This is a genomic window from Pedobacter sp. MR2016-24 (assembly GCF_026239655.1).
Lineage (GTDB): Bacteria > Bacteroidota > Bacteroidia > Sphingobacteriales > Sphingobacteriaceae > Pedobacter.
Genome location: NZ_JAPIVO010000006.1, coordinates 1 through 57671, shown reverse-complemented (window position 1 = coordinate 57671; position 57671 = coordinate 1). Strand labels below are relative to the sequence as shown.

The window sequence follows — 57671 nt, the reverse complement described above, 5'->3', positions numbered from 1 at the left end:
CTCTGTAGGAAATATTAGAAGCAGAACTGATATTATCCAGTCCTTCTATACCTAGGCCCAAACCGTTTGCATAAGAGTTCTCGTTGTATGTAGAATAAATATTACTTCCTAAAATAGCATCAATATTAAATTTCCCGAACTGGTGCGTAGCACTCGCGATCAGGTCATTGTTAAATTGTCTGAAAATCGTGTTACTGATCACATAACGTCCGTTGATATTGGACACCGACTCTGCAGATTCACGGTATTTATCCTGTTCAGTGTACACATCTGCACCAAAACGTTCTGTAATAGTTAACCAGGATAATGGTTTATAATCAGCCGTAAACGTTGGTAAAAAACGATTTACCTTTGCGGTATTAGAAATATTATCCAGTACCCAGTATGGGTTATTCCTCGAATATCGGAAAAGACGCTGTGTGCCATCTGCATTGGTAGCGGGCTGCAGATTATAAGAAACTGGTGCTGTAAAAATTGTCCATACCGGACTTTCCAGCGCGTACCCCTCCGGCAGTCTCGTATTATCTGAATTGGTATAGTTCAGCTGGAAAGTCGTATTTAAATTCTTTAGGATTTTAGCACTGTACTTCGCAAATACCGAATTTCTGATAAATGAAGTACCGGGAACACTACCTTTCTGATCAAAGTTTGAATAAGATAAGAAGTAACTTGAACTTTCGCCACCGCCACCGATATTCACCGTATTGTTATAGGTCGTTCCTGTTTTAAAGAACAAATCCGATTGGTTATACGTTTTAGCAGGCTGACCGTTTATTTTTAACGTATCCATCAGTGCCCCCCATGAAGTACTTGTTTTTCTGGTATCGCCATCATAATATTCACCATTGGTTCCCAATGAATATTTACTCTGGATCTCAGGGAGGAGTGGTTTCTCAAAAGAAAAGCTGGAAGAAATATTGATAGTCGGTGCAGTAGCCGCATGACCATTTTTAGTCGTGATGATGATGACCCCATTTGCACCTGCAGAACCGTATAAAGCCGTTGCTGCGGTACCTTTCAGGATATTCATACTTTCTACGATGGACGGATCTAAATCTGCAAGGCGGTTAGTTCCCGGCCCTGAATTCAGGTTTCCTGTCTCCTCATTGTTCACGGGGATACCATCAATGACCATCAGCGCCTGGTTATTTCCAAACAGTGAAGAACCACCGCGTACCACGATCCTTGCAGAGCTACCCGGAGAACCAGACGAACTTGTTACCTGTACACTTGAAGCTTTACCTGCCAGTGCATTTACAAGATTGGGCTCTTTTGCCTGTACCAGTTCATCACTCTTTATCTCCTGTGAACTATAGGTCAGCATTCTTTTTTCCCTTTTGATACCTAATGCAGTGACCACAACTTCATTCAGGTTCTGGTTATCTTCCTGCAAGGTGATGGTAAGTGTTTGCTGGGTATTTATGGCTACTTCTTTCGTTGTATAGCTGATTGCAGAAACCACCAGGATGGACTGACCAGTATAACTAAGAGAGAAGGATCCACTGGCATCTGTCGACGTCCCTTTTGCTGTGCCTTTAATTTTAACAGATACTGCAGGGATACCTATTCCCTTTATATCTGTTACTTTACCTTTTAAAATAATGGCCTGAGCAAAGGCATTACCGCAAAAAGCAAAAGCGCAAATACAGCAAAAAATAATTTTTTTAAGTAAAAGCTTTGGTTTCATAAAATTGGTTTTAAGTTGAGTTGTGTTTGACCTGAAAGGATCAGATTTCTAAATCTATCTAACAGAAATCTCCATTTGTACCAGAAAATTCACCAAAACATACCGGATGTTAACAATAATGTTACGATTTTGAAGATATTGCAAAATTGTAGGATATTATCATAAAAAATGAGCTAACAATCAGCATACACTAAGAAGTAATTATTTTTCAGTCATAAAAAAAGCACCGTTTCCGGTGCTCTTCTGCTAACAAATAAATGGACTGGCTATTGGGGCCTAGTTAGTAGAATACATACTTACAAGATCCAGAGATTTCAGTTTCTCCTCAGTGAACAATCGAAGACTACAAAGCCACCACATAAAAAAAGCGGATAGATTGCGTTATAACGCAATCTATCCGCTCTCCTGATCAACATCAGATTTATTTTAAAAGCCGTAACCTACTGACAGGTTGAATCTCCGGCCATTTCCCGCAACATAGTTTATGTTGCTTCCATAAAATTGTGATATAGAAGGGTAGTAGAATTTATTGAGTACGTTTTCAACACCAAGATTTACTTTCAGTGGTTTTGTCACCTGGTAAGATGCCGCAAGATTGAACAGGTTATATGCCTTTACCGGTCCTTCACCAATCAGGTATTTACCCGTTGTGGCATTCGGGCTGAATCTGTTTCTGTCGCCAATACGCATCCAGTTAAGATCAAGTGACAGGTTCCTGATACCTGAATATTTCAGGTAAACAGTTGCTTTTGATGGAGGGATACGTGTGGTGTTCAGGTAAACGTCTTTCTCCCCATTAAATTTCCCGTCATTGTCTACATCGCCTTTACCTTCCACCTGTGCATAATTACCGCCAATAATCAGATCGTTAAAGATTGAATAATCTGCCTGCACTTCAAATCCATAAACACGTTCCGGGATACGCTGTGAAATATAAACACCGTTTACTTCCAACAGGTTAGCACCTAATTTAGAAGTGCTGTAATAATAGGCAGCACTCAAATTCAGTTTGCCCAAAGTACTGCTGAAACCAGCCTCATAATTGTTTACGATAATAGGTTTCGTTTCCAGCTGAGACAAAGTATTTGCTTTAGCGGCCCGAAGTACCCTTCCCAGTTCAAAGACTGAAAAAGACTGCGCATAGCTGATAAAAGGGTTAAAGATTTTGAATGCAGAATACCTAGCTCCGGCATTAAAAACTAAAGCATTATAATTTAGTTTTCCGCCTTGTACAGCAATACTCCCTGCACCATTTGCCCCGGTAGCCAGGGTATTGAAATCATCTACGTCAATATTGATATTCTCTGCCCTCAGTCCGGCTTTGATAGTCAGATCTGTAAAAATATTGGCCGTAGCCTGAAAATAAGGTGCAAAATTGACCATATTCATTTCAGGCACCCAGATACGGCCATCAACCAGGTCCTGAGATGTTTTGTCATTCATCAGATCTAATCCGTAGTTCACCTGCATGGGTACATTTGGTGTTAACTGAAAAGGGGTATTTAAGTTTACACGAGCGCCTTTTTTAGTAGATTTAATGGCCGACTGACCACTTCCAAAGAATGAGGCGGAGTTGGAATAGATCGTGTAGAAATCCTGAAAATAAACATTAGCCGTCAGGTCTGTATTCCCAAAAATGCTCCTGTTTGTGTACTGCAGGTTTGCATTATGGTTGTATCTTGTTCCTTCTTCCACACCGGGACGTACACCTTGTACACCTATGGCGGGCGACTGTCCATAGACACCTTCTTTTGTTATATATTCAGATTTTTGTCTCGAACTGAAATAATTGTACATCAGTTCAATTCTTTGCTTGTCGGAAATATCGTATCCTAATTTAGTAAAACCATTATAGGACTTTGTTTCACCGAGTCCGTATTCAGGAGAGAGTGTAACACCTTTAGCATCACGGAACACTCCGCTCTTTTCATACATCCCGCTTACAATATAATCGAACTTGCCTTCTTTGCCGAATAGCTGCTGAGAAAAACGATAACCGATTGTGCTATCGCCTTTCAGATTGCCCGTCAGACCTGCCTGCGAGTATCCACCAAAACGTTTACCAGTATTTGCCTTTTTAGTGATATAATTAATTAAACCACCTTCAGCACCATTACCATAAATTGCTGTTGCGCCTTTAATTACCTCAATACGCTCAATAACCGAAGGATCAATACTGCGGATATCCCTTCCTCCTGCTCTCAAAGGAGTAGACTGAGGAATACCATCTATGAGTACCAATACATTTCTTCCACGCAATGTCTGACCGGAATTACCTGTCTGATTGGTCGATGTCCCTAATCCCGGAACGCTGTAAGCAAGAATATTTGCCAGATTGGGACTGATGGTAGATTGCGTATTGATATCTTTTGCTGTCAGTACGGTTACCGACGATGGTGTTTGAGACAAGGATTCTGCCCTTCTGCTGGCGGAAACAATCACCTCAGAAAGGTCGGCACGCTGGTTCTGCAGCACAATAGTTGTAGTAGTAGTCTGATTAGCTACAACCGACACCTCTTGCTGTTGTTTCTCAAATCCTGTAATGGAAATGCTGATCAGGTGAGTACCTGCAGGTACATTCCTGAAAATAAACTTTCCATTTTTATCTGAAGTTGTACGTAATCCCAACTTTTTGAGCTGGATATTTGAATAAGGAATGTGTTCGTTTAATGAATCTGTAACCATCCCGCTTATAATTCCACTTCCATTCTGGGCCAATAAGCGCCATGGGAAAAATAGCAACAGGGATAAAGTAAATAATTGTAAAATTCTCTGCTTCATAATTTAAATTTGATGCGCAAACATACATCTATTTAGACTTGATACAAATAGCAAAGTTGAAATGAGTGTTTATTTATTGCATGCCCTTATAAAAAGAAAGCGGAAATGATCAATCCGACCATTTCCGCTTATCTAAATTAACGCTCTCATATACAAAGACGCTTTAAAATTCAGAATATTGTATAGCCCCTTATTTTTTTTAAACTGATATCTGGTATCCTGATGGACACTTACTCAATGGCTCCTGGTCTAAATTAAGGCTTATAGATTAATATTTAATCTTTGAAATTCCAGTTAATAATTGGCAGCTTCCTTTTTTTGTTAACGTTCCACAATCCAATCTGTACACCTTTTAAATTATCAGATTCGTTAACCAGACCGATCTGCAGCCCTCTTGCGCTCCGCCCGGTATTACTTATTCCTATTTGTAATCCATTCATTGCATAACTTTCATTGAACATGGCCAGCTGAATTCCGTTTGTACTTTCCGAAAAGTTCATCATCAGGCTTGCAGAAATTCCATTCACCTGTTTGTTAATCTGACCGATTAAACCAGCACTTACGCCGTTTGTGATGCAATCACATACCGTACCGGCAGGAGATAGATTAAAACCATTAATTACCTCTGATGGTGGAGCAGCCATTGTTGCCTTGAATTGCCCCTCAGTTTCTGAAATAGGGCTACTTGGAATAAGTGGAACAGCTATCCCCATACCAATAGGCTCTAACCGAATGCCATTGGTGTGCACGTTTCTATCTTCATTATCATCAAAGCCAGAGTACAGTCCAACGGAAATACCTGTAATGTTTTGATTTTTTTGATGAAAAGTTCCAACCGGATAACGATTTTTTCTTTTTGGCGATTGAGCAAGCACAGCGGTGGTGCTGCCAATGAGCAATAGTAATATCAGTTTAAGTTTCATAGTTTTCATTTTATTTACCAAATGTATACAAGCAAAAAATGACGAATTATCCTCAGAAGAAGCTAGATTACAAATACTTAACTTTATAGTTCCCTCGCTGAAAAATTTACCTATATTCATATCTTTAAAGATTAATAATAGACTTCTTTAGAGTTTTAACTCCAATCAAATCGCTGCCGTTCATCTTTAAGATTATTATTTCTATTATGAATACTCAACAAGTAAAGTTTTTCGAGGCCATCAATCTGGCTCTACCTGACTATCAGAATCTGGCTCAAAGCATAGCAGATGCATTAGGGATCAGCACCAATGAAGCTTATAAAAAAATCAGGGGTACCAGTAATCTAAGTTTACCGCAGCTCATTACCTTAGCTGACACTTTCGGAACTCCTTTTTCTTACCAGCCCAACCAACTGCCCTCAGTTAATTTTAGTTACCTGTATATTAACCGCGAAACGCCGAATATGCTGGCTTATCTTAAAGACTTGCTCCAAAACCTGAAATTCATTCAGCAGCATAAAGACAAACATATCATGATCACTACAAATGATATCCCCATTTTTCACTTTTTTAAATATCCTGAACTGACCTGTTTCAAATTGTTTTTCTGGGCCGACAGCCAGAATTTTAAGTTTGATCAGACAGCGATCAACGAAGAGATTGTAGCGATTGCCCAGGAATTGAACCAGATTTATCTTCAAATGCCCAGCACTGAAATATGGGCAAAAGATGCTGTCCATGGAAGTATCGACCAGGTTCGTTACGCCTTTGAAGCAGGGCATATCAACGATAAGGCACTTGCAGAAAAGATTGTAGAACAGATAAGGTACTGCCTCACCGACATGAATATGTATGCACTCAGCGCAAAAAAAACAATTGATCCGCAGCATTCCTTCAACTGGTATAATTGTGATGTACTGGGTAGTCTTGCTTATTTAATTGAATTTAAGGAAAGTATGCTGTGTTATAACAGATTCAATACTTTCAATTACCTTAAAACTGAGGATCAGTTTTATTGCGCGCAAACTAAAGACTGGATGCAGGGACTCATCAGAAAGTCCGTAGCCTTTAGCGGCCAGGGAGAGAAACACCGAAACAAGTTTCTGTATACTGCTTTTGCCGCCTGTGATAAGTTAATCGAAGAGATTAACCAGGCATAAAAAATTCCTTATTACGCAAAAAAGCCTCAACTTTTTCAAGTTAAGGCTTTTTATGCGGACCGGACGGGACTCGAACCCGCGACCTCCGCCGTGACAGGGCGGCATTCTAACCAGCTGAACTACCGGTCCGTTTCTCCCTTTCGGGAATGCAAATATAGGAACTATAATCGCATTACAAAATTAAAATATCAAATAATTTCAACTAAAATGTAACTCCTTAAGCTACAGAGCCCTCTTTCATCTTTTCTGCATTCTCAGCGAACTGTAATGCGTCAATCAGCTCCTGAACACCACCATCCATTACACCATTAAGGTTATATAAGGTTAATCCGATACGGTGATCGGTCACCCTTCCCTGCGGATAATTGTAAGTTCTGATCTTTGCAGAACGGTCACCCGTCGAAACCATAGTCTTACGTCTGGCTGCGATATCACCATTCTTTTTCTGAACTTCAATATCATATAACTTACTACGCAACATCTCCATCGCAATCTCTCTGTTACCCAATTGCGAACGTTCCTGCTGACAAACCACTACTAATCCTGAGGGTCTGTGCGTAAGCTGCACTTTGGTCTCTACCTTGTTCACATTCTGTCCACCAGCACCACCCGAACGGGAAGTCTGCAAGTCGATATCAGCCGGATTCAGGTAAAAATCTATTTCCTCCGCCTCTGGCAATACAGCAACAGATGCTGCAGATGTATGTACCCTGCCCTGAGTTTCTGTATCAGGCACACGCTGTACGCGGTGTACGCCCGACTCATATTTCAACTGACCATATACGTCTTCACCCGAAACCTTTAAGATCACCTCTTTGTATCCGCCTGCGGTACCTTCAGTTACATCCACAACTTCAACTTTCCAGCGCTTTTGCTCAAAGAAACGGCTGTACATACGGAACAAATCACCTGCAAATAAGGCCGCTTCATCACCTCCGGTACCACCTCTGATCTCGAATACTGCATTTTTAGCATCTTCAGGATCTACAGGAATCAGCATCAGCCTGACTTTTTCTTCCAGTTCTTCCTGTTGCTTCAATAGCTCATCAAGCTCTTCTTTAGCCATCTCACGCATCTCTGCATCTTTTTCTGTACTTAAGATTTCCTTGTTCGCATCAATATTACTCATCACATTTTTATAGATTTTGTATTCATCTACAATCTTGGTGAGGTCTTTATACTCTTTATTCAATTGTGCAAAACGCTTCATGTCCTGCATGGTATCAGGATTGCTTAACTGTTCTTCAACATCTTCCCAGCGAAGTTTTATTGCTTCTAATTTTTCTAACATAATATTTTTATTCAGAACCGTAATGTATTGCTCCGGTATTAAAATGTATATTCATAACATCACCTGAAGCAATTGGTAATTATAGGATTACAAAAATAAGTAATTTCAGCTAATACCGCTAATAATTTATTGGGCGTGCTGCAAAAGGCTTAACTGGCCTCTTTTTCGAAGTACTCCAGTCTTAACTCTTCTCCGTCAAATACTGCATAAGAGTTAAACCCGAACCATTCTCCTATATTATAATACTGACTGTTATTTCCGAGTTCAATGATCATAGGCAGGTGTCGGTGACCATAGATAAAGTAATCGTAATGCTGTTTTTCCAGTACTTCACGGGAATAAACGGCCAGCCATTCCTTATCCTCGCCCAGAAATACTTCTTCTACCCTGGTGTTTACAATACGGCTTTCTTTAGACCAGCCTGTGGCAATTCCCAGACCTATAACAGGCGGAAGGATGGAGAACAACCAGCGACAGACTGGATTTCTGAAAACTTTCCTTAAAATTCTGTAGTTGGCATCACCGGGACCTAATCCATCGCCATGATGTAAATAAAAGCTTTTTCCGCCTCTGTTAATTACCAGTTCATCGCTCACAATCTGTATCCCCATTTCTTTGGTAAAGTAATCTTCCACCCACATATCATGGTTACCTTTAAAAAAGTAGATTTTTACACCTGCGTCAGACATATTGGCAAGTTTACCCTGCAAACGGATATATCCTTTAGGGACAACCTTACGATACTCAAACCAGAAGTCGAAAATATCCCCCATTAAAAAAAGTTCTGAACACTTATCTTCAATAGAAGTTAACCAGCGTACAATCCTGTCTTCACGAATACGGCTTTCGGCATGGTTAGGGGAACCCAGGTGAAAGTCAGATGCAAAATAAATGTTCTTTGTCATTGATACACCAAAGATATTAACCTGATTCTAAATTATCGTGATAAATTCAAATTAACTATAGTGAGACTCAGTAGGTCAGGATCCCCGAAAGACTAGCAGATCGGTCAACTTTGTCAGTTTTACTTAAAATTTGAACCAATTGCATCTAATTCAGAACCATTACAAACTATTTTTGTATTTTCGCAGCAAATTTAAACACATGATTTCTACTGATATAGCCATCATTGGCGCCGGACCCGTAGGTTTATTCGCTATTTTTGAAGCAGGTTTACTTAAAATGCGCTGTCATTTAATCGATTATCTGCCACAGGTAGGTGGTCAGCTTTCTGAAATATATCCTAAAAAACCAATCTATGATATTCCTGGTTACCCTTCAGTTCTTGCACAGGAACTGGTTGACAACCTGATGGAACAGGGCAAACCTTTCCATCCTGGATTTACTTTAGGGGAACGTATTGAAGGACTGGAAAAACGAGGCGAAGCTGATTTTGTACTGACGACCAACATGGGTACTATAATTGAAGCTAAAGTTGTTGTTATTGCCGGTGGACTGGGTTGTTTTGAACCTCGTAAGCCTGTTGTAGCTGGTTTAGAGCAATTTGAGAACGGACGTGGTGTAAACTATATGATCCTTGATCCTGAGCAGTACCGCGGACAAAAGATGGTAATTGCGGGTGGTGGTGATTCGGCGCTGGACTGGACCATCTTCCTGGCAGATATCGTGGAAGAATTAACCCTGGTTCACCGCAGCGAAAGCTTCCGTGGCGCACCAGATTCTGTAGCCAAAGTAATGCAGCTGGCAGAAAGCGGAAAGATCAATCTTGTCTTGAACAGTAACCTTAGTGCCGTAACGGGAACAGGTAAACTGGAAAACGTGGAGATTGTACATAACAAAACACTGGAAAAAACGATTGTTGCTTCAGATCACCTGATCCCTCTTTTTGGATTGAGCCCTAAATTAGGCCCTATTGAGCAGTGGAACCTTAATATCAACAAAAGTGCTATTGAAGTAAATACTGATGATTATTCTACCAACATCCCTGGTATTTATGCAATTGGCGATATCAATACCTATACAAACAAACTAAAACTGATTCTTTGCGGTTTCCATGAGGCAGCTTTAATGAGTCATAGTGCTTACCAGTACATGAATCCGGGAGTAAAATACACAATGAAATATACTACTGTTAACGGAGTAGCTGAATTTTAATAATGGAAGAAAATAACATTACCGTAAACGTACAAAATCCTGATGGTACATTAACCGCTCTTGAAGCTCCCGTAGATATGGGATTAAGCTTAATGGAGTTCCTTAAAGCCTGTGAATATGATATTCTTGCCACCTGCGGCGGGATGGCTTTATGTGCCACCTGCTGTGTGGATGTTTTAGAGGGGGAAGAGAAATTAAGGGAAATGTCTGATGACGAATATGCCATGCTGGATACCTTACCTGATCTTTTACCGAACTCCAGACTGGCCTGCCAGCTGCAGCTTAATCATGAGATGGATGGCTTAACGGTTAAATTACACGGAACTTAGTTCTAATTATCGTCGGCAGCTAAACCGGTTTTCGCAGGATCACCAATTACTTTATAAGCGCCTTCACCTTTCAATATTGCAAGCATTTTAGTGGAATTGCCAAGCACTGATTTTGCAGCTTCCAATTCCTGATCATACTGGAATGCTTGCACTATTTTACCTTTCTCAAAATAATAACGGCTAACAATCTGTGTTTCCAAAGCCCGTTTTATCTCTGCCTGATGGGTCATCAGATCAGTCTTCTTCGCTACCAGCATCTTGGCCTTCAAATTTTCCAGCTCTGCTTTAACGGCATCTAATTTATGTTCTTTTTCGGCTTCCCCGCGTAAGTCTGACAATAACCGCTCAGTACTGGAGGTATAGCTGTAATCTTTACCATCGAGGCTATTCATAAAAGCAGCATAGTCGCTATCTGATATTTTAAAACCTGCAGCTGGTGCGATAGCGGGATGACTTTTCCAGTAAGCATTTGCATAATCAAAAAACATACTCTTGGTAATGAGGGACATGGTTATGGGGCTCAGTTTTACTGTTGCCACGGCAATATCGGGATAAATCCCATTACCATCGTATACGTTCCTGCCTGTACTGGTATTGTATTTATTAATCAGCGAATCCGCAAAGCGGTCATTTTTACCGCTTGAATTTTTATGAGAATAATCAATTGCCTGGATACATCTGCCGGAAGGGGTGAAGTATTTGGCTACTGTCACCTTAACAAGACTATTGTAGGGCAGGTTAAAGGTTTGCTGAACAAGTCCCTTTCCATAACTACGCTGACCAATAATAATAGCCCTGTCCAGGTCCTGCAATGCGCCAGCCACAATTTCTGATGCAGAAGCAGAAGCCCCCCCTATCAAAACTGTTAAAGGCAGGTCGGGCAGCATCGGCATGCTGTTGGTCCTATAGTTTATTGTTTTCTCTGGATTTCTGCCCCTTTGGGTCACCACGAGTACATCTCTGTTGACAAAGAGATTTACAATTTTTACAGCTTCCTGTAAAATACCTCCGCCATTATAACGCAAGTCCAGAATCATTCCCCTGGGATGCTGCTTATTGAGTTCCAATGCCGCATCTCTTACCTCCTGAGCAGAATTTTCAAGAAACTTATCCAGCCTGATATAGGCAATGCCGTCCACCATTGCAGCGTAAGAAACGTTGGGTTGTTTAATCTCATCGCGAATCAGCTCTTTATTGACCAGCGTACCTTCTCTCACAATAAGCAATTTTAAAGCAGAACCCTTCGGTCCGCGTAGCAACTGGCTCACCGCATTGCGGTCTTTACCTTTTATGTCAACATCGTTAATTTTGAGCAACTGATCGCCCGGCTTTATCCCCTGTTTAAATGCAGGATAGCCATCACTTACTTCATTGACAAATAATTTCCCGTCAATAAAAACGGTGCTTGCTCCTATCCCCCCAAACTGGGTGCTCACATATTTGAGTTTGTAATCTTCGATCTCGGATTCAGGAATATATGACGTATAAGGATCGAGTTCATCCAGCATAGCGTCTATACCGGTTTTCATCATACTCCCGGGATCCGTTTCGTCAACATAATTTATGCTGACTTCTTTATATAAAGCGGCGAAAATATCCAGGTTTTTGGAAACAAGGAACAAATCTTCTTTAAATGACCATGTTAAGGCTGCAAATGCAAGAAGAACAACAAAAAGTGCGTACTTGGTCTTTTTCATGGTCTTTGCTTTATATTTTCGTATACCCTTTACAATCTGTTGCCGTCAGGATCAGCCAATGCTTTGTTGATGGTAAACTCCACATATTTTACATCTCTTTTCAGTAATTGTGTAAGCTGATTTACCAGTTCATCTTCATGACCGGGAGTAAATGCTAAGTTCTCTTTAGCTAAGTCTCTGTATTTTCTCAAAACCTTTATTTTTACTCTCTGCGCAGTTTCGGTAGTTAGTGTAAAGCTTGCCATAATTTATTGTTTGCCACAAAAATATAAAAAAAACAGCAGTTCTTAAGCAATAGAAATTAAGCGCTATTCTAAAATACTTTTTTATATTTACCGCTTCCTTAAATCCTAAAAAACACCCGTTTATAATGGCAAGATTAAATCTTTTGGAAGAAACGCGCTTTGAAAAACTGCCTGTTTCAGTATTTGACAACCCTAAATCAGCTTCTATCAGCGTCGCACAACGCATCGCTAAAATCATCAGAGAGAAGCAGGCACTACAACAAAATGCAGTTTTAGGCCTGGCAACAGGAGCAACACCAATTGCAGTTTATGCAGAATTGGTTCGTTTACACCAAGAAGAAGACTTAAGCTTCAAAAATGTGATCACTTTTAATCTGGACGAATACTATCCGATGCAGCCCAATGCCGCACAGAGTTACGTAACGTTTATGAACGAAAATCTATTTGATCATATCGATATCCCTAAAGAAAACATCAACATTCCGGACGGAACACTGGCACTGGAAGAAATACCTGCTTTCTGCCTGAATTATGAACATAAGATTGGTGACCTGGGTGGTCTGGATATGCAAATCCTTGGTATCGGTCGTACAGGTCACATCGGATTTAATGAGCCTGGATCTGCGCCTAACTCTGGCACAAGACTGGTTACGCTGGATGACCTGACAAGACGGGATGCGGCGAGGGACTTCGGAGGCAAGTCTTTCGTGCCTACCAAAGCAATTACAATGGGTATCGGAACCATTTTCAAAGCACGCGAAATTATTTTGATGGCCTGGAACCAAAAGAAAGCTTCCATCATCAAAAAAGCAGTTGAAGGTGAAATTTCAAGTGAAGTTCCTGCTACTTATCTCCAGCTATCCCAGCATGTAGAGTTTATCCTGGATAAAGATGCGGCTTCATTACTTACCCGCTTTGATACCCCATGGCTGGTTAAGGACTGTGTCTGGGATGAAAAATTAACCAGAAAAGCAGTAATATGGCTGGCAAATACGCTCAGCAAACCTATATTAAAGCTTACGGAGGATGATTTTAATAACCACGGTATGGCGCAGCTGGCAATTGAGAAAGGACCAGTATATAATATCAATATCCATATCTTCAATAAACTACAGCATACGATTACAGGATGGCCGGGAGGAAAGCCAAATGCGGATGACTCACAAAGGCCTGAACGTGCTGAACCGGCAAAAAAACGTGTAGTTATATTTTCTCCGCACCCTGATGATGATGTAATTTCTATGGGCGGAACTTTTATCCGTCTGGTAGATCAGCATCACGATGTACATGTGGCTTATCAGACTTCAGGAAATACAGCGGTATGGGATGATGATGCCTTGCGTTTTGTAGAGTTCAGTATCGACTTCGCAGAAAAGATGGGTCTCGGCCAGCAGGAGCTGAAAGGGATCTATCAGAACATGCGTACTTTTATTGAGCAGAAAATACCTAACCAGGTAGATACTCCCGAAATTCAATCTGTAAAAGGATTGATCAGAAAGGGTGAAGCTATTGCGGGTGCTCGTTACTGCGGACTGGAAGATGACCATATACATTTTATGGCACTCCCGTTTTATGAGACCGGAAAAAACCAAAAGAACCCTGTATCCCACCTGGATATAGACCTTACTATAGAATTATTGCAAAAAATTAAACCGGAACAGATTTTTGCCGCTGGTGATTTTGAAGACCCGCATGGCACGCATATCGTTTGTTTTAATATCATTCTCGAAGCCATGAAAGTACTCAGAGAAACTGAGGCCTGGGCACAGGATTGCTGGTTATGGATGTATCGTGGCGCATGGCATGAATTTGATACGCATGAAATCGAGATGGCCGTTCCGTTAAGTCCACAGGAACTTCTGAAAAAGAAGTATGCGATTTTCAAGCACCAGTCCCAAAAAGACAGGGCGGTATTTCCGGGTGATGATTCCAGGGAGTTCTGGGAACGCGCAGAAGACAGAAACAAAGAAACAGCAAAAGCTTATGACGACTTAGGGCTGGCAGAGTACGAAGCAATGGAAGCTTTTGTACGCTGGAAATTTTAAATAATACATATTCCGGAGGAGTCTGAATGATGACCCTCCGGAATTATGCTGATAAATTCCGGGAGAAAGACAAAGTAAACTAAAAGCTTTAACTGACCGCGATCTTTCCCCCTGATGTTTAAAAATATCCCCGTAACCCTAACATAATTCCTCATTTGAACTCTAATACCAAACATTAATACAATTAACAAAAAAACATGAATCACAAATCCAATTGTCTTGTATTGGGACTAACTGCTATGATCGCCTTCAGCAGCCCGGTATCCGCACAAAAAAAACCAATCAAAACGAGACAGAGCGCTCCCGTTACCTCAGGCACAGCAATTCCGATTGACCCTGCGGTTAAAATAGGAAAACTGCCAAATGGTCTTACCTACTATATCAGAAAAAACGTTGAACCTAAAAAAAGAGCTGAGTTATACCTGGCTAACAAAATCGGGTCGCTGATGGAAAACGACGAGCAACAAGGTCTGGCTCACTTTACTGAGCATATGGCTTTCAATGGAACTAAAGACTTCCCTAAAAACGAAATGATCAACTACCTGCAAAAGGCAGGGATCCGTTTCGGGGCCGACCTGAATGCCTATACCGGATTTGACCAAACAGTTTACCAGTTGCCAATTCCTACAGACAGTGTGGAGGTATTTAAAACAGGTTTTAAAATTCTATCGAACTGGGCAGGCAAAATGCTGATGGATGGAGAAGAGATTGATAAAGAACGGGGCGTAATCATTGAAGAAGAGCGTCAGCGTGGTAAAAATGCGCAGGACAGGATGAGCAAACAATTGCTTCCTTTGCTGTTAAAAGATTCGAGATACGCGAACCGGATTCCAATCGGAAAAACCGATCTGCTGCTCAATTTCACGCATGATAAAATCAAAAACTTCTACGCGGATTGGTACAGACCAGATCTGCAGGCAGTAATTGCTGTAGGCGATTTCGATGTAAATGAGGTTGAAAAACTGATTATCGCCAATTTCTCTGACCTGAAAAATCCTGCGAATGAAAAGAAAAGAGAACAGTATGGCTTGCCGGATCACAAAGAAACGATGACCAAAATCATTACCGATCCCGAACAGCAATATAATGTAGCTATGGCCATATGGAAACAACGCGGACATATCACCAAAACTACAGCTGATATGAAAAAGGACATGATGTACAGTATGATTAACAGCATGCTATCTTCACGTTATCAGGAAATTATGCAGAAAGGAAATGCACCCTTCTTATTTGCTCAAAGTGCTTATGGCCCGTATCAGGGTGGTTTGGTTGACGGAGTTTACGCTTTTCAAACTGTTGCCGCAGCCAAATCTGGTAAAGACCTGGAGTCTGCCTTTACTGCAGCGGTAGCAGAAAGCGAAAGAGCAGTTAAGTTTGGTTTTGTTCAGTCTGAACTTGACGTGATCAAAAAAAGCATAACAGCTGCTAATGAAAGTGGTATTAAAGAGGAAAATAAAACAACTTCGGCATCTTTTGTACAGGAATACCTGGACAATTTCCTTAAAGGGGCAGCAATAGGCTCTATAAAATTCAACTATGCTGAAACAAAAAAGAACGTTGCGTCTATCACCCTGGCAGAAGTAAATGCACTTGCAAAAACACTGATTACCAACGACAACAAAATTCTGATTGTTCAGGCCCCTGAAAAAGAAAAAGCAAATCTGCCAACAGAAGCTGCTTTACTGGCTTCGTTAACTAATGCAGGTAAAAATTTGAAACCTTATGCAGACAATACAGTGAACAAACCATTACTGGCGATAAAACCAGTAGCAGGAAAAGTTATTGCAGAGAAAAAATATGAAGATATCGGTGTAACGGAATGGACCTTAAGCAACGGCATTAAGGTAATCCTGAAACCAACTGACTTCAAAAATGATGAGATTGCATTCTCTTCTTTCTCTAAAGGAGGAACTTCCTTAGCTGATCCGAACGACTACCAGTCTGCAGATTTCTCCGGATTAATCCCGCAGAGCGGAGTGGGCGAATTTAATCCTTTGCAATTAGGAAAACTACTTGCCGGCAATACAGGAAGGGCAAGCGCTTATATTGGCGAATTGTTCCAGGGTTTTAGCGGAGGTGCTACACCTAAAGATCTGGAAACTGCATTTAAAATGGTTAATGCCTATGCGCTGACACCTCGTAAAGATGCTGAAATCTTCAATAAGAACATCAGTGACACAAAAATCATGATGGAAAATAAAGATGCCAATCCATCAAGCGTTTTTGCAGATACCGTTCAGGCAGTGTTATCTTCTTACAATAAAAGAAGCATGCCCAATACGCTGGCAGATTTAGATAAGGTATCTTTAGATAAGGCATTTGCTTTTTATAAAGAGCGTTTTGCTGACCTTGGTGAGCAGACATTTGTTTTCGTAGGTAATTTTGAGCCCAATACAATTAAGCCGCTTATAGAGACTTATATTGCCTCATTACCAACTCTTAAAAAAACACAGGAATATAAAGACCTGGGTGCACGTCCGCCAAAAGGGATAGTAAGCAAAACTGTTTATAAAGGTCTAGAAGATAAAGCGAGTGTACAACTATACCTGCACGGCGATTATGACTATACAGCAGAAAATAATGTGCAGTTAGGCGCATTGAAAAGTGCCCTCGAGAATAAAATACTGGAAAGATTGCGTGAGAAAGAAAGTGGCGTATACAGTCCGCAGGTAGGTCTTAGCGTGAGTAAATTACCTTATGCACATTATTATTTCACTATCTCTTTCAATTGTGCAACAGCTAACGTTGATAAATTAATCGCTGCTGCACTGGAAGAAGTAAAAAGCATAAAAACCAGTGGTGCTACCGATGAAGATATCGCAAAATTCAAATCTGAAGAACACCGTCAGATGGAATTGAGTGTACGTGACAATGGATACTGGATGGGTTATCTGACTAACAGACTGAAATATGGTGACAAACTGGATCAGCTATTAGGCGATAAACAAAGAGTTGATGCGGTTAGTGTAGCGACCTCGAAAGCTACTGCGCAAAAGTATCTTGATGAGAACAACTACATACGTCTGGTGTTAGTTCCTCAAAAATAATTCTTTAATTAATAAAAAAACGGGGATGATCTAACTGATCATCCCCGTTTTTTTATCTGGCCTCTACGCCTACCGGCCCGCTGGGCTCACTCTCGTTCTTTAAACGGTCCAGCGCCGTAACCAGGTAATTGTATCTTTTTCCTTTTTCAATAGATGTATCCAGGAAGAACGTAAAATCTTCAAAGCTGATCCTCAAAATATTCCTGGGATCAAGTACATTGATTTTTTCACCTTCTTCAAATCTGTAAATCACATAACCAGACGCCGTTTCCCCATCTGAAGCTTTCAGCGGAGCAGCCCATTTGAGTTGTACACCAACAGCAACAGCTTCTGCACTCAGGTCTCTGGGCTGATTAGGCACAATTTCATCCAGCCATGGCATTTGGGGAGGAAGCGACGGATATTTATATAAATCTCTTCTCAGGGAATCTGCGGTACCTCTGGCTACAGTAGAAAACGATTTGGAACTAAAGAAAACGCTGCCCTGCACGCGGTTATTTGCCCGCATGTACCTGATTTGATTGGGAATTTCATTAGGCACTCTCCAGGCCGCTTCCATTTTCTGGTTCACCAGATAGGCAGCCTGACCAATGTACAAATGTCTGCCATAAGTATTATCACTCCACCAGTCCACCAATGTGCCGAACGGCGCTGCTCTTCTGGTAAAACTGAAATAGATCTGAGGATTAATATAGTCTACCCATCCCTCCTTAATCCACTTCCGCGAATCGGCATATAACTCATGGTAATTGGAAAGGCCGCTGCTTTCAGAACCCAGAGGATCTTCTCTTTTATTTTTCCAGATGCCAAAAGGACTGATACCAAATTTCACGTAGTTTTTATAATGATGAATACTGTCATTGAGCTCCTTGATCAGCATATCCACATTATTCCTTCTCCAGTCGTTAATGTTAGTAATACCATTAGGATATTTACTGAAAGTTTCCGCATCATTGATACGCTGACCAGCAATAGGATAAGGATAGAAATAATCATCAAAATGAATACCATCTACATCATATCCTTTAACAACGTCAAGAATAACCTGCACAATGTATTCCCTCACTTCCGGCAATCCCGGATCAAACTGTTTTTTGCCACCGTAGTTAAAAAAGAGGTCCGGCCTTTTTCTGGTCATGTGGTCTTCACTGATGAAACTATTTGCACTCATCGTTGCCCGATATGGGTTAAACCATGCATGTAATTCCATACCTCTTGAGTGCGCCTCTTTAATGGCAAACTCCAGTGGGTCATAACCCGGGGATGGTGCCACCCCCTGTTTCCCCATAAGCCATTTGCTCCAGGGTTCCCTTGATTTACTGTAGAATGCATCCGCAGCAGGTCTCACCTGCAGCAATATAGCATTCATACCATTCTTTTTATGCTGTTCCAATATTCCGATCAGCTCCTGTTTCTGTTGATCCTGACTTAGCCCTGCTCTGGAAGGCCAATCGATATTTTCGACGGTGGCAACCCACACACCTCTGAACTCTCTTTTTGGAGCAATTTTTGCTGTGTTTTGTGCAAATATTTGTGGTAGGCAAATGGAGGTAATGAAAATTGTAAGAACAATCTTTTTCAGCATTATTTGTTGTTTTTATTCGTGTAAAGTTTATATCAGCGTGAGAATCACGGGTATCTAATTTGGCCGCAATTTAGCAATTAAACGATTTTATTTAGACTCTCATACAATTTCATCGCTTTTTTTACCATAATTTATATTATTTATCCTATGTTCGTTTTTTTTTATGAATACCATAACTGAAAAAAATTCCACAGAGAACACAACTTTTAGATTTCAAATGCTAGATACTAAAGATCCCGTAAACAAAGGTGACCGTAATAAGATATATTTTCTGATCGTAGTAATTGCTGCATTATTAGGTACTAATGGTTTTTTGTTCCTTAAAGATAAACACGAAAAAGAGCGTTTTGTTACCACAAATACAGAAAAAGACAGGTTAAAGCTTGAAGTAGAGAAGATTGAAGTAGAATTTGACAAGGTAAATGCGATGAATGTAACGCTTACCGAAAAGCTCCAGAATGAGCAGTTACTTGCCAGGGCGAAAATAGCAGAATTAAAAAATGCACTGCAGAAATCCCAGTTAACACAGGGCCAGCTTGTTGCGGCACAGAATGAATTAAAAGAACTCAGGATATTTATCGGTAATTATAAGGAGGACCTTTCCCGCCTGGAGAAAGAGAATACCTTTCTTAAGTCTGAACGGGACAGCCTGGTTAAATCTGTAAGTTCGGTTAATGCGAAAGCCTCCGTACTGGAGAAAAGGAATTCTGAACTTAGTGAGAAAGTAAAAATCAGCAGTGCTTTAAAAGCCTTTAATGTTCAGTTGAACGCCTATAAAGTGAAAAGCAGTGGAAAAAATATTGAAGTGAGCAAGGCCTCTGCTGCACAAAAGCTAACTGCGAACTTTAATATCATACCTAACGAACTGGCCAGTAAAGATTATCATAAAATCTATTTACGCGTGTTTGATCCTACAGGTAACCTGATTGCAAATGAAAACAATATGTTTGAAGCAGACGGACAGGAGATGCAATACAGTGAAATGATCACCATCTCCTATAACAATGATGATACAGCATACAAAATGGATTGGGTAAACCCAAAACCGTTTATTAAAGGTACCTATTCCATCATTCTTTACGCCAATGGTTTTACCATGGGAAAAGCTGCCGTCTTACTTAAATAACCGACTGTTATGAAACCAGGGGAAAACTAAGATAGAAAGTAGTGCCGGCATCGGTAACTGACTTGAAATCTATTGTACCGCCTGCATTCTCTATCGCCTGTTTCACAAAGGCGAGGCCTAATCCTGTACCAGAAGATTTTGTGGTAAAATTAGGTACGAAGATTTTATCCTGAAGCTCCGGATCTATGCCCTTTCCATTGTCATCAATCTCAATCCAGGCGTAATCAGAATCGTTCGTGATCTTAATGTAGATAAGACATTTTTCTGCACCGCTGGCCGCCTCAATCGCATTCTTCATCAGGTTATTGAAAGAACGCAGCAACTGATCTTTATCGCCATTTACACGGATCTCCCTATTGGTCAGATTGGAGATGTAGATCTCTGCATTTTTAGTGTTGGTAAAGACATTCCTGCTCTGTTCAATAATTGGAATAAGCAATAGTTCCTCCAGCTTGGTATCAGGCATTTTAGCAAAATTTGAAAATTCTGATGCAATCGTCGCCAGACTATCAATCTGCTCTACAAAAGATTTGTAGAAGCGTTCAAATTTAAGTGCAAAATTAGGATCGTTCTCTTTCCATGATTTTTCCAGCAGCTGCACACCAAGTTTTAATGGTGTGAGTGGATTTTTGATCTCATGGGCAACCTGTTTAGCCATTTCACGCCAGGCACTCTCCCTTTCGGATTTAGCCAGTTTGGTCGCGCTCTCCTCTAAGGCAGAAATCATCTTGTTATATTCCTTAATTAAGGATCCGATCTCATCATGTCTGGACCATAAAATAGGCTGATTTTTCTGCCCCAGTTTAGTTTTTTTGATACTTTCCTGGATAAATGTGAGCGGACTGGTAATCTGATTGGCAAGAAAAACAGCCAGGATTCCAATTGCTACAAAGACCAACGCGTAAATATTAATCAGCGTATTGATAAATAAGCTGATTTTAGCATGATAATCTGCTTCATTACCATAATAAGGCAGTCCTATATAGGCAACTGTCCGGTTTTGCGAATCACGGATAGGCGCATAGGCTGAAGAATAGGTGAATTCACCTATCATCTCTACCGGGTTGGAATACTCAGATCTTTGCAGCTGTTTAAGATAAATATAGGCCTTTGGTCCCATTTTCTTGCTGATGATACCATAATCATACATTTTAGGCAGAGAGGTGAACAGCAGGTCTCCATTGACGTCAAACAGGTTCAGGTAGGCCGAATTGATGTCAGCAAACTGATTAAAATTAAGGATTGCCTGATCCGTAGGTTCTGGTATACCAGCAGCGTAAACCTGTTTCTCATAAGACAGCTGTACTTTCCTGATCTTTTCCCGGATAAAGTCTTCCTGCTGCTTTCTGTATTCGTCCCTGATATAGAAAAAAGTAGACCAGCCTACAATGACCAGCGTGGCCACTACAGAGAGAACGATAGAGAGCTGTATCCGCGTTTTGTAAAGGATTTTATTGGCATTGATCATTAAAGATCTGTTGATATTAAACCAGCCATTCCAGCTGTCATCAATATTTTTAAGCAACCAGATCAGCATGTATAAGGCCGCAGAGAAAATAATAAATACCAGAAAGAAGAAAGATAAAGCCGCTAACCTGACAATATAAGTGACCTTCTCTTTACTGATCACGATCACCTTGGAATTGGTCGCCATATAAATCAGATGGCTATACCCAATCTTTGGCTCATTTTTGATCACGCTTTCGCCTAGTTTACCCTTGAACTCAGTATTAGCCAGTTTGTAAGTATATTTTCCAGCTTGTTTGACCAGCTTGCTATTGTTATAAAACGCAAAAGAATAGTTACTGTAATCTTCATCACTACCCATCTTTCCATCAATAAGAATCTCCGGAAACTGGCTGTTATAATTATACTGCTGAGATTTCAGTTCTATCACCATGCTACCCAGCAGATGGTTATCATCGAAAATCGGAATAATACCAAAATAATTCTGATAGCCAAAGGTGTCATTCAGCTTATAAAAAAAATTGGAAATTTTAACAGATCCGGATCTGACAAGATTCTGGTAATGCTTTAGCGAAACATTATCCCTGGTGGTTTTAGAGATATCATTGATATTAAACTCGTAAAAATTATATTCGAACTGGGATAGATACCCATCCAGAAAGGTCTTCGTAATATAATTCTGTAAGGCAAGTTGTCTGTTTACACCCGGACTTCTAAAGTAATCCGTGATAAAGAGGTCATTAGAAATACCAGTACCCAGACTTTCTATGGAATTTACCACTTTAGGGTCATCCGAAGAAAAAAGCTTCTGTGCCATTACAAACCTGTTATTCCGTTCTTTTATATCATTAAACTTGAGGTATTTAATGGATGATATAAATGCAAGGCAAAAGAAAATTGCAGCGAAAATACCAATTGAAAACTTATTCTGCTGCAGATAGATATTGTAAGCCACTGTGAAAATAAACAGGGCATAGGCGATAAAGAAAACCGTAAAATCAGTGCATAACATGTATATAAAATACATCACGAAAAGGCTGCAAAATACAATCAGACGCTCTTTATGTTTAACGCGTAACTGTTTAGTCAATTCTATAAATATGCTGACAACAAGATAGGCATTAAACCAGACCAGACACAGAATGACAATACAAACCCAGCTCATCCAGCTCAGGTTAATGATATTGGTAATATCAAAATTGATTTTGGAATTGTAAATCACCCCGAAGAAAACTTCATTCATCAGGAATGCCATCCATCCGAAGACGAGTAACAAAGCTCCGTGAATAATAATTCCGATAACTTTATTACCGGAAATCCAACGGGGAAGCTTGTACTTATCCCGGTAAGTATAAACAAATAGTACAATCCAGGTAATAGCCAGCACATTCAGCAAAAAGTCGCCCAATGAAGGCAGAAAAAAGCTTTCTGCATAAACGGAGGGATTAAACAGCTGAATATTGAACTGATGGTTAAACCACCCGAATTCAAGATCGGTAATGCGGACACCCAGAAAAAACGAAATCAATATTGCTGTCCCTAATACCAGGCTTCCCTTCTTTGCCAGCCAGGAACAAAATGAGTTGATAAAGAGGCAAAAACAAAACAGGCCGATTACCCATAACCATATCTGTATTGTGGCATATACGCCCTGGGTATAATCTGGCTTCAGCTTCACCTCAAAAAGTAACTTCCCATCCAGGTTTTTGATTCCTGAAACCTCCTCATCCATAAAAGATGCAAGGGCGAGGGCATTTGAGGAAGATAATCCCGCAACTATTCCATTTTTAAGAAACCGGTTCTGAATGCTGAACTGCTTTTTAACGTCAATCATAAAGATCATGACGAAAGCACCGTGCGTTTTTTTAATGACTTCGTACCAGCCATTGGAAAACTGGATAAAGGAGGATCCTTCCTTTATCGTGTCCGGATTAGGGGGAACTGACTTATAAGAGCTCCAGAACTTTAATTCCGAGCCCTCATAAGTCAGCAAATTGATACCTTGTGACCGGTACGTAGAAATAAAGTTTAAAGCAAGCCCTTCATTGTCCGAAAATTTCCTGACATTTTCTACCTGCTCCTCATTGGAAAGAATTCTGTAAACAATTCTTTCATTTGCCGCAAGGTTTTCCTGAAGTCTGCCTGCCTCGTATTTCAGGAGGTCTTTTTTTGTAATAGAATGTTTTAAAGAGATAGCGGTAGCAATGCAGCATACCCCAAGAATCAATAAAAGAAATCTAATTTTACCTCCTATATTCACGCCGGTCTTTATTTATTATTAAACAGGAACAGCTGCAGAACTTGTCTGCACAGCTCTGTTAACCTTTTTAACAAGTCCCTGTAATACATTTCCAGGTCCTACTTCAACAAACTCATCTGCACCATCTGCAAGCATATGCGCTACAGTTTGCGTCCATTTTACCGCACCAGTTAACTGCGTAATCAGGTTAAATTTAATTTTTTCAGGATCTGTCTCCGCTACCGGATCAACATTCTGATAAATCGGACATACCGGAGGTAATATTGTCGTATTTTCTATAGCTTCTTTCAGCTCCAGTCTTGCAGGCTCCATCAATGGCGAGTGAAATGCACCACCTACATTCAGTTTCAGGGCTCTTTTAGCTCCTGCCTCTGTCAATTGCTGACACGCGATATCTATACCTGCTATACTTCCGGAAATCACCAACTGACCCGGACAGTTATAATTTGCAGCAACCACCACTTCATCAATGCTTTCGCAAATATTTTCCACCACTTCATCTGCTAATCCAAGAATCGCCGCCATAGTTGAAGGCTGCAGCTCACACGCTTTCTGCATCGCATTTGCACGTGCAATAACCAGTTTCAAACCATCCTCAAATGAGATGGCTGAAGCAGCCACTAATGCAGAAAATTCTCCTAAAGAATGTCCTGCTACCATATCCGGCTTAAAATCTGCACCCAATGTTTTTGCCAGGATCACGGAATGAAGGAAGATAGCCGGTTGAGTTACTTTAGTCTGTTTCAACTCTTCATCTGTTCCGGAAAACATAATGTCGCTGATACGGAAGCCGATGATATCGTTTGCTTTTTCAAATAATTCTTTAGCTATCTCGTTTTCGTACAGCTCTTTGCCCATACCTGAAAATTGCGCGCCTTGTCCTGGAAATAAATATGCTTTCATTTATAAATATCTGTTGTTCTTAATCTAGTGTAGTTTGGCAGTAATTAATCGCAAAAACTCTGCCCTTGTTTTGTCATTTGCAAATTCTCCTGTAAAAGCAGATGTTGTAGTAACAGAATTCTGCTTCTGGATGCCACGCATAGCCATACATAAATGCTGGCACTCAATCACTACCGCAACTCCGGCAGGGTTTAATGTTTCCTGGATACAATCGCGTATTTCATTGGTCAGGCGCTCCTGCACTTGTAGCCTTCTTGCAAAAGCATCCACTACGCGCGGAATCTTACTTAAGCCCACAATATGGCCATTAGGGATGTAGGCAATATGTGCCTTCCCAAAAAATGGCAGCATATGGTGTTCGCACATAGAATACACTTCAATGTCCTTCACCACCACCATCTGACTATAATCTTCTTTAAACATGGCAGACTTCAATATCTCCGCTGGCTTTAAATCATAACCATGGGTAAGATACTGTAATGACTTTGCTACGCGTTCCGGAGTTTTCAGTAAACCCTCACGGGAAGGATCTTCGCCAAGCTGACCTAATATATCTGCATAATGGCTTGAAATTAAATCTGTTTTTACCGTGTTGTACCGGTCTATCTTAAGGTACCCTTCGTTCTCCTCCTCAAAGGAATCTTGTGTATGATTATCCATTTATAGCGTTTATTAACCGAAATATTCTACAAAATTATTTTCGGTTTCGTAAATTTTAATGCTGTGCAAAATTGCACCACCAGCAGTGATATGAGGAACCAGTTGCTCCCATACCGCCACAGCCAGGTTTTCTGTGGAAGCCAGCTTATCCTTCATAAAGTCCACATCAAGGTTAAGGTTTCTATGGTCTAACTTATCAATGATATGTATATTGATGATGTGCTTCAACCATTTAAGGTCGACCAAAAACCCTGTCTCCGGGTTGATTTCTCCTTTTACGGTAACAAACAGCTGATAATTATGACCATGCCAGTTAGGGTTAGCGCATTTGCCATAAACCTCAAGGTTATGATCCTCTGACCAGTCAGGACGCGCCAGTTTGTGCGCAGCGTTGAAAGATTCTTTACGGGTGATATAAATCATATTGTATTATATAGATTACAAATATACGCAGAAAGGTTAAAGTAGAAAGTTTAACTTCGTTAGATGAAGATATTGGTTGTAGCCGCAACAAGAGCAGAGTTAACCGGAATCTATACTTATTTCGGTCTTCCTGAAGAAGATTTTGTACAAACGGAGCGGTTTGATATATTAATTACCGGTGTGGGCATGACAGCGACGGCTTTTGCCTTGGGCCGTTATTTAAGTGACAACTACCGGCTGGTTGTAAATTTTGGAATAGCAGGCTGTTATGACTATTCTGTTCCTCTGGGTACATTACTTCAGATTACAAACGACCAGTTTTCTGAATTAGGGGCAGAAGACAAAGATGAGTTTATCCCCATTGAAACACTAGGTTTCGGAAAAAGTACTTACAGGGCGATAAATTCAGTCGCAGATGAATCGCTCCAGGCTTTAAGAAAAGTAGACGGTATCACTGTCAATAAAGTCCACGGAAACAAACAAAGCATCCGGAGCATAGTCGCCCGTCTCCATCCTGTCACAGAAAGCATGGAAGGCGCAGCAGTATTTTATGCCTGTGCGCATACCGGAACTGACTGTTTACAGGTACGCAGCATTTCCAATTATGTAGAAGAACGGAACCGCGACAGCTGGAAGATCGGCCTAGCCCTCAAAAATCTGAACGACTGGGCAATTGAATTTTTGACAAACAGTTAACCAATCCCTTTTTCTATCTGCTTACATTTACTTTATGAAACTTTCTCTTGGCTTTTCTCCCTGCCCTAATGATACTTTTATTTTTGATGCCCTTATTCACCATAAAATCGATACTGAAGGATTAGAATTTGACGTCTTCTTTGATGATGTGGAAACATTAAATCAAAAAGCACTCAGAGGAGAGCTGGATATTACCAAGCTTAGTTTTCATGCATTTGCACATGTGGCCGACCAGTATGCGCTACTGGATGCCGGGAGTGCATTGGGCTTTGGTGTTGGACCATTATTGATTTGTAAGAACGAAGAATTAGTCAATAGTCCCCAATTGAAAGCAGAAAGTTCCTCGCTCAGGGTGGCCATTCCCGGGGAATTAACTACTGCAAATTTTTTACTGGGTATTGCTTTTCCCAATTTACAGCAGAAAGAGGTAATGGTTTTCTCAGCAATCCAAGATGAGCTGCTTAATGAAAGCATAGATCTGGGACTGATTATTCATGAAAACAGGTTCACCTATCAGGATAAAGGCTTACACAAAATTGTAGATCTTGGCAGCTATTGGGAAGAACTGACAGGCTGTGCCATCCCATTGGGAGGAATTGTGATCAACAGAAATCTTGATCATGATATTCAGCTGAAAGTGAACAGACTGATCAGGAAATCGGTTGAATTTGCCTTCGAAAATCCAAAATCAGGGATAGATTTCATTTCCGGTCACGCACAGGAAATGGAAGAGGCGGTCATGTACAAACACATAGAATTGTACGTGAATAAATATTCTGTTAACCTGGGAACTGAAGGAAGAAAAGCAATAGATATACTCTTTGAAATGGCTCAGGAAAAAGGAATTATCCCTGCATTAACCAAAGATCTTTACGTCACAAAATAAATAAAGCTACTGATTACAAGGCCCGTCCGGAATTTCTTTAGTGATCTTAATCAATTTTGTAACCACCAGTGTCGAGTCAAATTCGGCCGACACGCTCAGGCTGTCAGATTTAATGAGATGGCATTCAGCTTCAATATAAACAGGCTCGTATGGTTTCTCAAAATTGAATTTGCTATAGGCAAGTTCCAGAGTTTTAGCACTGTCTGCAACCCAGTATTCCCTGCCTTCTTCACAATCTGTAAAGGATTTAATCTCCGGGCCGTAACTATATAATCCTTTGATAACTTTCGTGCTATTTTTTTGATCATCTGCAGATTTACCTTTGCAGGCAACAAAAAGAACTGAAAGTACAAATAGAAATAAAGTTGTATGCTTAAAGGAACTCATGTTATAGATCTTGATTTAAATTATTAATGTTCTTGACGCTTAAATTAGATGACAAAGCTGATGCCATAAAAGAGAAAATACTGACGGTAATGAATACTAACACAAAATCGCTCCATTTAAACCCAATTGGATAGGCATTGCTCATTAAAAGATTCTCTTGTGACATCTTTACCAGTCCCATTTTCTGCTGCGCGAGGCAGAAGAGAAATCCGACAAAAAGACCGGCAATACAGCCTGTCATGGTGATCATCATCCCTTCAAACAGGAAAATCCTCCTGATCAGTTTTTTACCGGCACCAAGGCTGGTCAGAATGGCAATATCTTTTAACTTATCAATTACCAGCATGGTCAGGGAACCGATGATATTAAATATAGCAATGATCAGTATAAAAGTTAAAATGATATATACTGCCCATTTCTCTGTCCCCAATATATTGTACAAAGCCTTGTTCTGTTCAATCCTGTCCTTCACTAAGAAATTTGTTCCCAGCAATTTTTCCACCTTCTCCTTAAAAGCTTCCGGATCTGTAGCTTTCTGAAGGTTAATCTCTATGGAGGAGATCTTCTCCTCTTCTTGTAAAAGCTTCCTGGCAAAACTGAGTGGCACAATAGCAATATTATCAAAATCCTGCTGCACCTCAAAAACGCCTGACACAGGAATATATAAATCCATGAAATCATCCGCAGGATTAACAGATGTCGAAGTAATTCCCTTTTTTGGAGAAAAAACCTGCAGCTGTGTAAAAGGATCATTGGTATTGACCATCAGATAACTCTGCAATGCCGAACCGATTACTGCATTTGCACCGCTGCTGTTCTCAATGACAAATTTACCTTGTATCGTAATGCTGTCCAGACTCTTGTTTTTAAGATAGGATTTGCTTACACCTTTCACCAATCCAACCGACTGCTTGTCATTATACCTTAAGAGCGCATTTTCTGATAAGACCTCTGTATAAGAATAGATCGCACTGTCATTTTTGAGCTGCCTGAACTGAACCGTATTCGGAGCAAATGTTTTCCCCTTTACAGGAGCGATGATCAGATGCGGTGTAATGGTATTAAACATTTTGAGCACAACCTCCTCGAAACCATTGAAAACTGATAAAATGATAATCAATGCGGCACTGCCTACAAATACGCCAAGTACCGAAATGGTAGAAATGATGTTGATGGCATTGGTAGACTTTTTAGCAAAAAGATACCTGCGTGCAATATATAGGGCTGTGTTCAAAAGCTTGGTGGTTTTTTCAAATATACAGGTACTAATTTAAAAAAGGATTGTTTTGCTTTTCAAAACCGATAGTTGTAGATGGGCCATGACCCGGATACACAACTACATCTGCGGGCAGCACAAATAATTTCTCCCTGATATTGTTTAATAACTGCTGATGATTTCCACCCGGCAGGTCTGTACGGCCAATACTGTTGCGGAACAAAACATCTCCCCCAATCAGGAAACCATCTTCTTTAGCATAAAAACATAAATGAGCAGGTGAATGTCCGGGTGCAAAAATCAGCTCCAGTGTGCTATTCCCAAAAGTAACGGTGCCTGTCTCCTCCAGATAAACTTCAGGCTCAGGAGACATTTCATAATTCAGACCCATTTGCGGGGCATAACCAGGAACCGACTGCAAGACAAAAAGTTCACCTTTATGAAATTGCGGCTTCAATCCCCAGTTATCAAATACAAACTTATTCCCAAAAACATGGTCAATATGACAATGGGTATTTAACAGCAACACAGGCTTTAAACCTGCCTCCTTGATTTTGTTCACGAAGGCATTTTGTTCTTGCCCATCATACATTCCAGGATCTATGATCACACATGCGCCCGACTCATCGGATAAAACATAGGTATTTTCCTGGTAAGGATTAAAAGTAAACTGTTGAATTGTTATCATAGCAATCTTATTAGTTGTTTTTCCACTTGAAAGAGTCAATCATACGATCAATATCTTTTTTTATAAAACTGACAACGGGCGCAATAGAATCGTATTGCGGTCGCTCGTTAAAATATAACGCGCCTCTGAAATAATGTTTGGCACTATCGGTTAAAAAGAATTGTACAGATGAAGCGGTATTTCCTTCAATAGCATAGTATACACCATATACCTTCTTTTCCGGGTAATTGATCAGTTTCTGATCAATAGCATTTGCTTTTACGGTATGTTTAAATGCCAGCGTTCTGGCATCTTCCACCAGTCCGGCATATTCTTTATTGGAAATCACCCCATAATAAGTGAGATGAAGCCTTGCATTGAACTGGGGGAAACTCATATTATTCCAGCAATCACCAGCATCTTTCTCCTGATCTGCCTCAATATGGGCATATTTTGGGTAGTCGAAAGTGAATGGACATCCCGTATCATAATGCTGATACTCTTTTTCAGGAAATTTAATATTAAAATAGCCTTTAGGCTTTGGTGAATAATCGGGACTACTGGTACATGCGGCACATAAGAGCAGCAGAAAACTGAAACAGCTGAAATAAAGGCCTTTCATATCAGGAATTCCAGATGTGCCAGGATCTGTCTGCCTGAAGATGTAACATTTCCAACCCGTTTTTGACCATTGCACCTTGTGTTTTTGCCTTTTGTAAAAACTGCGTCTCTTCGGGATTATATACAAGATCGTAGGCAAGATGCTGACCTGTTAAGTATTGATATGGAATAGCTGGTGAGGCATCAACCTGAGGAAAGGTTCCCAGCGGAGTTGTGTTAATGATGACTTTGTGCGTTCTCACCATTTCTTCTGTAAGATCATCATATAATATAGCACCTGCTATCGGTGTTCTTACAACCGACTGGTAACAAATGCCCAGTTTATTAAGCACGTATTTTACAGCTCTGGCCGCACCGCCATCACCCAGCACCAGTGCTTTGGTATGGTAATCCTTCAAAAAAGGTTTTAATGATTCTTCAAATCCGTACGCATCTGTATTATAACCTTTGAGACTAATTTCAGCACCATTTCTGGTGACAGCAATACAGTTAACTGCACCTATTTTTTCTGCGGCATCATCCATTTCATTTAGGTATGGAAGTACGCTGACTTTATGAGGAATGGTAACATTAAGACCACGCAAAGACTGATCAGAGAGAATTAAACTGGTAATCTCATCCACATGTTCCAAAGGAAAAAGTTCATAGCGACAATTATCCTCCTGCTCTCTCTCAAATTGTTCAGTAAAGTATTTTTTTGAAAAAGAGTGCGCCAAAGGATATCCAATCAACCCAAATGTTCTCATTTTATGATAGTTACGAACACTGATTACCAACAGGCTGTAATCCGGGAGGCAATCAGTATTGTGAAATTATTTACCTGAATTAAGAAAGTAATCAAAGGTATCACCTCTTAAACCTAAACGGATAGTTTCCAATGGAATCACTTCTGCCGGAGCGATATTTCCAAGGTTTACATTCGTACCGATTAATTTAATAAACCATACTTGCTGTTCCTTTTGCGGCGCTTCCCAGATGATAGTTTCCTGTGGGATCTGTGTAAGGATCTCATCTACAAGACCTTCTCTAACTTCACCGGATCCTCTGTAAATACCTACATTACCACCTTCTCTTGCTTCTGCAATTACCTTCCATGAACCAGCTTCTATTTCTGCATTCATCAGTTTAATCCACTTATAAGGAGCAAAGATCTTAGTGGCATCCTTAGAACCCACTTCAGAAATTACGGTAACATGTTTAGCCAATTTATGAATGTATTCACATTTTAAATCATGCTCTATTTCAATGGATCCATCTGAAACTTCACAGTATTCCATACCAAATTGTTCCAGTACACGAATGTAGTCCTCAAACTGGTTACGGATAATAAAAGCTTCGAAAAGTGTACCACCAAAATAAGTAGGAATACCTGCACTGCGATAGATAGCCAGTTTTTCTTTTAATTTAGGCGTGACAAAAGAAGTGGCCCAACCTAATTTTACAATGTCCGAATGGACACCTGCAACATCTATAAAATCTTCTGTCTGTCTCAAACTGAGGCCTTTGTCCATCACCATTGTTATGCCGCTCTGGCGTGGTTTAACTGGACGTTCCGGAATATTATTTAATGGGTAATTCATATCTGCTGCAAAGGTGAAAAAAAATAAGCCTAATTTTCTAAAAAATTAGAATAAACCTATTTATTTAATGTATCTGTTGATGACGTTGATAATCGCACTGTTATCTTGTAACTGCGGCAAATATTCAAATAATATATAATGTTTCTCCGGATCGGTCACTAAAGCAGTCTCCAGATAGGCAATAGCCTCATTATTCTGACCAAGTGCAAACAGGTAAGCAACCATTCTATAATACAATTCAGCGGCATCAGGATTATTTTTAATCCCATCAGAAATCGTTTCCGCAGCTTCTTGTAACCTGTTCTGCTCATAGAGCACTGTAGAGAAGTCCAGCCATGCCTCAATATCGAGCGGATTGTAATCCAACACCTTATAATAAGCCTCTACGGATTGTTCAATCTGACCAAGTTTATAATAGGCATCTGCCATAGCAAACCAGAAATCAGGGTTTTCTTCATCCAGCTCTATTGCTTTTTTATAAAAATGCAGCGATTCAAAATAACGTTCTTCAAAATTAAGCGTTACACCAATCCCAAACCAGGCATCAGCCAGCTTATTGTCCATCTTTACAGATTTTTTATAATAAGCCCTGGCTTCATCCATCTGCTCCAGTTTTTCATAACACTCCCCTATTGCGCAATAAGTATCAGCATTTGGCTGTTCATATTCCCAGGTCTGCTTATAAACCTCTATGGCTTCCGCATAACGGTCCAGCTGTACCAGGGCATTACCTTTATTATAATATGCAGATGCAAAATTATCTTTAATCAGTATGGCATAGTCATAGGCATCAATCGCCTTTTCAAAAAGATCAAGTTTATGGTAAGAGTTTGCCAGGTTATACCATGCGGCATAAGAATAAGGATCGTTATCTATGTATTCCATATAAAACTGGATACTTTCCTCCTGTTTATCTAAAATATCATAACAAAAAGCCAGCTCATATAAGCCGTCCTTATTTTCCATATTCTGCTCAAGACTCAGTTTAATATACTTGATTGCTTTTTCGTAATCCAGCATATTCTGATAAACATAGGCAATCTGCAAAAGGATCTCATCAGTAGTCTCAGCAAGACCTAATGCCTTCTGAAAATTATCAAGTGCCTCTCCGTAACGCTCCAGACTGTTATATATATTACCACGCAGGATATATATTTCAGCTTCCGACGCTTCCAGCAGTTCTGCCTTTTGCAGGGCGAAAAATGCCTTGTCGATCTGGTCTGTAATAAAAAACAGCTGTGCTTGTTTGATTAGAAATACCGCAGCATACGGATGCTGATTCAGCGCATATTCTATCACCTGAAGTGCCTTTACCGGGTCACTTTTTTCAATATAGTAATCGATGATGTTTTCAAAAGCCTGGGCATCAAAAAAATACTGATCCTCGTTCCTTATCATCTCTTCGTAACGCTCTACCGAACGTTGCGCATCATCTCCAAAATCAAAGTAAAATTCCTCTTCCATCGTATCAAATAATTAAAGAACAGCTCCCTTTTCCTAAAATACAGTATAAGTTTACACTATTATATAGCTTTTGACCGAATTAATTTTCAACATTCAAACAACTGAAGCTGTAATTAGTTGATAACATTAATATTAGCTAAAAAATTATCCGGCGTCTTGTGATCAGCATTTTGCTGCAATCGGGGTTTTCCTGAATTATATACAAAGTAACTCAATTTTATCTGATCTCCTGTAATCAGCAAGTCAGGAATTCTCCGCACCTTTTTCGCCCCTTCGGTATTTTTTTGTTGATTTGTATAAACCAATAGCCGTTAATTATGCAAAATAATATCAGTTCTGTTTTAAAAAACTTAGGGATTCTGGAATTAAACCCAGCTTATAGTACAGGAAACGTTTGGGGTGGCGAGGATAATGCGCCGGTAATAGAAAGTTACTCCCCTGCAGACGGACTTAAAATTGCGGGGATTAAAACTGCCAGCAAAGAAAATTATGAAGCAGTGATTGAACAGGCACAAAAAGCCTTTTCATTTTGGCGCAGTTTACCCGCTCCTAAAAGAGGCGACATTGTCCGTCAGCTGGGTGATGCACTGCGTACACATAAGAATGATCTGGGTACATTGGTTTCTTATGAGATGGGTAAAAGCCTGCAGGAAGGATTGGGAGAAGTACAGGAAATGATCGATATCTGCGATTTTGCCGTAGGTCTTTCGCGACAGCTTTACGGATTAACCATGCACTCCGAACGTCCTCATCACAGAATGTACGAGCAATGGCATCCGCTGGGTATTGTAGGTATTATCTCCGCATTTAATTTCCCGGTTGCGGTATGGAGCTGGAATACAGCACTTGCTTTGATCTGCGGAAATGTATGTGTATGGAAACCCTCTTCAAAAACCCCGCTTTGCGCAATCGCATGTCAGCATATCCTGGCCAATGTATTGACGACAAATGACATGCCTGAAGGCATCAGCTCGCTCGTAATTGGTAATGGAGCGGGCGATCTGATCAATAATGATAAACGTATACCGCTTGTTTCTTTCACAGGATCTACACGCATAGGAAGAATTGTTTCGGCAGCTGTAGCTTCGCGTTTTGGAAAAAGTATACTTGAACTGGGCGGGAATAACGCGATTATCATTTCTAAAGATGCAGATCTGGACATGTCGATAATCGGGGCAGTATTCGGTGCTGTTGGTACAGCGGGACAAAGATGTACATCGACCAGAAGACTGATCATTCACGAAGATATTTATGAAGATTTCAAAAATAAACTGGTTAAGGCATATGGACAGCTAAGAATTGGTGATCCTTTAGATCAGCATAACCATGTTGGTCCGCTGATCGACAAAGGTGCTGTAGAAATGTATAGTCAGGCCATCGAAAAAGGTAAAAGCGAAGGCGCAGCTTTTGTTGTTGAGGGCGGAGTGTTAACGGGTGACCCATACACATCTGGCTGTTATGTTAAACCATGTGTAGCAGAAGTTGAAAACCATTATGAAATTGTTCAGGAAGAAACCTTTGCACCAATTCTATATCTGATCAAATACAAAAGCCTGGAGGAAGCCATCGCCTTACAGAATGGTGTTCCGCAGGGTTTATCATCTGCTATCATGACGCTGAACCTTAGAGAGGCAGAGCTATTCCTTTCTGCTGCTGGATCTGATTGCGGTATAGCAAACGTCAATATAGGAACTTCAGGTGCAGAAATTGGTGGTGCATTCGGTGGTGAGAAAGAAACTGGTGGTGGTCGTGAAAGCGGCTCAGATGCCTGGAAAGGTTATATGCGCAGACAAACCAACACGATTAATTATGCAGCAACACTGCCCCTTGCACAAGGTATTAAGTTTGATCTCGGGTCATAAATCCTCTTAAATAAACAATGCCGGCATGTACATAACCTAAAGCATATTCAGGGTTGTACAAGCCGGCATTGTTGTTAAAAAAGTCTGGAGGCATTTTCAGGTATCAAAAGATACCCGCGACTAGTTTTTAACAGCTTCTTTTTTATTCCTATTATAGGCAACAGCCTCGTCAGCATTTGTAATATGTTCAGTTTTTAAAGCTGCAAATTTCTCTGTATTCATTTTTGCTACACCAGCAAGTCTTGATACATGGCTGCCAGAAGTGCCAATTAGTTCTAAGCTTGCACGCTCATTTATCATTGTATATAAACTTTCAGTATGTGCTTTAACACGTGCACATGCATCTCCTTTCAACATGACCTGAAGATATTTCAAATTGAATTTACCGGCAGTCTTAACATTTGCTTTATCAGCAGCATCAATACGATAAATATCTTTCACGTAAACAGTTACAGTTACTGGAGTAGTTTCAGAAGAACTAATGGTTAACGTGTTACCAACTTGTTTCAGTGAAACCTTGTCCAGATACAACTCATCCATTGTTATATATTCTTTATAACTTTGAACAAGTACCACTTTCGTGTTACCCGTCACTATCACCTTCTTAATCTCCGGGTTAACAGTTCCCAGGTCTACTGTAACCGTGGCCGCTGATGCAGTAAGACTAAATACCGAGGCTAATAGAATAATAGCGATTGAACTTGATTTTAGTACTTTGTTGAATAAAGTTTTCATATTTTTTTGAGTTTGTAGGTTTTTTATAACCTGTTGTTTGTAATTTGTTAGTTTGTTGATAAGACGCAATGTCCTAAGGAACGTTGCAGCAATTGGGTGGCTTTTATACCATAGTGCTTTTAGATTCGACGAACCCGCCAAATTCTTCGACCAAATGACCCTGTTTTATTTGAAAAAATTTTGGTATTTCGGATGCGGCCTTTGGTCGGGATATTACTGCTATTTCCATGTTTTTAAGCTTTTAATTTGTATAACCATCTATTTTTAAATAGTTTGCATATAAGACGTCAATCTGCTTTAAACGTTTCAGCAGCCATCCTGTAATTATACCAGGCTGTAATTCTGGCCGACCAACCCCTGTAATTTTTCGACCAACGCTTATAAAAAAATCAGGTTTCTGCCAATCTAATTTGACAGCAACTCATTTTTAATGTATGTTTAAAGATTTTACAAGCCTAAACTCCCTTCTTTTCCAATTTTTTAGCTCATGTTACGCGTCGATAGTTCTAAACCCTGCAAAATTGTATATTCACTGTGTAAACATGAATATTTAGGATATTTGATTGAACCACATATAGTTCAGCTGAATCCACAGGGTGATTTTTCACTAACATATCAACGCCTTTTTAGTCATACGGCTAAAGAATTCACCAAACACCTTTCAGAATCAGACTTAAAAATTATTAAGATTCTTGACGAGACAGAACAGGACCATGTAATTAAGAAGTACCATAAAAAAGCAATCCGCCCTTTCGAGTTTTTCACTAAGTTTTATGATGAGAAGTTTTACGAGGCAGTACGACCAAAAATTGAAAAGAAATTAACGGAAGTTCTGGAAATCATAAAAGACAGGGATGCCCTTTACCTGATGGATAAGGACGGCTGGCCAGCTGAAAGAAAAATTGAACTGGCAACTGAGCCTGCTACCATATTATTCCATTTCAGAAGAAGTGAAGTGGAAACGCGTTATTTTCCAACTATCAAATATGAAGGGCTGCGTATAGATTTTATGTTTAAAGAAGCACAGGTAGTTAGTAATCAGCCTGCATGGCTCTTATTAAATGATGTGCTTTATTTTTTTGAACAGGATTTTGAAGGCAAGAAACTCTCCCCGTTTTTAAATAAAAGATATATTTCCATTCCTACTGCAAAAGAGGAGACCTACTTTGAGAAATTTGTTACCCCACTAATTGAGAAGTATCATGTATATGCAGAGGGTTTTGACATCAGAACGGAAAAACACGAGCCTTCGGCCGTCATCAAAGTTATTTATGTAGAGAATGGCATTTCCCAGTTGCAGTTATATTTCCAATATGGAGATCACGCATTCGCACTGGGCAATGAAAAAAAAGTAACCGTACATCTTTCCAGGGAAGATACTAATTACGTCTTCACAAGAGTAAAACGGGATACGGTATGGGAAAAGAGTAAATTTACTGAGCTCACAAAATTAGGACTGAGAAAAGTAAGTCCGCTCTTCTATAATCTTGAACTGAGCCATGCCAGTGCAGCCGAAGATCAGTCGTATGGTGTGCTGAACTGGGTAAACGAACATATTGAACTGTTAAAGGGTAAAGGTTTTTCTATTGCACAATCAACGGGTAACAAGCGTTTCTTATTTGCCTCCAGCAAAATCGATTTTGAAATTAAAGAAGACAATGACTGGTTTGATATCAATGCGATCGTCTACTTCGGCATCCATCCTGTTCCTTTTATTGCTTTAAAACAACATATTCTACATAAGCGTCGGGAATTTTTATTGCCTGACGGGGAAATTGCGATTATTCCTGAGAAGTGGTTTTCGCAATACGGCAGCCTGTTTAGCCTGGCTGACGGCAGCAGATCATTAAAGCTGAAAAAACATCATATCGGCCTGATTACCGACCTGGCGGAAGATGGTATAGCCAATGTAACACTGCAACGTAAATTACAAAGACTCAACGATTTTGAGAATATAGCAGACATGCAAATGCCGGTTCATTTCAAGGGAGAATTGCGCAGCTATCAGAAAGCAGGTTATAACTGGTTCAGTTTTCTGAGAGAATATAATTTCGGTGGCTGTCTCGCGGATGACATGGGTTTGGGTAAAACCATCCAGACCCTGGCGATGCTGCAAAAATTAAAGGAAGAAGATGAGCAGAAAAATACGCACAGCACTTCGCTGATCATCATGCCTACCTCACTGATTTACAACTGGCTCAGTGAAGCTAAAAAATTTACACCAAAGCTTAAAATCCTGGCACATACCGGAGGAAGCAGAAACAAAAATGTAAGTCATTTTATAAAATATGATGTAGTGATCACTACCTATGGCATCACAAGGGTAGACATTGATGTACTGCAGGAATTTTATTTTAATTACATCATTCTGGACGAAAGCCAGAATATCAAAAACCCTTCTTCGAAATCTTTTAAATCTGTCAGGCTCCTCAAGTCAAGGCACCGGCTGATTCTGAGCGGTACGCCTGTAGAAAATTCTGTGGGCGACCTATGGACGCAGCTCACCTTCCTGAATCCCGGTTTATTGGGAACACAATCGTTCTTCAATGAAGAATATGTACAGGCCATTGAGAAGAGGAAGGATGAAGATAAAGCAAGAAAACTCCAGGCCATTATCAAACCTTTTGTTCTGCGACGAACCAAAGAACAGGTTGCAGAAGAGCTTCCTGCAAAAACAGAGCAGGTTATTTATTGCGACATGAGCGAAGATCAGGCTACTTATTATGAGAAGACAAAATCTGCGTATAGAAATGACCTTTTAAGCAGTATGGACGACGGTACCTATGCAAAAAAACAGGTACAACTTTTACAAGGCTTAACAGCCTTAAGACAATTAGCAAACCACCCGCAGATGATCGACCAGGAATACCTGTCCGACTCCGGAAAGTTTGAAAACGTTATACATACGCTCGATAATGTGCTGAAAGGGGGCCATAAAGTATTGATCTTCTCTCAGTTTGTAAAGCACCTGAGCATATTTAAGGCTTATTTTGAGAGGGAAAGTATTCCTTTTGCTTACCTGGATGGCTCTACTAAAAACAGGGGAGAAATTGTATCTGAGTTCCAGGAAAATACAGACTTGAAAGTATTCCTGATTTCAATTAAAGCCGGTGGAGTGGGACTAAACCTAACGCAGGCAGACTATGTTTTCATTTTAGATCCATGGTGGAATCCTGCGGTAGAACAACAGGCAATAGACAGGTCGCATCGTATCGGACAGGAGAAAAAAGTATTCATTTATAAGTTTATCGCTAAAGACACTGTAGAAGAAAAAATACTGGCCTTGCAAAACCGTAAGAAAAGGCTGGCCAGTTCATTGATTACCACAGAAGAAAGCTTTTTTAAATCATTGAGTAAAGAAGATATCAGGGAAATACTGGAGTAAATCATACCCCCTGATCCGGCGCATAAAGCCTGTACAAGATTTATCGATTGTACCTTTTACAGATCCTGCGTTAATATCATTACTTTGTTTGCAGAATTGCCGTATATGTTTCTCTTGAGATCATTTCTGCACCCAAACTTAATAAATGATCATTAGGCACCTGGCAATCAATCAGGCTAAACTTATTTGTCTGGCACAACCAGATCAATGCAGTTTTTGAAGCATTACTCATTAAACTGAACATGCTCTCCCCACAAAAGACATTATTGATATGCATACCATATAATCCGCCTGCAAGCTGGTCATCATACCAGACTTCCACACTATGCGCCCATCCGTTTTGATGTAAATCTATATAAGCATCCTGCATGGCTGTAGTAATCCAGGTACCATCCTGATCTCTTCTCGGCGTCTGTGCACAACTGGCGATTACCTCTTCAAATGCCGTATCCATAGTAACGGTGAAAATTTCATCTTTCAGTACTTTTTTCATGCTTTTACTCACTTTTACCTGGTTAGGGTAAATTACGCAACGCTCGTGCGGAGAAAACCAGCAGATCGGATCTCCCTCACTAAACCAGGGGAAAATACCATGCTGATACGCCAGTATCAAACGATCGCGACTCAGGTCGCCACCAATGGCAAGCAATCCATCTGGTTCGGCAAGTGATGGATCCGGAAAGATGAGCTCCTGCTCAGGTAACTGAAAGATCATAAACAAAAGTATGAATATTTAAACCTATACGTTATATCATAGTCATAAGTATAGCATACAAACATCATGGATAGAAATGATCACTCTTCAAAAATAAAGCATCTCTATAACCGCGCCGGGTTTGGCATATCTTATAACGCTTTGCATCAGCTGAGTAAAAGGAAAATCGGCAGCCCCGTCGATCAGTTATTCGAACAGTTATCAGCCGCTGCTGATTTAACTACAGTTACCAGAGAAGAATATGATCAGCAAAGACTGTTGCTGACTGCTTTGGGAGCTAAAAAAGATTATACTCCTGAAGAAAAGCTGCAGCGTCAGGAAATCACCAGGATGCAGAATCAGAAAAGCAGAGCACTGAATCTGGACTGGATGCAAAGAATGATTCATACAGAAAATCCTTTACTGGAGAAGATGACCCTGTTCTGGCATGGGCATTTTGCCTGCCGCACAAACAATCCTTATTTCTCGCAGCAGCTCAACAATATTCAACGGAAAAATGCACTGGGCAATTTTAAAGAGCTGTTAATAGAGGTTTCACAATCTCCCGCTATGCTTCAATATTTAAATAACCAGCAAAATCGAAAAGGCCGGCCTAATGAGAACTTTGCACGGGAACTGATGGAACTTTTTACGCTTGGTCGCGGTCATTATACAGAGCAGGATATTAAAGAATCTGCCCGTTCTTTCACCGGATGGATTTACAATAAAGAAGGCGAATTTGAGTTCAACCAGAAAGTTCACGACGAAAAAGAGAAAACCTTTTTTGGTCGTACAGGTACTTTTGATGGAGAAGCGATTATAGACATAATTTTAGAGAAGCCAGAAACCGCAACATTTATTTGCCGGAAGCTCTATCTGTTTTTTGTGAATGATACACCTGATGAAATTTGTATTCAGGAACTGGCGAGTCATTTTTATACACACAAATATGATATCGCTGCAGTGATGAGAAAAATGTTCAATTCCGACTGGTTCTACCGCAGGGAAAATATAGGCACCAAAATTAAGTCGCCGGCAGAATTTTTAGTGGGTCTGAGCAGGCAGTTTTTTGTCACCTATAATAAACCTCAAGTGATCATACAATTAGAAACCAGCTTAGGCCAGTATCTGTTTAACCCACCAAATGTGGCAGGCTGGCCTGGCGGAAGAAGCTGGATTGACAGTTCTTCTCTGATGCTGAGATTAAAAATCCCTTCCATGGTTTTGAACGATGGTATCCTGGATTTTAATGGAAAAGCAGATCCGGAAGATGAAGCTTTAATTGCACTAAACAAGAAAGTAAAATCCAATCCTCCAAAATCATATATCAATGCAAAGGCAGACTGGCCAAAGTTTATCAGCACCCTGCCAAAAGATCAAAAGCCGGAACAGCTTGCTGAATTTTTGCTCTCCCCAGCTGTAAGTACCAAGATCAAAGAGATTATTGTTCAGAATACCCATCCTAAAAACACTGCAATTGCAGTGACGAGTATGCCCGAATATCAGTTATGCTAATCTGGCCTAATAGTTAACACCATGGAAAGAAGAGACTTTATCAGGAAATCGGCATTGGCAGCAGCAGGAGCAATTATGATTCCTGCTTTTATGAAACCTTTCGAAGCACTGGCACTGGATGAGCTGAGTTTATACAAAAACTTGGTCGTGGTGCAGCTGTCTGGTGGCAATGACGGATTAAATACAGTAGTGCCCTTTGGTAATGATATCTACTATCAAATGAGAAAAGGTATTGCCATAAAAGCTGATCAGGTGATCAGGTTAAATGATATGCAGGGCCTGAATCCAAATCTTGCCCCCTTGCAGGAATTATACGATCAGGGCTGGATGTCAGTGATCAATGATGTAGGCTACCCTAACCCGGACCGTTCCCATTTCCGTTCCATGGATATCTGGCAAACAGGGAGTGATGCCAATCAGTACCTTTCCACTGGCTGGATTGGTCGTTATTTGGATGCCGACTGCGATACCTGCAAATCTCCCTATACTGCTATAGAGGTTGATGACAGCCTCTCTCTGGCCCTGAAGGGCAGTAAAAAAAAGGGGATTGCATTAAAGGATCCCGCTGCTTTATTCCGCAACACAAATGAAGCACTGTTCAAAGAAATGATCAACGGAGATAAGGCGCATCTTGATGAAGATAACCTGGGTTATTTATACAAAACGATGATCGAAACCTCATCCTCCGCCAATTACATACAAAATACCTCCAAATTATATAAGTCTGATGCTGTCTATCCTGCTACAAGTTTTTCTAATCAGCTTAAGACGGTATCAAAGTTCATTTGTTCCGGATTGAAAACCCGGGTTTATTATGTGTCTTTAAGCGGGTTTGACACACATGCGAATCAGGTTCAGCAACAAAGCAGGTTATTAAAACAATATGCCGAGGGCATAAATACCTTTATTAAAGATCTGCAGCAGAACAACAAGCTGGAGGACACTTTAGTGGTTACGTTTTCAGAATTTGGCAGGCGTGTAGCACAAAATGCAAGCAATGGTACAGATCATGGAACAGCAAATAATATGTTCTTATTTGGAGGGAAGTTAAAGAAACTGGGTATTTATAATGCGGCTCCTGATCTTGCTGATCTCGACAATGGCGATCTGAAATACCAGATTGATTTCCGTGAAGTTTACGGTACTATACTCGATAAATGGCTGGATGTAAATAACAGTCATATTCTGAATAAAAAATTCAACACATTAGACTTTATTTAAACCGATCAATCCGATCTGCTGTGAATGTTGTATGGCTTCCTGACTAGTCAGAAAAAGACAGGTATGCACGCCATGCGCTGCTGCTTTATCCAGTAATGCTATCGCTTCGTTTTCTTTTGACTGCCGCACGTTCCTGATATAGATAGCCTCTATATTCTTTGGATACTTTATAGCAATCGTAGAATAAATCGTTGGATCCTGCTGCGAATTATCACCAAAAAAAACAAATTTCTGGTTAGGAAAAGCGTCCAGAATACGCATTACCCTGATTAATTTACCTTCATGGCCAGTTTTGCCGGTCCTGACTAAATCCTTCCAGCGCTTAATCTGATTGAGCAAAAAAGCCCCGTCCGGCAATTTATTAAATCTGAAAGTTTCTACGAGATAGTCATACAAATTCCATTCACTACTGGATACATAAAAAAAAGGATTAGGATGTTCAGCATCTGTATGCGATTTGGCCAGCAGGCTATAATGTACGGCTACTTCCGGAAATGTCTTCCGCGTTCTGGGATTTTTAATAAAGAGTTCCCTTAACCTGCGACCAATGGTGGCTGAATGGGAAACCATAACGGTATCATCGATATCCGAGATAAAAGCATACTGGGTAATATGAGGCACATATACCTCTCCCGTATTCACTGCGAGCGTTTCATCATTTTCGCCGAGCACCTCTACTTTTACCTCATGCCATCCGGCTGTCAGGTCGTCCTCTGCCTTCCATTCAAATTTAAAGAAACCATCATATTCAGCAGTCTGATGAACTGTCTGCTCACGGAATGATAGTCTCAGTTTTACAAATGGATAGGGTTTAAGAATAAACAGTTTAAAGAGGTAGGCGATGTTTACAAAAATATTATTGCTGTAATTCTGCCTGGTGTCAGACTTAAATTTAAACGCATGCCCGTACACCACAAGATTATGCTTGTGGCCATAGCCATGATATACTTTTACACTGACAGAATTATTCATTATAAATAAAACAGAGTATGACTGTAGTTGTTTGGTTAGTAAACAATACTAAATGGAAACAGTAACTCCTGAGCTTAAACTACTCTTCATTGTTAACCCGGGCTCAGGCAGCGATGATACTGATTTCAAAACGGTTATCAGCGATTTTTTTCTTCCGTTGAACCATCAGATTGAAATTTATGAATTGCCGGATAAATGCAGTACTGACCAGATCAGCACTGCGATAAAAAAAGCCGGGGCAGACCGTGTAATTGCCGTTGGTGGAGATGGCACACTGAAACTTGTAGCCGAATGCTTAAAAGGAACCACGACGCCTATCGGGATCATTCCTGCAGGTTCAGCAAATGGCATGGCAAAAGAGCTTGGCATCCCCATAAATATTAATGAAGCACTGGAACTGATTATCAGGGGCAAGCCTAAAGAAATTCATGCAGTCATGGTCAATGATGAATTATGCATTCATTTATCAGACATTGGCTTTAATGCTTATATCATTAAGAAATTTGACGACTTACCCCAAAGAGGAATGTGGGGTTATGCGAAGGCCACCTGGAAAGCCTTATGGAGCCATCATCTCATGGAGGTAGAGTTTGAAATAGCAGGAGAAACTATTCGCTCACAGGCTGCAATGGTAGTTATTGCCAACGCAACGATGTATGGAACCGGCGTGAAAATTAATCCTGAAGGTAAATTAGACGATGATGTTTTTGAGGTAATTCTTGTTAAGAAGTATTCTGTGATGGAGATTATTAAAATCCGCCTCACTAACCTGCCGTTTAACCCGGAGAAGATCGAAATATTTGCTACAAAAAACCTTCAGATCAAGACAAAACATAAAGTCCATTTCCAGGTTGACGGTGAATATATGGGAAAAGTAAACCAGGTAAATGCCAGGATCATCCCGGCAGCAATTTCTATTATTGTTTAATAACCCTGAAATAACTTCTATGTGCTTGCAGGGTGTAATAAGCCCGGAAGAATTCAGCAATAATACAAAGTCTGAATAAAATACCAAACCACTGATTTTCCTGGTGCAGCAGTTCTGGTAAAAATGTGATAAAGCCGATTGAAAAGACCCACAATACTAAACGGAATGGAAACTGACTATAATAAACCACAATACCGTACTTTTTGAAGCGAAACAGTCCTGTAGCTGAAGCGAACAGAGAAATGAAAATCAGCAGCGTAAAAACTACTCTCAAAACAGATAAGGTTTCGTGTGGAATAGCATCAAAATGATTCACTATCTGCCAGATCTGAGGAACCATAAAGAGAATACTAATGATATCCAGCAGGGCAAATACTTTTAATAAAATACGCATAAATTAGTTACAATAACGGGCCAGCAGCGCATCTGCCAGACTGGATCCCATGTGTTTTACAAAAAGAAAATCTTCACAGGCTCCCTCCTTATCTTTCTGACGCAATTTTTTTTGTCCCTCTTTAATCACAGATTCCAGGTAAGCATCGTCATAACCCAGTTCTTTTTTCAGAGCAGTTATTTTAGGCTCTTCAGCTGCATTGTAATTCCCGTTGTACTTATTACGGTAGAAGTTAGTAATTGCATCCGTTAAGCCTTCATTTGCCTTATAGGCAGCAATAGCACGCTCTCTTTCCAGTGGTCCCTTGCCTGAACAATCCGCGCCAGAAAGGGTAAAGTTTACAGGAACGATTAATACATAAGTAGTATCATAATCCGCAGGCACTTTCCATCTCCCGCTGCTCATTCGGATGAGTCGCAATGCCTCCCTGTCCAGATCAATTCCAAGTCCGTTGCTTACTTTTGAAGCGTAGACCTCTCCATTGCTGTTGAGTTTAAAGCTAATCTGAATTTTTCCCTGGATGCAGTTCTGCCATGAATAAGCAGGATAAATAATATTTGAATTGATAAAAGCTTCCAGCCCTCCTTTTAAAGTGGGCTGTGCCTGCACAGATAATCCAAATAGTAACAAAATTGCAGCAAGTACTCTTTTCATATCCTAATTTACAAAAATTAACCCGGAATAGGGCTAAACGTATGTTGCAGTATGATGTTTGGGTCAGGACAGTTCTTCAGATAAATATCGCGTTTTGAATACTGGCAGACCCCCGGATAGTCTCCTTTTAAACCCTGGATATTGAACATGAGCTGAAAATGCAGGTGCGGAGGCCAATTACCGTTTTCAGCAGGAATTCCAAATGTTGCAAAAGCCACTCCCGAAGCAATCTGCTGCCCTTCTGCCAGTCCGTTTAAAGATGCCAGACTCAGATGTCCGTATAAGGCAAAAAGTGTTAAGCCGTCCAGATTATATTTAAGTATGATGGTCGCCCCATAATCCCCAAAGCCTGCATTGTTTTTAAAACTATGCACCTCTGCATCATAAAAGCTATACACATTCGTACCAGCCTTAGCCCAGATATCTACGCCCAGATGGAGCCTTCTTGGTTCCTCTTCAGTATCAAAATGGGCACTTCTGGTATAGATTGTACGGTGTTCATCGTAACCACCAATTCCATACAGACAGTGGTTTGTATGCAGCTGATTATCTACCCAGGCAGAAAATGTAGCAGTATCATTAATAATATCAGCCCTAAGCTCATGATTCCGTTCAGTGAAATCAAGCGGCAGCAACTGGTCAGATCCAGGCACAAAATCAACAACTTTGCTGATCCTGCTTTCACTTTCCGACCAGGTCTTCAGCCTTTCCAGCGCATCCATATTAGTCTTCAGTAGTCTCTTCTTCGCTTGAGGTACGTTCTTTTGAAATCTTTTCGAAGATCTTATCCATATGCTCTACATAAGTATTTGTATCGTCTACAAAAAACGTAAGCGTAGGTACCACCCTTGCCTGATGACGAATACGTGCACCTAACTTATACCTGATTTCTCCGGCATGTGAATTCACTGTAGAGATTGATAGTGCTGTATTGTTTGTACTTAAGAAACTCAGATAAACTTTAGCTACTGCCAGATCCGGAGAAACACGGACCTTAGTAATGGTAACTAATGTATTCGGTAAGTATTCTGCACCCTCCCTTTGGAAAATTGCAGCTAATTCTTCTTGTAGTATACCGGCAAATTTCTGTTGACGTTTACTTTCCATGATATTTTTGCGCTTAGTATTAGTATAATAATTTGTCGAACGGATACCGCTCAGTATGCAGGGCAACTATCTGATCATACAACATTTGTTTAAACTCATCCAGATTCTCTTTATGCAAAGCAGAAATGAATATCGCAGGCGCATTGTTTTGTGCCATCCAGCTGCGTTTAAAATCTTCAAGTGTCAGTGTTACCTTTTCCTCTTCATGTGATTCAGGGGCCTCCGGACTTACGTAGGCATCAATTTTATTGAATACCATAATAGTTGCTTTATCCCTTGCACCGAGTTCTTTTAAAGTTTCATTCACCACATTGATCTGATCCTCAAAATTGGGATGAGACACATCAACTACGTGAATCAGCACATCTGCCTCCCGTACCTCATCCAGTGTTGATTTAAAACATTCTACCAGGTGATGGGGAAGTTTTCTGATAAATCCAACTGTGTCAGAAAGTAAAAAGGGCAAATTGTCAATCACCACTTTCCTCACTGTGGTATCCAGCGTAGCAAACAGTTTGTTTTCTGCAAATACCTCAGATTTTGAAACCATGTTCATAATCGTAGATTTACCTACGTTGGTATAACCTACCAATGCTACCCTGATCAGCTGAACACGGTTTTTACGCTGTGTTTCGTTTTGCTTATCAATCAGCTTCAGTCTGCCTTTCAGTAAAGAGATCTTTTCCAAAATCATCCTTCTGTCACTCTCAATCTGGGTTTCCCCCGGACCACGCATACCAATACCACCCTTCTGACGCTCAAGGTGAGTCCAGAGGCGTGTAAGCCGTGGCAATAAATATTGCAGCTGTGCAAGTTCTACTTGTGTTTTTGCCTGTGCAGTTTGTGCCCTTCCTGCAAAAATGTCAAGGATCAGATTACTCCTGTCCAGAATTTTCACTTCCAGTTCTTTTTCAATATTACGCAGTTGTGATGGGGATAGTTCGTCGTCAAAAACAACCATATCTATCTCCTCCGACTTCACGTAGGCTCTTATCTCTTCCAGCTTTCCTGTTCCTACAAAAGTTGACCGTTCAGGACGGAGCATTTTTTGTGTGAAACTAGTTTCCACTACCCCACCGGCAGTATCTACCAGAAAGGCAAGTTCATCAAGATATTCTTTAGTTTCTTCCGGTTTTTCTCCCGGCCTGATTACGCCAACAAGGACAGCCCGTTCCTGTTTAAGCGCGGTATCATAAGTTTTCGCTTTTCCCATGTAAAGTACAAAGATACAAAAGTTATACCGAGATCAACTCCTTTGCAAAAGCCTGCATTGCGGCAGCAGGATTTGAGGTCTTCATAAAGTTTTCACCAATCAGGAATCCATTGAAACCAGCACCTTTTAATTGTTTGATCGTCTTTACGTCACTAATGGCACTTTCTGATATCTTTAAAAATTCAGCAGGTATCTCCTCAGCCAGCTTAAAGGAAGTCTGAATATCTACAGAAAAATCGGCCAGATTGCGGTTATTCACTCCAATAGCATCTACATCAGGATGGATACTCCGTTGAAGTTCTTCCAGATTATGCACTTCCAGCAGTACATTTAAGCCCAGACGCTTCGCCAAACCGGCGAAACCGGCAATTTCAGCAGGTGTCAGAATAGCAGCAATTAATAAAATAATATCTGCCCCTAAAGCTTTTGCTTCCAGGATCTGATACTCATCAATCATAAAATCCTTACGCAACAGAGGAACCTGATTAGCAGCTCTCGCTTCAAGCAGATCATTGGAATGACCGCCAAAAAAATCAGCATCCGTTAGCACTGAGATAGCAGATGCGCCAGCAGCGGCATAACCTGTTGTCACTGCAGTAACCGTAGAATTCGCATTGATGATACCTTTAGAGGGAGAACGCCGCTTAAATTCTGCAATAATACCGTTCCTGTCTTCAGCCAGCAAAAATTCTCTGAAAGAATAGGGTGTACGGTTAAAATGAAGTCCCTTCTCCAGTTCAGCAATAGAAACTAATGTTTTAGCCAGCGCTACTTCTTCCTTTTTCCGTATTACAATTTTATCTAATATATTCATCTGTTAATTTTCTAACCAATTTTGCATCATCTGTTTTCCGAATTCTGTCAGCACACTTTCCGGATGAAACTGCACCCCGCGCACATCATAAGTCTCATGCCTCAATGCCATGATCTCAGACTTTACATCAGTTGCCGTTATTTTTAAACAAGAAGGTAAATCCTGTTGATTAACTACCCAGGAATGATATCTGCCTACATTAATACTTTCGGGGCAGTTTCTAAAAAGCAGCTCCTCTTTATCCAGTACGGCGATAGGAGTCGCAATTCCATGCATGGGTCTGCCAAGATTGAACAATGTTCCCCCGAAAGCTTCAGCAATGGCTTGCTGACCCAGACATACACCTAGTATACTTTTCTTTGGGGCATAAGTCCTGATCACATCCAGCAATAAGCCTGCTTCATGAGGCACTCCCGGTCCGGGTGACAATAATATTTTATCAAACTGATCTACCTGATCCAGCGTAAACTTATCGTTCCTCCATACTTCGGCTTCTCTGCCCAATTCATTTATTAAATGCACCAGGTTATAGGTGAACGAATCATAGTTATCTATAACCAATACTTTCTTCTGCATGTCCTTAATTTAAATATGATTAATTTCTTTAGCCATCTCAATTGCTTTACGCAGGGCTGCAATCTTATTATTTACTTCGTTCAATTCATTTTCCGCTATAGAATCAGCCACGATACCTGCACCCGCCCTGTAATGCAGCTGGTTATTTTTGCTCATAAATGTCCTGATCATAATGGCATGATTAAACTCACCACCAAAGCCCATATAGCCCAGAGCACCGGCATAAAAATTACGCGCCAGCCCCTCATATTCGTCAATCAGCTGCATTGCTTTATACTTTGGCGCGCCGCTTAAAGTTCCTGCCGGATAGGTATCTGCAACAACTTTAAAAGCAGAGACTCCTTCCTGGAGATTACCACTCACCTTAGAAACCAGGTGTATCAAATGAGAATAATACTGTACTTCTTTAAAAGATTTTACCTGCACATTTCTGCAATGTCTGCTCAGGTCATTTCTGGCCAGGTCAACCAGCATTACATGCTCCGCACTTTCCTTAGGATCCTGCTCCAGTTGTCTGGCCAGTTCAGCATCCTCCTCGTCATTTCCAGTACGTTTGAATGTACCTGCAATCGGGAAGATATTAGCTACATTTTTCTTGATCGTGATCTGAGCTTCAGGAGAAGAGCCAAAAAGTTTAAAGCTCCCGTAATCGAAATAAAACAGATAAGGGGAAGGGTTAATGGATCTCAGGCAACGGTAAACATTAAATTCATCACCAGAAAAACCCTGATTAAACGCCCTTGAAGGAACAATCTGAAAAACGTCCCCTCGCAGAATATGTGTTTTCATTTTCTCCACAATAGCCTTAAAACCGTCATCGGTCAGGTTGGATGACTCTGCTCCTACAGTATCGAAACTGTATTCAGGAAAATTCTTGTTCTGGATCAGGTATTCTATTTTTCCGAGATCACCTTTTTCTAGGTGGTCAAAATCATTTTTAAATAACGTTACCTCATTCTTGAAATGGTCTATCGCTATAATATAACGGTAAACGTGGTATTGCATCAGCGGAATTTCTTCGTCTTTTGCAGTAATAGCCCCAAACTTGATATCTTCAAAATACTGAACCGTATTCCAGGTAAAATAACCAAACAGACCAGTAGAAATATACCGTTGCTCTTCAATCGGCTGAACATCAAAGTTCGCTTTAAAGCTTTCAATCTCGTCTGCAAGTATAAACTCTTCTTTCTCCTCCTTTGTACCGTCAGGGAAATAAGTAGATAGTTTGCCGTTCTGCAGGATAATTCCCGCTACAGGGTCTGCACAGACATAACTTACAGAGTTTTCCCTGCTATGGTAATCCGAACTTTCCAGTAAAAGCGTATTTGGGAAAACATCCCTCAAACGCAGATAAATGCTCACAGGAGTAGTCGTATCTGCTAGTCTTTTCTTATAAAATGTATTGATATTGATCTTCTTCATGTGCTGATAAAACAAAAAAACCCGACGTGTTGTACGTCGGGTTTAGTATGTGTGGTTTGGTTTAGGTTGATAAACTATAAGGTACACAAGGCTGCGACGAAACTCTTTTCAGAATTACCACGCCATTGCCAAGTATGTGTATTGTTAATCATGTTTAGCAAAAATATAAATAAATCTAATAAACCAAAATAAAATCGTAAAAATAATTACATGCCAAATAAGTGGCGACTTCCGTCTGCTTTAACCATCATTAAAATTGCCGCAGTAATCAATACCAATGCAAAACCAAAATAGATAAATATAGTTTTGTGTTTCATCAATGCGCTATCCACCTTCTTTGAGCGTGAATTACCGACAGTAATCAGCACAATTGCAATGATCATCATACTGATATGCTCCATTTTCCAGTAACGTGCTATGGCAGTAGAACTATCGTATTTATAAACCCCCATTATAAAATATAATGCTAAGCCCATCAGTAGCTGAATGTGTGCACTGATCAGCGCAAATACATTTAATTTACGGTTACCTTCAGTATAAGGTTTTTTACCTAAAAAGCCCATTAATGCATTAGTAAAAGCAACCAATAATAAGATGATCACCACATAACGCCATCCAGAATGTGCTTTATTCAAGATTTCAGAAATACTCATAATTCTTTTTCTTTCAAAACTAACGAAATAGCTCCTTTTAACTCAAAAAGGATTTTCTAAAAATAGAATTTAGAATCATTATAAATGCAAACGGGCATTTTCCCTAAGGATTTCATTAACAAGGTAAAAAAATTGATATAAAAATAAGCAATCCCTTTTTTTACATAGATTTAGCTAATAACTATTACTTATACTTCATGATGAAATCTTTACTTACGCTCGCGTTGGTATTTTCGGCTACATTCCTTTTTGGACAGCAAACTTATCCCGTAAACGGATCTTTTGACACCAGACCGGGACTATTTGCATTTACAAATGCCACAATTGTAGTCAATGCCAACCAAACCATCAGCAATGGAACATTACTGATCAAAGGTCAAACAATTCAGTCCGTGGGACAAGGAAGCACTATTCCAAAGGGATATGTAATCATTGACCTGAAAGGCAAATACATCTATCCTTCCCTGATTGATCCCTTTACCTCTTATGGACTCACAGAACCTGCAAGAAGCACAACAGGTTTCGGAGGTCGACAGTCTATTTTTGTCTCCACCAAAAAAGGTTCTTACGACTGGAATGAAGCTATCAGACCGGAAACGGAAGCACGTACCTTATTTGCTATCGACACTAAAAAAGCAGAAGAAATGCGCAGAGCGGGTTTTGGTAGTGTGAATGTAATCAACCGTGATGGCGTTGCCCGCGGAACTTCAGCAGCAGTTACATTAAGCGACGAACGCGAAAACACAACGATGCTCAACAGCCAGTCGGCCGCCAACTATTCTTTCAATAAAGGGACGTCGCAGAATGACTACCCAACTTCATTGATGGGAGCTATAGCTTTATTGCGACAAACCTATTATGATGCGCAATGGTATGGTAAGCAGAAAGAAGAGTATAATATCTCGCTCGAGGAGTTTAACAAACAGCAAAACCTGCCGCAGATATTTGAAGCAGATGGATGGCAGAATATTCTGAGAGCAGATAAAATCGCCAAAGAATTCGGAAAACAGTACATCATCAAATCTACAGGCGATGAATATCAGCGTATAGCTGCAGTAAAGGCAACAGGTGCAAGTCTGATTATTCCTTTAAATTTTGTTAAACCTTATGAGGTTGAAGATCCCGCTGAAGCCCGCAACATCACCCTGGCACAAATGAAAGGCTGGGAAATGGCTCCGTCAAATGCAGCTGCACTTGAAAAAGCAGGTATCCGGTTTTCACTGACGACAAACGGACTTGATAATGTGAAAGATTTCTGGACCAATATCCGCATTGCGATTGAAAACGGTTTGACAGAGAAACAGGCCCTTTTAGCAGTTACAGAGATTCCGGCATCCATGATCGGTATTGGAGATAAGGTGGGAACGCTCGAAAAAGGTAAACTGGCTAACTTTCTGATTACCTCAGAGCCCTTGTTTAAAAACGGAAGTATTGTATTTGAAAACTGGATCCAGGGCAAACGTTTCGTGGTCAGCAAAATGAATGTAAACGATTTAACGGGCATTTATAACCTTAATGTAGACGGTATCGGTGCTTTAACGCTGAAAATAAACGGTACAACGGCTGCAATCGAAAGAACAGGCACGGATAGTCTTAAAACTGCTGCTACCTTTAACCGTAGTGGTGACTGGATCAGCATCGGCTTCAATCTGAAAAAGAATCCCGTTACTGAGGTCAGACTCAGCGGATATCTTACATCTGAAGCACCTGTGATGATAAGAGGAGAAGCTGTTGTGGGATCAGGAAATACAGGCAAATGGTCGGCTGTGTTCAAAAGCGCAAATACAGAAGCTCCTAAAAAAGATAAACCAAAAGCGACATCCCCTGCAGGCGCACTCATCTATCCATTTGTTGCCTTTGGAGAAGAGGCTGCTCCAAAACAGGAGGCTGTACTTCTAAAAAATGCTACCGTATGGACAAACGAAAAAGAAGGCATCCTGCTTAATGCGGACGTATTGCTGGAAAATGGAAAGATAAAAGCTGTAGGAAAAGGCTTATCAGCTGGTAATGCTAAGGTTATTGACGCTACAGGCAAACATATCACCGCTGGTTTAATCGATGAGCATTCCCATATTGCAATTGCCGGAGGAGTAAATGAAGGTTCACAGTCCTCATCAGCAGAAGTGAGAATTGCAGATGTCGTGAATTCTGAAGATGTAAATATCTACAGACAACTTGCAGGTGGTGTGACTACTTCGCACTTATTACATGGTTCAGCGAACCCTATTGGCGGTCAGGCGCAACTGATCAAACTACGTTGGGGGAAATTGCCGGAAGAATTGAAATTTGGGGCTAATGATGGTTTCATCAAATTTGCCCTCGGTGAAAATGTGAAGCAAAGTAACTTTGGAACAGGCGCAAGGTTTCCTGTTACAAGGATGGGTGTAGAACAAACCTATGTGGATGATTTCACCCGCGCAAAAGAATACAAAGCAGCTCTTGCACAAAAAGGAAATACAGTCAGAAGAGATCTGGAATTAGATGCTATTGTTGAAATACTGGACAATAAGCGCTTCATCACCTGCCATTCTTATGTACAATCGGAAATTAATATGCTGATCCATGTAGCCGACAGTTTAGGTTTCAAAATCAATACATTTACCCACATATTAGAAGGTTACAAAGTGGCCGACAAAATGAAAGCGCATGGAATCAATGCTTCAACTTTCTCCGATTGGTGGGCTTATAAAATGGAGGTAGCAGAAGCTATCCCTTATAATGGTAAGATCATGCACAATATTGGTATTACTACTGCATTTAACTCCGATGATGCTGAAATGGCCAGAAGATTGAATCAGGAAGCAGGAAAGGCCGTATTATATGGTAATGTACCAGAAGAAGATGCATTGAAATTTGTATCACTTAATCCTGCAAAAATGATGCACATAGATAATCGTGTAGGTAGTTTGAAAGCGGGTAAAGATGCAGACGTAGTGATATGGTCAGCTCATCCTTTATCAATTTATGCAAGAGCTGAAAAAACGTTTGTTGACGGAATCCCTTACTGGGATATAGATAAAGATGCACAACTACGTGCCCAGCAACAGACCGAAAAAGCAAGGATTATACAAAAAATGCTGGAAAGTAAAGCCGGTGGCAGCAAAACACAGCGTCCGCTAGCCGAATCCCCGCGTTTATACAATTGTGAATCAGCAGAAGATTATAGTGCAGAATTAAACGATAAGGAAGGAGCTCATAACCATGAATAAATATATCATAACACTATTAATGACAACGGCAGTAACGCTAAAAGGTTACACCCAGGCCAATATTTCACCGGCGCCTAAACAGACCAAACTGATTGCGATTACTGGTGCAACAATTCATATCGGTAATGGCAGCATAGTAGAAAACGGGACGATCCTTTTTAACGGAGGAAAAATTATCTCAGTAGCCGCCGGTGGACAAGCGCCACAAGACGATGTTCTTGTGATCAATGCCAATGGGAAACATGTCTATCCGGGTTTCATATCGCCAAATACCAATCTCGGACTTGCAGAATTTGAGTCCGTTAAAGCTACCCTGGATTATAGTGAAATCGGGAATATGAATCCGCATATCCGTTCTATTGTTGCTTATAATACAGATTCAAAAGTACCTGCAACATTGAGAAGCAACGGTATCCTGATGGCACAGATTACGCCAGAAGGGGGAACTATTGCAGGAAGCTCTTCCGTTGTGCAACTCGATGCTTGGAATTGGGAAGATGCAGCCATAAAGATTGATGATGCGATGCATGTAACCTGGCCGGTTATACCCAGATCAAGAGGTTTTGGAAGAGCACCTGTTGTTTCAGCAGAAATTCTGCAGGAACGCAGACAGCTGGCGATCAATGAGCTTGAACAGATCTTTTCAGAAGCTAAAGGATATGCAGATCTTACTAAACCAGCAGCAGTAAATCCACGCCTTGCAGCGATGAAGCATTTATTCGATGGGAGTCAGCGTTTGTTCATCACTGCAGATTCACAAAAAGATATCGTCGCAGCAGTTAACTTCGCTAAAAAATACAAGCTTACACCTGTAATTATTGGCGGAGATGAAGCCTATCTGATTATGGACTTCCTCAAGGAGAATAATGTTTCGGTTATAGTTAAACAACCACATGCATTACCTAATTCTACTGATGATGATGTCAATATGCCTTATAAGAATGCAGCAGTTCTGGCTAATGCCGGTGTAACTGTTGTGGTAAGTATAGAAGGCTACTGGCAGCAAAGAAATCTGCCTTTCATGGCAGGTACTGTTTCAGCATGGGGACTGGATAAAGAAAAAGCATTATCTACCATTACGCTCAATACGGCAAAAGTTCTTGGTATCTCAAAAACAGCAGGAAGTTTGGAAGCGGGTAAAGATGCTACCCTATTCATTTCCAGTGGTGATGCCTTAGATATGAAGACAAACCATGTGGAAAAAGCTTTTATACAGGGTCGTGATATCAATCTGGATAATCTGCACAAACAATTAGACAAGAAGTTTAGTGAAAAATATGGCATGAAGGCTGCCAACTAAAAACAAAAAGGGTGATCCGCCTCCAGATCACCCTAATTAACTAACTCATTATTACAAAAAAACTGGCTGTTGGGGAAGGAGTCGAACCTTCAAGGGGAAGTTAGCCTCAGTTCAAAATTAATTTGTGGTCAACCCGTAAACTGTGTTTATCCCATAATCCCCACCACCGAGACAAGAAGGTGTGTCTGCCAATTTCACCACCCAACATTAAATAAAGAACATCATTTCTTTAGCTGTAGGAGAAGGAGTCGAACCTTCAAGGAGTGGTTAGCCTTTTCAGGTTTCCCAAATTCTCCACCACCGAGACAAGGAGGTGCGTCTGCCAATTTCGCCACCCTACAGAATATAAACAAGTGTTAAAGAACTATTTTGGCTTACTTGCTTGATACAAATGTAACAAGAACCTACATACGTTGCAAATATTTTAATGCTTTAATTTTATTATTATGATATTTATAATTATATTAGACATTCATTAACATATATCAAAATCATGCTTAAAAAAGAAAGCCAAAATTTAGAAATTGACAACCTCGATATTGACATTTTGAAGCAGCTGATGCAGGATGCTACCAAACCATATACAGAAATAGCGAAAGATTTGATTGTTTCTGGTGGTACCATACACGTGAGAATGAAGAAACTCCAGGAAATGGGTATCATTAAAGGTTCACATTTAATAATTGATCCGCAAAAAGCGGGATATGATATTTGCGCATTCTTAGGAATTTACCTGGAAAAGGGAATTCAATATAAAGATGCCGTAGCACAATTGAGTAAAATCAAAGAAGTAGTAGAGTTGCATTATACTACTGGTGCCTATAGTATGTTTGCAAAAATCATTTGCCGTGATACGAATCACCTACGTCATGTACTGAATGAAGAAATCCAGGCAGTAGAAGGTATCCAGCGCACGGAAACACTTATTTCATTAGAAGAAAGCATCAGAAGACAAATTGAATTAGGATAATTTCCCGGATATTTGAATAAGAATTAAAATTAGCCATTTAATAACAAATGATTGAAATACAATTAGGAGACATCACTAAAATACATGCAGATGCGATTGTAAATGCTGCGAATACCTCCTTACTCGGCGGGGGCGGTGTAGATGGAGCGATCCATAGAATTGGTGGTTCAGCAGTACTGGAAGCCTGCCAGAAAATAAGAAATAGTCAAGGTGGCTGCAAAGTTGGCGAAGCTGTAATTACCACTGCTGGTAACCTTCCCGCAGGATATGTCATTCACACGGTCGGGCCAGTATGGAATGGTGGTAAGAGCAATGAAGAAATATTACTTGCTACGGCCTATACGAACAGTCTCAACCTTGCACAACAAAATGGGATAGAGAGTATTGCCTTTCCAAACATCAGTACCGGTATTTATAGATTCCCTAAAGATAGAGCTGCAGAAATTGCTATTGATACTGTGCAGCAGTTTCTAAAAACAAGCAGCACGGTTAAGAAGGTGACTTTTGTGTGTTTCGATAGTGAAAACTATTATATCTACAGACTGAGACTAAAGAAGCTGGAAGACCAGGAGAACTTACAGCGGCTACTCTCCAGGCCATCTAAAGATCTATTTCAACAAGAGCAATCAGATAAATGAAATAAGCACTTATAGCGCTTCATTTCGTTTCATCTTCAATATAGGTTTCACCTGGCTAAGAATCCAACTTAGTCCTTAATGCAAAAGGTGTTAATGACAAATATATACAGCCTTAATGCAACAGGTGTTAATGATAAATCATGTA

General features: G+C 40.3%; 48 protein-coding genes and 3 tRNA genes (1 of these 51 running past the window's edge). 17 read left to right on the top strand and 34 right to left on the bottom strand.

The features are described 5' to 3' along the window. From OQX62_RS16560 to OQX62_RS16550, 3 genes are all read right to left on the bottom strand, one after another. Positions 1-1687, bottom strand: the 5' portion of a protein-coding gene (locus OQX62_RS16560; RefSeq protein ID WP_265832729.1) for a SusC/RagA family TonB-linked outer membrane protein. Its footprint begins 1352 nt before the window's first position; only the first 1687 of its 3039 coding nucleotides appear in the window; the start codon lies at positions 1685-1687; the stop codon falls past the left edge of the window. Positions 1688-2113: 426 nt separating this feature from the next. Beyond that, complete coding sequence (locus OQX62_RS16555) at positions 2114-4468, bottom strand: TonB-dependent receptor (protein ID WP_265832728.1); 2355 nt, start codon at positions 4466-4468, stop codon at positions 2114-2116. 275 nt (positions 4469-4743) lie between these two features. Continuing rightward, the gene (locus OQX62_RS16550) at positions 4744-5391 is read right to left on the bottom strand and encodes an LA_2272 family surface repeat-containing protein (RefSeq protein WP_265832727.1); all 648 of its coding nucleotides are present in this window, start codon (positions 5389-5391) and stop codon (positions 4744-4746) included. A gap of 206 nt (positions 5392-5597) precedes the next feature. On the opposite strand from OQX62_RS16550, the gene OQX62_RS16545 reads away from it, so the two are divergent. Beyond that, the gene (locus OQX62_RS16545) at positions 5598-6551 is read left to right on the top strand and encodes a hypothetical protein (RefSeq protein ID WP_265832726.1); all 954 of its coding nucleotides are present in this window, start codon (positions 5598-5600) and stop codon (positions 6549-6551) included. 55 nt (positions 6552-6606) lie between these two features. Here OQX62_RS16545 and OQX62_RS16540 read toward each other — a convergent pair. From OQX62_RS16540 to OQX62_RS16530, 3 genes are all read right to left on the bottom strand, one after another. Continuing rightward, positions 6607-6680: transfer RNA gene (locus OQX62_RS16540), tRNA-Asp, on the bottom strand. An 88-nt stretch (positions 6681-6768) separates the two neighbouring features. After that, on the bottom strand, positions 6769-7842 hold the full coding sequence (prfA, locus tag OQX62_RS16535) for a peptide chain release factor 1 (RefSeq protein WP_265832725.1): 1074 nt from the start codon (positions 7840-7842) through the stop codon (positions 6769-6771). Positions 7843-7991: 149 nt separating this feature from the next. Further along, the gene (locus OQX62_RS16530) at positions 7992-8747 is read right to left on the bottom strand and encodes a UDP-2,3-diacylglucosamine diphosphatase (protein ID WP_265832724.1); all 756 of its coding nucleotides are present in this window, start codon (positions 8745-8747) and stop codon (positions 7992-7994) included. Between the two features lie 199 nt (positions 8748-8946). On the opposite strand from OQX62_RS16530, the gene OQX62_RS16525 reads away from it, so the two are divergent. Then, positions 8947-9957 carry an NAD(P)/FAD-dependent oxidoreductase gene (locus OQX62_RS16525; RefSeq protein ID WP_265832723.1) on the top strand — a complete coding sequence of 337 codons (1011 nt, stop codon included), beginning with the start codon at positions 8947-8949 and terminating at the stop codon, positions 9955-9957. A 2-nt stretch (positions 9958-9959) separates the two neighbouring features. After that, positions 9960-10286: a 2Fe-2S iron-sulfur cluster-binding protein gene (locus OQX62_RS16520; RefSeq protein ID WP_265832722.1), complete on the top strand. Its 327-nt coding sequence runs from the start codon at positions 9960-9962 to the stop codon at positions 10284-10286. Between the two features lie 2 nt (positions 10287-10288). On the opposite strand, the gene OQX62_RS16515 is transcribed toward OQX62_RS16520, so the two are convergent. Both OQX62_RS16515 and OQX62_RS16510 read right to left on the bottom strand, forming a co-directional pair. After that, positions 10289-11983 carry a S41 family peptidase gene (locus tag OQX62_RS16515; RefSeq protein ID WP_265832721.1) on the bottom strand — a complete coding sequence of 565 codons (1695 nt, stop codon included), beginning with the start codon at positions 11981-11983 and terminating at the stop codon, positions 10289-10291. Between the two features lie 29 nt (positions 11984-12012). Further along, positions 12013-12228: a hypothetical protein gene (locus tag OQX62_RS16510; RefSeq protein ID WP_265832720.1), complete on the bottom strand. Its 216-nt coding sequence runs from the start codon at positions 12226-12228 to the stop codon at positions 12013-12015. A 125-nt stretch (positions 12229-12353) separates the two neighbouring features. Between OQX62_RS16510 and nagB the strand changes: the two genes are divergently transcribed. Both nagB and OQX62_RS16500 read left to right on the top strand, forming a co-directional pair. After that, entirely contained in the window at positions 12354-14273 is a 1920-nt protein-coding gene (nagB, locus tag OQX62_RS16505; RefSeq protein ID WP_265832719.1) for a glucosamine-6-phosphate deaminase, read from the top strand. Positions 14274-14470: 197 nt separating this feature from the next. After that, positions 14471-17323 (top strand): M16 family metallopeptidase, encoded by a 2853-nt coding sequence (locus OQX62_RS16500; protein WP_265832718.1) that lies wholly within the window; start codon positions 14471-14473, stop codon positions 17321-17323. A gap of 52 nt (positions 17324-17375) precedes the next feature. Here OQX62_RS16500 and OQX62_RS16495 read toward each other — a convergent pair whose 3' ends face one another. Further along, positions 17376-18908, bottom strand: coding sequence for a glycoside hydrolase family 10 protein (locus OQX62_RS16495; protein ID WP_265832717.1), 1533 nt, complete (start codon positions 18906-18908; stop codon positions 17376-17378). 217 nt (positions 18909-19125) lie between these two features. On the opposite strand from OQX62_RS16495, the gene OQX62_RS16490 reads away from it, so the two are divergent. Next, positions 19126-20034, top strand: a complete 909-nt coding sequence (locus OQX62_RS16490; protein WP_265832716.1) for a hypothetical protein — start codon at positions 19126-19128, stop codon at positions 20032-20034. A 7-nt stretch (positions 20035-20041) separates the two neighbouring features. On the opposite strand, the gene OQX62_RS16485 is transcribed toward OQX62_RS16490, so the two are convergent. Genes OQX62_RS16485 through OQX62_RS16470 form a run of 4 tightly spaced genes read right to left on the bottom strand, consistent with a single transcriptional unit; the run spans position 20042 to position 25747 of the window. Further along, positions 20042-23761: a sensor histidine kinase gene (locus OQX62_RS16485; protein ID WP_265832715.1), complete on the bottom strand. Its 3720-nt coding sequence runs from the start codon at positions 23759-23761 to the stop codon at positions 20042-20044. Positions 23762-23779: 18 nt separating this feature from the next. Next, the gene (gene fabD, locus OQX62_RS16480; protein ID WP_265832714.1) at positions 23780-24664 is read right to left on the bottom strand and encodes an ACP S-malonyltransferase; all 885 of its coding nucleotides are present in this window, start codon (positions 24662-24664) and stop codon (positions 23780-23782) included. A gap of 24 nt (positions 24665-24688) precedes the next feature. Then, positions 24689-25324, bottom strand: coding sequence for a GTP cyclohydrolase I FolE (folE, locus tag OQX62_RS16475; protein WP_265832713.1), 636 nt, complete (start codon positions 25322-25324; stop codon positions 24689-24691). A 12-nt stretch (positions 25325-25336) separates the two neighbouring features. Then, positions 25337-25747: a 6-pyruvoyl trahydropterin synthase family protein gene (locus OQX62_RS16470; RefSeq protein ID WP_265832712.1), complete on the bottom strand. Its 411-nt coding sequence runs from the start codon at positions 25745-25747 to the stop codon at positions 25337-25339. A 63-nt stretch (positions 25748-25810) separates the two neighbouring features. Between OQX62_RS16470 and mqnB the strand changes: the two genes are divergently transcribed. Both mqnB and OQX62_RS16460 read left to right on the top strand, forming a co-directional pair. After that, positions 25811-26443 carry a futalosine hydrolase gene (gene mqnB / locus OQX62_RS16465; RefSeq protein ID WP_265832711.1) on the top strand — a complete coding sequence of 211 codons (633 nt, stop codon included), beginning with the start codon at positions 25811-25813 and terminating at the stop codon, positions 26441-26443. Between the two features lie 34 nt (positions 26444-26477). Beyond that, positions 26478-27329 (top strand): menaquinone biosynthesis family protein, encoded by an 852-nt coding sequence (locus OQX62_RS16460; RefSeq protein WP_265832710.1) that lies wholly within the window; start codon positions 26478-26480, stop codon positions 27327-27329. 6 nt (positions 27330-27335) lie between these two features. Here the strand turns inward: OQX62_RS16460 and OQX62_RS16455 are convergent, their stop codons facing one another. The 7 genes from OQX62_RS16455 to OQX62_RS16425 form a co-directional block, all read right to left on the bottom strand. Further along, positions 27336-27716, bottom strand: a complete 381-nt coding sequence (locus OQX62_RS16455) for a hypothetical protein (protein ID WP_265832709.1) — start codon at positions 27714-27716, stop codon at positions 27336-27338. A gap of 1 nt (position 27717) precedes the next feature. Continuing rightward, the gene (locus tag OQX62_RS16450; RefSeq protein WP_265832708.1) at positions 27718-28950 is read right to left on the bottom strand and encodes an ABC transporter permease; all 1233 of its coding nucleotides are present in this window, start codon (positions 28948-28950) and stop codon (positions 27718-27720) included. A 31-nt stretch (positions 28951-28981) separates the two neighbouring features. After that, positions 28982-29620 (bottom strand): MBL fold metallo-hydrolase, encoded by a 639-nt coding sequence (locus OQX62_RS16445; protein ID WP_265832707.1) that lies wholly within the window; start codon positions 29618-29620, stop codon positions 28982-28984. 10 nt (positions 29621-29630) lie between these two features. Then, entirely contained in the window at positions 29631-30221 is a 591-nt protein-coding gene (gene gldD, locus OQX62_RS16440; RefSeq protein ID WP_265832706.1) for a gliding motility lipoprotein GldD, read from the bottom strand. A 1-nt stretch (position 30222) separates the two neighbouring features. Next, positions 30223-30966, bottom strand: a complete 744-nt coding sequence (locus OQX62_RS16435) for a shikimate dehydrogenase family protein (protein WP_265832705.1) — start codon at positions 30964-30966, stop codon at positions 30223-30225. Between the two features lie 66 nt (positions 30967-31032). Next, the gene (locus OQX62_RS16430) at positions 31033-31800 is read right to left on the bottom strand and encodes a phosphosulfolactate synthase (RefSeq protein WP_265832704.1); all 768 of its coding nucleotides are present in this window, start codon (positions 31798-31800) and stop codon (positions 31033-31035) included. Positions 31801-31860: 60 nt separating this feature from the next. Continuing rightward, positions 31861-33264, bottom strand: coding sequence for a tetratricopeptide repeat protein (locus OQX62_RS16425; RefSeq protein WP_265832703.1), 1404 nt, complete (start codon positions 33262-33264; stop codon positions 31861-31863). A gap of 317 nt (positions 33265-33581) precedes the next feature. Between OQX62_RS16425 and OQX62_RS16420 the strand changes: the two genes are divergently transcribed. Beyond that, the gene (locus tag OQX62_RS16420) at positions 33582-35126 is read left to right on the top strand and encodes an aldehyde dehydrogenase family protein (protein WP_265832702.1); all 1545 of its coding nucleotides are present in this window, start codon (positions 33582-33584) and stop codon (positions 35124-35126) included. A gap of 120 nt (positions 35127-35246) precedes the next feature. On the opposite strand, the gene OQX62_RS16415 is transcribed toward OQX62_RS16420, so the two are convergent. Beyond that, positions 35247-35861 carry a GIN domain-containing protein gene (locus tag OQX62_RS16415; RefSeq protein WP_265832701.1) on the bottom strand — a complete coding sequence of 205 codons (615 nt, stop codon included), beginning with the start codon at positions 35859-35861 and terminating at the stop codon, positions 35247-35249. Between the two features lie 487 nt (positions 35862-36348). Here OQX62_RS16415 and OQX62_RS16410 point away from each other — a divergent pair, with 487 nt between their 5' ends. Next, a complete protein-coding gene (locus OQX62_RS16410; protein WP_265832700.1) occupies positions 36349-39246 on the top strand; it encodes a DEAD/DEAH box helicase in 2898 nt (965 codons plus the stop codon). A gap of 79 nt (positions 39247-39325) precedes the next feature. Here OQX62_RS16410 and aat read toward each other — a convergent pair whose 3' ends face one another. After that, a complete protein-coding gene (gene aat / locus OQX62_RS16405; protein WP_265832699.1) occupies positions 39326-39961 on the bottom strand; it encodes a leucyl/phenylalanyl-tRNA--protein transferase in 636 nt (211 codons plus the stop codon). Between the two features lie 66 nt (positions 39962-40027). Between aat and OQX62_RS16400 the strand changes: the two genes are divergently transcribed. Together OQX62_RS16400 and OQX62_RS16395 are read left to right on the top strand one after the other, a co-directional pair. After that, entirely contained in the window at positions 40028-41455 is a 1428-nt protein-coding gene (locus OQX62_RS16400; protein ID WP_265832698.1) for a DUF1800 domain-containing protein, read from the top strand. Positions 41456-41476: 21 nt separating this feature from the next. Further along, positions 41477-42676, top strand: coding sequence for a DUF1501 domain-containing protein (locus OQX62_RS16395; RefSeq protein WP_265832697.1), 1200 nt, complete (start codon positions 41477-41479; stop codon positions 42674-42676). Here the strand turns inward: OQX62_RS16395 and OQX62_RS16390 are convergent. Further along, positions 42662-43648 carry an App1 family protein gene (locus OQX62_RS16390; RefSeq protein ID WP_265832696.1) on the bottom strand — a complete coding sequence of 329 codons (987 nt, stop codon included), beginning with the start codon at positions 43646-43648 and terminating at the stop codon, positions 42662-42664. The two genes, OQX62_RS16395 and OQX62_RS16390, sit on opposite strands and share 15 nt — an antisense overlap. Positions 43649-43700: 52 nt before the next feature. Between OQX62_RS16390 and OQX62_RS16385 the strand changes: the two genes are divergently transcribed. Next, positions 43701-44576 (top strand): diacylglycerol/lipid kinase family protein, encoded by an 876-nt coding sequence (locus OQX62_RS16385; protein WP_265832695.1) that lies wholly within the window; start codon positions 43701-43703, stop codon positions 44574-44576. On the opposite strand, the gene OQX62_RS16380 is transcribed toward OQX62_RS16385, so the two are convergent. The 9 genes from OQX62_RS16380 to OQX62_RS16340 all read right to left on the bottom strand — a co-directional run bounded on the left by OQX62_RS16380 (position 44566) and on the right by OQX62_RS16340 (position 51409). Next, on the bottom strand, positions 44566-44970 hold the full coding sequence (locus OQX62_RS16380) for a hypothetical protein (protein WP_265832694.1): 405 nt from the start codon (positions 44968-44970) through the stop codon (positions 44566-44568). The two genes, OQX62_RS16385 and OQX62_RS16380, sit on opposite strands and share 11 nt — an antisense overlap. A gap of 3 nt (positions 44971-44973) precedes the next feature. Next, on the bottom strand, positions 44974-45624 hold the full coding sequence (locus tag OQX62_RS16375; protein WP_265832693.1) for an energy transducer TonB: 651 nt from the start codon (positions 45622-45624) through the stop codon (positions 44974-44976). A gap of 17 nt (positions 45625-45641) precedes the next feature. Next, the gene (locus OQX62_RS16370) at positions 45642-46346 is read right to left on the bottom strand and encodes a peptidoglycan DD-metalloendopeptidase family protein (RefSeq protein WP_265832692.1); all 705 of its coding nucleotides are present in this window, start codon (positions 46344-46346) and stop codon (positions 45642-45644) included. A gap of 1 nt (position 46347) precedes the next feature. After that, the gene (gene rbfA, locus OQX62_RS16365; RefSeq protein ID WP_265832691.1) at positions 46348-46731 is read right to left on the bottom strand and encodes a 30S ribosome-binding factor RbfA; all 384 of its coding nucleotides are present in this window, start codon (positions 46729-46731) and stop codon (positions 46348-46350) included. Between the two features lie 19 nt (positions 46732-46750). After that, positions 46751-47944, bottom strand: a complete 1194-nt coding sequence (hflX, locus tag OQX62_RS16360; RefSeq protein ID WP_265832690.1) for a GTPase HflX — start codon at positions 47942-47944, stop codon at positions 46751-46753. Between the two features lie 22 nt (positions 47945-47966). Then, positions 47967-48758 (bottom strand): indole-3-glycerol phosphate synthase TrpC, encoded by a 792-nt coding sequence (trpC, locus tag OQX62_RS16355; protein ID WP_265832689.1) that lies wholly within the window; start codon positions 48756-48758, stop codon positions 47967-47969. Between the two features lie 3 nt (positions 48759-48761). Further along, positions 48762-49334, bottom strand: a complete 573-nt coding sequence (locus OQX62_RS16350) for an anthranilate synthase component II (protein WP_265832688.1) — start codon at positions 49332-49334, stop codon at positions 48762-48764. 9 nt (positions 49335-49343) lie between these two features. Continuing rightward, positions 49344-50756, bottom strand: coding sequence for an anthranilate synthase component I family protein (locus OQX62_RS16345; protein ID WP_265832687.1), 1413 nt, complete (start codon positions 50754-50756; stop codon positions 49344-49346). Positions 50757-50962: 206 nt separating this feature from the next. Next, a complete protein-coding gene (locus OQX62_RS16340; RefSeq protein WP_265832686.1) occupies positions 50963-51409 on the bottom strand; it encodes a cytochrome B in 447 nt (148 codons plus the stop codon). 197 nt (positions 51410-51606) lie between these two features. Here OQX62_RS16340 and OQX62_RS16335 point away from each other — a divergent pair, with 197 nt between their 5' ends. Next, complete coding sequence (locus tag OQX62_RS16335; protein WP_265832685.1) at positions 51607-54618, top strand: amidohydrolase family protein; 3012 nt, start codon at positions 51607-51609, stop codon at positions 54616-54618. Further along, positions 54611-55918: an amidohydrolase family protein gene (locus OQX62_RS16330; RefSeq protein ID WP_265832684.1), complete on the top strand. Its 1308-nt coding sequence runs from the start codon at positions 54611-54613 to the stop codon at positions 55916-55918. The genes OQX62_RS16335 and OQX62_RS16330 overlap by 8 nt, the downstream gene beginning before the upstream one ends. 63 nt (positions 55919-55981) lie before the next feature. On the opposite strand, the gene OQX62_RS16325 is transcribed toward OQX62_RS16330, so the two are convergent. Next, a tRNA-Asp gene (locus tag OQX62_RS16325) sits at positions 55982-56125 on the bottom strand. A gap of 26 nt (positions 56126-56151) precedes the next feature. Then, positions 56152-56259: transfer RNA gene (locus OQX62_RS16320), tRNA-Asp, on the bottom strand. A 152-nt stretch (positions 56260-56411) separates the two neighbouring features. On the opposite strand from OQX62_RS16320, the gene OQX62_RS16315 reads away from it, so the two are divergent. Both OQX62_RS16315 and OQX62_RS16310 read left to right on the top strand, forming a co-directional pair. Then, positions 56412-56888, top strand: coding sequence for an Lrp/AsnC ligand binding domain-containing protein (locus tag OQX62_RS16315; protein ID WP_158798703.1), 477 nt, complete (start codon positions 56412-56414; stop codon positions 56886-56888). A 47-nt stretch (positions 56889-56935) separates the two neighbouring features. Continuing rightward, on the top strand, positions 56936-57526 hold the full coding sequence (locus OQX62_RS16310) for an O-acetyl-ADP-ribose deacetylase (RefSeq protein ID WP_265832683.1): 591 nt from the start codon (positions 56936-56938) through the stop codon (positions 57524-57526). Positions 57527-57671: the final 145 nt, after the last annotated feature.

Excerpts from the sequence above, each read along its gene's own strand:
- OQX62_RS16345 (WP_265832687.1), bottom strand. The coding sequence starts at position 50,756 with ATGAAGAAGATCAATATCAATACATTTTATAAGAAAAGACTAGCAGAT.
- OQX62_RS16435 (WP_265832705.1), bottom strand. The coding sequence starts at position 30,966 with ATGAGAACATTTGGGTTGATTGGATATCCTTTGGCGCACTCTTTTTCA.
- OQX62_RS16415 (WP_265832701.1), bottom strand. The coding sequence starts at position 35,861 with ATGAAAACTTTATTCAACAAAGTACTAAAATCAAGTTCAATCGCTATT.
- OQX62_RS16410 (WP_265832700.1), top strand. The coding sequence starts at position 36,349 with ATGTTACGCGTCGATAGTTCTAAACCCTGCAAAATTGTATATTCACTG.
- aat (WP_265832699.1), bottom strand. The coding sequence starts at position 39,961 with ATGATCTTTCAGTTACCTGAGCAGGAGCTCATCTTTCCGGATCCATCA.
- OQX62_RS16550 (WP_265832727.1), bottom strand. The coding sequence starts at position 5,391 with ATGAAACTTAAACTGATATTACTATTGCTCATTGGCAGCACCACCGCT.
- OQX62_RS16310 (WP_265832683.1), top strand. The coding sequence starts at position 56,936 with ATGATTGAAATACAATTAGGAGACATCACTAAAATACATGCAGATGCG.
- OQX62_RS16385 (WP_265832695.1), top strand. The coding sequence starts at position 43,701 with ATGGAAACAGTAACTCCTGAGCTTAAACTACTCTTCATTGTTAACCCG.
- OQX62_RS16515 (WP_265832721.1), bottom strand. The coding sequence starts at position 11,983 with ATGAAAAAGACCAAGTACGCACTTTTTGTTGTTCTTCTTGCATTTGCA.
- OQX62_RS16350 (WP_265832688.1), bottom strand. The coding sequence starts at position 49,334 with ATGCAGAAGAAAGTATTGGTTATAGATAACTATGATTCGTTCACCTAT.
- OQX62_RS16340 (WP_265832686.1), bottom strand. The coding sequence starts at position 51,409 with ATGAGTATTTCTGAAATCTTGAATAAAGCACATTCTGGATGGCGTTAT.
- OQX62_RS16500 (WP_265832718.1), top strand. The coding sequence starts at position 14,471 with ATGAATCACAAATCCAATTGTCTTGTATTGGGACTAACTGCTATGATC.
- OQX62_RS16420 (WP_265832702.1), top strand. The coding sequence starts at position 33,582 with ATGCAAAATAATATCAGTTCTGTTTTAAAAAACTTAGGGATTCTGGAA.
- OQX62_RS16395 (WP_265832697.1), top strand. The coding sequence starts at position 41,477 with ATGGAAAGAAGAGACTTTATCAGGAAATCGGCATTGGCAGCAGCAGGA.
- OQX62_RS16555 (WP_265832728.1), bottom strand. The coding sequence starts at position 4,468 with ATGAAGCAGAGAATTTTACAATTATTTACTTTATCCCTGTTGCTATTT.
- OQX62_RS16425 (WP_265832703.1), bottom strand. The coding sequence starts at position 33,264 with ATGGAAGAGGAATTTTACTTTGATTTTGGAGATGATGCGCAACGTTCG.
- OQX62_RS16490 (WP_265832716.1), top strand. The coding sequence starts at position 19,126 with ATGCTAGATACTAAAGATCCCGTAAACAAAGGTGACCGTAATAAGATA.
- OQX62_RS16495 (WP_265832717.1), bottom strand. The coding sequence starts at position 18,908 with ATGCTGAAAAAGATTGTTCTTACAATTTTCATTACCTCCATTTGCCTA.
- OQX62_RS16330 (WP_265832684.1), top strand. The coding sequence starts at position 54,611 with ATGAATAAATATATCATAACACTATTAATGACAACGGCAGTAACGCTA.
- rbfA (WP_265832691.1), bottom strand. The coding sequence starts at position 46,731 with ATGGAAAGTAAACGTCAACAGAAATTTGCCGGTATACTACAAGAAGAA.
- OQX62_RS16455 (WP_265832709.1), bottom strand. The coding sequence starts at position 27,716 with ATGAGTTCCTTTAAGCATACAACTTTATTTCTATTTGTACTTTCAGTT.
- OQX62_RS16430 (WP_265832704.1), bottom strand. The coding sequence starts at position 31,800 with ATGAATTACCCATTAAATAATATTCCGGAACGTCCAGTTAAACCACGC.
- OQX62_RS16460 (WP_265832710.1), top strand. The coding sequence starts at position 26,478 with ATGAAACTTTCTCTTGGCTTTTCTCCCTGCCCTAATGATACTTTTATT.
- OQX62_RS16370 (WP_265832692.1), bottom strand. The coding sequence starts at position 46,346 with ATGGATGCGCTGGAAAGGCTGAAGACCTGGTCGGAAAGTGAAAGCAGG.
- hflX (WP_265832690.1), bottom strand. The coding sequence starts at position 47,944 with ATGGGAAAAGCGAAAACTTATGATACCGCGCTTAAACAGGAACGGGCT.
- gldD (WP_265832706.1), bottom strand. The coding sequence starts at position 30,221 with ATGAAAGGCCTTTATTTCAGCTGTTTCAGTTTTCTGCTGCTCTTATGT.
- OQX62_RS16470 (WP_265832712.1), bottom strand. The coding sequence starts at position 25,747 with ATGATTTATATCACCCGTAAAGAATCTTTCAACGCTGCGCACAAACTG.
- OQX62_RS16520 (WP_265832722.1), top strand. The coding sequence starts at position 9,960 with ATGGAAGAAAATAACATTACCGTAAACGTACAAAATCCTGATGGTACA.
- OQX62_RS16510 (WP_265832720.1), bottom strand. The coding sequence starts at position 12,228 with ATGGCAAGCTTTACACTAACTACCGAAACTGCGCAGAGAGTAAAAATA.
- nagB (WP_265832719.1), top strand. The coding sequence starts at position 12,354 with ATGGCAAGATTAAATCTTTTGGAAGAAACGCGCTTTGAAAAACTGCCT.
- OQX62_RS16380 (WP_265832694.1), bottom strand. The coding sequence starts at position 44,970 with ATGCGTATTTTATTAAAAGTATTTGCCCTGCTGGATATCATTAGTATT.
- OQX62_RS16390 (WP_265832696.1), bottom strand. The coding sequence starts at position 43,648 with ATGAATAATTCTGTCAGTGTAAAAGTATATCATGGCTATGGCCACAAG.
- OQX62_RS16545 (WP_265832726.1), top strand. The coding sequence starts at position 5,598 with ATGAATACTCAACAAGTAAAGTTTTTCGAGGCCATCAATCTGGCTCTA.
- mqnB (WP_265832711.1), top strand. The coding sequence starts at position 25,811 with ATGAAGATATTGGTTGTAGCCGCAACAAGAGCAGAGTTAACCGGAATC.
- folE (WP_265832713.1), bottom strand. The coding sequence starts at position 25,324 with ATGGATAATCATACACAAGATTCCTTTGAGGAGGAGAACGAAGGGTAC.
- OQX62_RS16375 (WP_265832693.1), bottom strand. The coding sequence starts at position 45,624 with ATGAAAAGAGTACTTGCTGCAATTTTGTTACTATTTGGATTATCTGTG.
- fabD (WP_265832714.1), bottom strand. The coding sequence starts at position 24,664 with ATGAAAGCATATTTATTTCCAGGACAAGGCGCGCAATTTTCAGGTATG.
- OQX62_RS16400 (WP_265832698.1), top strand. The coding sequence starts at position 40,028 with ATGGATAGAAATGATCACTCTTCAAAAATAAAGCATCTCTATAACCGC.
- prfA (WP_265832725.1), bottom strand. The coding sequence starts at position 7,842 with ATGTTAGAAAAATTAGAAGCAATAAAACTTCGCTGGGAAGATGTTGAA.
- OQX62_RS16315 (WP_158798703.1), top strand. The coding sequence starts at position 56,412 with ATGCTTAAAAAAGAAAGCCAAAATTTAGAAATTGACAACCTCGATATT.
- trpC (WP_265832689.1), bottom strand. The coding sequence starts at position 48,758 with ATGAATATATTAGATAAAATTGTAATACGGAAAAAGGAAGAAGTAGCG.
- OQX62_RS16525 (WP_265832723.1), top strand. The coding sequence starts at position 8,947 with ATGATTTCTACTGATATAGCCATCATTGGCGCCGGACCCGTAGGTTTA.
- OQX62_RS16530 (WP_265832724.1), bottom strand. The coding sequence starts at position 8,747 with ATGACAAAGAACATTTATTTTGCATCTGACTTTCACCTGGGTTCCCCT.
- OQX62_RS16445 (WP_265832707.1), bottom strand. The coding sequence starts at position 29,620 with ATGATAACAATTCAACAGTTTACTTTTAATCCTTACCAGGAAAATACC.
- OQX62_RS16335 (WP_265832685.1), top strand. The coding sequence starts at position 51,607 with ATGATGAAATCTTTACTTACGCTCGCGTTGGTATTTTCGGCTACATTC.